The organism is Rhodohalobacter halophilus (assembly GCF_001715195.1).
Classification (GTDB): Bacteria; Bacteroidota; Rhodothermia; order Balneolales; family Balneolaceae; genus Rhodohalobacter; species Rhodohalobacter halophilus.
Window position 1 is genome coordinate 1 of the sequence record NZ_MDWE01000030.1, and the last position, 57,671, is coordinate 57,671.

Genomic DNA, 57,671 nt, shown 5'->3' on the forward strand with positions numbered 1-57,671 from the left:
CCAGGATATCGGAAACTGGGATGTGAGCAGTGCCGAGGATATGACAAGAATGTTTTGGGGTGCATCTTCCTTCAACCAAAATCTAAGAAATTGGTGTGTTGAGAAAATAGCCTCAGAACCTGATAGGTTTTCATCCGGATCAGATCTTCAAGACGATTACCACCCAGTCTGGGGAACTTGCCCATCAAATGCGTTTTATTTAGCCGAGAATGCAGTCACAGTAAAGTGTACAGAAGCTGGGGTCGGTGATTATGGTTGGGTGAACGGTGTGGAGTATACAAAACGAACCAGCGAGATGATCACCCCAGAAAATGCATCGACAACTTGTACAAGCGGTATTGTTGATATGAATGCAATGTTTAGGGGTGAGACTGATTTTAATGAAGATATCCGCCATTGGGATGTGAGCAGTGTCACAAGCATGGCACATATGTTCAGTAGAGCCAACAGTTTTAATCAGGATATTGGATCTTGGGATGTTAGTAACGTTACTGAAATGAGAAGTATGTTTCGAGAAATGTCATTTGATCAGGATATCAGCGATTGGGAAGTGGGCAATGTAACAGATATGAGTTGGATGTTCTACTTGTCAGATTCGTTCAATCAAGACATTGGTGATTGGGACGTAAGTAGTGTTGAAAATATGGAGAGTATGTTTTGGAATGCAAACTCATTTAATCAAGATGTTGGCAGATGGGATGTGAGTGCTGTAACGGATATGACAAGAATGTTTTATGGTGCCAATGTCTTCAATCAGGATTTAACAAATTGGTGCGTAGAAAATATAGACTCTGAACCAAGTGATTTCGCTTCAGGTTCACCACTGCAGGAGTCTTACAAACCAATCTGGGGAACCTGCCCGGGGGAATAAAGAGCAAATTCGTATAATCTTCATAATTTAAACATCAGGAAGGAAACAAAACCGCTGTTCGATTGGGCAGCGGTTTTTTATACTGTTTATCTAATCATTCGGAATCATCATCAGCGGCACGGCGGCAACCTGAGCCAGAACGCGTGCATTGCTTCGTGTGATCAGCCATTCGATGAATCGTTTTCTGTGGCGTGTGGTTACCAGGATAGTGTGCTGATCCCCGCCAATCAATCGCGTAATTCCCTCGAAGAATGATTTGTCTTCATAATATTCAATTTCCAGATCAGGATCCTTGAGCTCCTTACTTAACTTCTTCTGAAATTTTTTCCCCTTCTCTTCGCGGCGCTCTTTTTTCTCCACGATGTGAACAATTCTCAGCTTCACACCCAGCTCAATCGACAGCTTTTTCATCTGTTTTATCGGCTTGATGTCTTTCTCGCGCAGTGCGGTTGCAAACACAAGCTGTTTCGGCTGACGATAATCGATCCGTTTGGAGATGGCAAACACCGGAATCGGACTCTCCAGCAGAATGTTGTTGGTGATGCTGCCGTAGAGTGCTTTCTTCAGATCGTGCTCTCCGCCAAGTCCAACGATAATCATATCAAATTTACCGGTTTCGGCTGCATTCACAAACATGGTGGATGGATTTCCCACTTCCACGGTTCCTTTCATCCGGATGTGTCTGAACTCATCGGTAGAGTGAAGCCCGTCAATCAACTCTGCTAATTTATCGGCACTCTCTTTCTTCTTATTTTCAAGCACCTCCTCCACACGGGAGGGAAAATCGTACGGCTGTTCTATTACATGCATGAACAGAATCTGAGCATCGGTGTAGGATGCTATTTCACAAGCATAGCGTACGGCAATTTCCGACTTACTCGAAAAGTCGGTTGGAACCAGTAAAGATTTTATTTTTGACATGGAATCGTACCTCCTTGGAATGATCGGGATCTATATTCTGTGTTGATCATCGTAAATCATATCTTCAGGTAAAAATAGCAAATAAGTAAGCGTAAAAAATGGCGAAAAAGAAGTTATATCTACTCGATGGAATGGCCCTTGCCTACCGGGCTCATTTTGCATTCATCAACAGCAGGCTCAAAAATTCGGAAGGAATTGCCACAGGACCCATTCTGGGTTTTGCCAATACGCTGGTGAAATTGCTGGAAGAGGAGGAACCGACTCATATCGCGGTTGCCTGGGACACCCATGCACCAACGTTTCGGCACGAGATGGATGAGGAGTATAAGGCAAACCGACCTCCACAGCCGGAGGAGCTGAAGGTGGGAATTCCACTCATCAAAGAGATGATTGACAAGTTTGGAATCGACAATATTGAACAGGACGGATACGAAGCTGACGACATTATCGGAACCATCGCTTACAACGCACAGGCCGAACATGTGGATGTCTACCTGGTTACGCCCGACAAAGATTTTATGCAGCTCGTGGACGATCACATTACCATGATCAAACCGGATAACAAGAATGGCGGATTTATCGTGATCGATCGAGACGGTGTTCAGGACTATTTTGGTGTCGGCCCGGAAAAGGTGATCGATGTACTGGCCATTATTGGGGATACGTCAGACAATATCCCCGGAGTGAAAGGGATCGGTAAGAAGGGAGCACCCAAGCTGATCAATAAGTACGGTTCGCTGGAGAAAGCGATTGAAGAAGCACCAAACATGAAATCAAAGAGGCATCGTACAGGGTTAACCGAATATGCCGAACAGGCGATGCACGCCAAGGAGATGGTGAGCATTAAAATTGATGTGCCGGATGTACAGCCTTGGGAAGATCTCGCCTGGGAAGGGCCGGATAAGAAGGAGCTGGGTCTCTTTTTTAAACGGATGGAGTTTCGAACACTGACAAGAAAGTATCTTGGCGAAGAGCCCGGCGGACAGGGAACTCTTTTTGCTTCAAACGATGAGGAGAATGAAAACGGATCACTGAATGAGGATGCTGTTGCATACAACCTGGCAGTTACCGAAGAGGAGATTTTGGCAGTTGTAAAGCAGCTCGAGAATGCCGAAGCCCTCTGTTTTGATACCGAAACAGACAGCCCGGATCCGATTTCCGCAAAGTTGGTGGGTATTTCGCTCTGCGCCAAGCCCGAGGTGGCATGGTATATCCCGGTAAATGTTGAAGATGCCCTCCTTCAGGGTGAGGTGCTGGAACTCTTGAAGCCGCTCTTTGAAAACGCCGATAATCGGAAAATTGCACACAACTACAAGTTTGACTACCTGGTTCTGAAGAGAGCCGGGTTTACGATTCGGGGTGAGATTTTCGATACCATGGTTGCCGGATACCTGCTGGATGCCAACCAGCGGCTGAAGATGGACTCTCTGTCGAAAAAATATCTGAATTATGAACCGGTCTCAATCGAGAGTTTGATAGGTAAAGGGAAGAAGCAGAAGTCGATGGCTGATATCCCCTATAAAGAGATTTCAAACTATGCGTGTGAAGATGCCGACATCACCTATCGACTCTATGAAAAATTTATCGAAGAGCTGGAAGAAGATGAGCTGCTGAGTATTGCTAATGAACTGGAGTTCCCCTTGATAGAAGTGCTGGGCGACATGGAGGAGAAAGGCATAAAAATTGATGTTGATATGCTTGAGGCATTCTCCAAGGATCTGAGTAACGATATCGAAAAAATTGAGAAGGAGATCTTTGAGAAAACAGGAGAGGAGTTTAATCTCAACTCTCCAAAGCAGCTTGGGGAAGTACTGTTTGAAAAGATGGAGATTCCGGCCGGTAAAAAGACAAAAACAGGGCAGTATTCCACGTCAGAGTCGGTGCTATCGGGTCTGGCCAATGAGTATGAAGTTCCGGCATTGGTACTGGACTATCGCAGTCTTTCAAAATTGAAATCGACCTATGTGGACGCCCTGCCTAAACTGGTTAACCCGGAGACCGGGCGTATTCATACCGATTTTAACCAAACCGTGGCGGCAACAGGGCGCTTGTCATCATCCAATCCCAACTTGCAGAATATTCCGATCCGTACTGCAAGAGGTCGTGAAATCCGAAAAGCGTTTGTTCCCGCTGATGGTTTTCAGTTGCTGGCTGCCGACTACTCTCAGGTTGAACTGCGGGTGATTGCCTCCATTTCCGGTGATGAAAATATGATTGAGGCGTTCAAGAATGGAGAGGATATTCACGCAAGAACGGCCAAAGAGATTTTCAACCTGGAATCGTTGGAGGAAGTTACTCCAAATCAGCGCCGTAAAGCGAAAGAGGTGAATTTTGGCATTCCATACGGTGTGAGCGCTTATGGATTAGCCTCGAGGCTGGGAGTCAGCAATTCGGAAGGGAAGGAGATGATCGATCAATATTTTGAGAGATTTCCGGGAATTAAAACCTACATCGACGAAACGGTAGAGTTTGCCAAAGAGCACGGATATGTCTCTACACTCATGGGGCGAAGGCGGTACATACCGGATATCAACTCCAGAAACTGGAACGTCAGAGGGTTTGCGGAGAGAACGGCAATCAATATGCCGATACAAGGAACCGCCGCCGATATCATCAAACTGGCGATGATTCAAATCCACGACTATCTGAAAGAGGAAAATGCGCAGTCAAAGATGCTGCTCCAGGTGCATGATGAATTGATCTTTGAGATTCATAACGATGAGAAAGAGCAGCTTCCGGAAAAGATCAAATCGTTGATGGAAAATGCCTATAAGCTGCAGGTTCCGCTGGATGTTGAGATGGGCCTCGCAGACAACTGGCTGGAAGCACATTGATCAAATAAATCCCAACAATGATTAAAAATCTATTTCAATGATTCAATCTGGAAGTCTCCCTAGAGAAGGGAAATATTGACGGGGTGAGGAGGAAGAGTTGGTTTACCGTCTTGTAATTTCCCGGTTAACCCGAACGATATACCGACCTTCTTCCGTCAGATCAATTCTGTTTTCGTCAATACCGCGTTCAAGTACCATTTCGTAGAGGGATTGCCACTGGATATACTCTTCATTTGCCGCCTGATTTTCGTTGAGCCGGCCATCCATGTTTGAATCACGGAGTTCTGTTTCGGAATCGGTCTCAATGTTAATCGTAACAAATATATTGTAGCTGTTATTATCCTCACCGATTACTGAAACCAATATGTAAATGTACTCATCGTCAGCAAATTCAAAGGTTCTGGGGTGTCTTTGTTGCTGATACTTTCCCTGTCTTTCGGCTATCTGTATGCCTGCTTGATAGATTCTGTTGGCCTCTTCAAGTGAGATGTCACCCCGCATGACTCGGTCCATCTCCCCATCCTGATTATTATCGCGCGCCCAAAAGATAATTTCACGACCGTCTCTCAATACAAGATCATTCAAGGACTCTCCGTCGGGTGAAATCAGCCCGACAATCTCATAGGTAGTGCCTTCATATTCAAATTCAAATTTAGAACTTTCAGACCGCGGTTCACTGCTGGCACATCCAACCAAAAGAGTGAGTCCGAATAGGAGGGAGAAGAGTTTTAAATGTGTCATAACGAGTGCAATTAATTTAGGTCATATAGCTATAACGTATTATTGATACATTTTATATAACAAAAAAGCACAATTCAGTTGCCCGAATTGTGCTTTGAGAGGAGACCTCATAAATCATTATCTAAAACTCAATCCCACACCAAGGTTTGCTACCGGATAGTTTGACAGCGTATAGGATCCTGAAATAGTGAAAATGGCTAATCGCAATCGGAAACCTGCCATTGCGTGAACGCTGTTTGAACCGCTGAATGACAGATCGACCGGCTCATCGATACGCTCAATAATTTTTTCACGAGTCTCCTCGCTTGAACTGGTTGGGTTATAGTCCGGGTTGAAACTTGTTACCGGGTATGATCCGGGAGAAATGAGGGTCATCTCTGAGGTTTGAAATCCAACTCCGCCATATACTGAAATAATTGGCAGATTCTTTCCGACAAGCAGATTTCCTGTAAAACCTGTTGCCTCTAATTCTATGGCCTGTCCGTCCCAAAGTGCCGGGTTCCCGGCGTATGGGTTGTAAATATCGCTTCCTTCTTCCGGGAGTACTTCAAAACCGTAATCGGACGTAAGTTTTGTATAGCCAAGCTGAACGGAAAGGTCAACCGGCAGAACAGAGCCACCCGGCAGCCATTGGTTCAATCCATGTTTAATACCGACACCAAACATGTTTACGTTGATGTCTTCAACCGAAACGGTTGGCATGTAACGCAGTGAGATGTCTGTATCTTTCACAATTCCAACGGTAGCCTGAATCATGGGAGCCGGAACATATGGATAACCGGTTCCTTCCGGCATGGTGAAACGAGTAATTTCCTGACGCAGCCCGGTGAGAGGGTTTGTACCAAAAACGCCCATTTCCGGCCCGGGGACATCTTCACCGAAAGCGGTTTGAGCTTCAGCCGGTCCGCCAACACGTTCCAGGTTTTGGAAATCGATCTCATCTACGTTGAAACTTCGGTCTCCGGTCGGGACGATTGCAACCCCTGCACTCACACGAAGGTCAAAGCCGAGTGTTCTGTAGGGTCTTGCCGAATTGACCCAGCCTGAATTGAGGTCGGCACCGAATCCGTTTGCAAATGGTTTGAGATACTCCTGGAGTAACAAATTTGCATCGGCAGCACCGGCTCTTAAAATTTCGCCGGAGTCATCAAACTGCGCAGAAGCGTTTTGTACACCTGCTAATGAGATCAGCAGTAGAGAACTAACAATAAGGGTGATTTTTTTTAACTGTAGCACGTTTTTCATAAATGATATTTATTGGTTTGCACGTTCAGAGAAGTTTGTAAATAAATGCGAAAGATCAAACTTATGATCGTAATTGTAAGCAGAAATGCACAATTGTTTCATTTTGGTCAATTTTCCTGTTCAGTATCGCTTAAAATGAGTATCAAACCACGGATTTGTTACAAACTATTAACCGTATTCCACGAAGTGAGTTAACTACCGTTCCAGCGATTCCAGGATGTTGAGGTAGGAGTTATATCGGCTGGCTGCAATTTCCCCCTTTTCAAAGGCTTCTACAACTCCACATTTTGGCTCGTGATAGTGCGTACAGTTGTAAAATTTGCAGTGTTGGCGGGGTTCAATCATCTCCGGAAAGTATAGGGAGAGTTCCATTTTATCGATATCTACCAGCCCAAATTCCCGGATTCCCGGCGTGTCAACCACATAACCGCCACCACTCAACGGAATGAGCTGAGCAAAAGTAGTGGTATGTTTTCCTTTTTGAGAGTAGGAGGAGATCTCACCCACCCGAAGTTGTAAGTCCGGCTCAATCTGATTGAGGAGAGAGGTTTTTCCAACACCTGACGGCCCGATGAACACAGATGTTTTTCCGGTAATTTTTGATTTCAGATCGTCAATATCGCCGTTTTCCGCAGAGGTTATGGCTGTTTCATATCCTAAGGATTGGTAGAGCTCCGACAACTCTTGTACATGTGCTCTCCCGCCCGATTTGGCCAGATCCATTTTGTTGAAAATCACTCCGCCCGGAACTTCATACGCCTCGCAGGTAACCAAAAACCGGTCGATAAATCCCGTATTCAATTTTGGCTGTTTCACTGATTGTACAACCCAGGCCCGGTCTACGTTTGAAACCAAAATTTGCTCTCCCCGTCGTCCATGCGTGGCCTGACGTGGGATATAGTTTTCTCGTTCGTGGATCTTTTGAATCGAGCCGGTTCCGTCATTGCCGATCTCAATATCAACATAATCGCCAACAGCAACGGGATTCGTCACCTCTTTTTTGTCAAGACGGAATTTACCCGGGAGACGGCTGTCGATGATTTCTCCATCACAACTGACTTTGTACCATTTACCGGTTGATTGTATGATTCGCCCTTTTTTCATGATTGCAGAAAATACACGCTTTCCCTCTATAAATCGAAAAAACTTAAAATTATCTTCGGTTGATTAATGTAGAATTATCGAAGTAGTTTCTCATTATTTGATGAATCCGAAACATATTCAGCGAAACGTTGCGAGGGAAAGAACTCTACATAGGGATGAAATTTTTCAATAAAAAAAGCCGAACAGATACAATCTGTCCGGCTTTGAATCAATTTGATGATTTTGAATCGGAGAAACGTTAATCGATAACGGTTACTTCCTTGGTTGAATCGTTTTTGGAGTTACTGCCCGCTACTTGATTTTTGTGCGATTCAGGAACTTTGAAGAACTCATTGGGATCTGTAACGGCTTCTTTCTCAAGGATCAAGTCCAAGATCGGTTCCATCCGTTCAAGATATTCCACCTTAAGATTCCCGATTACATCTTCCTCAATTTCGGCAACATCCTTCTCATTCTTTTTCGGCAAGAATACTTTTTCAATACCGGCGCGTTTGGCTGCCAGTACTTTCTCTTTGATTCCGCCAACCGGCAATACCAATCCGCGGAGAGTAATTTCTCCGGTCATCGCCAGTGTTCCTTTCACTTTGCGCTGTGTGAAGATGGATGCTACGGCGCTAAGCAGTGCAACCCCGGCAGAGGGCCCGTCTTTTGGAACGGCACCCTGTGGTACGTGAATGTGGAGGTCCCAATATTTGAAGGCCTCTTCAGGAATATTGAGCTCTTCGTACCGGGCACGCAGATAGCTGATGGCCAGCATGGCCGACTCTTTCATTACATCTCCCAACTGGCCGGTGATATGAAGCTTTCCGGATCCTCTGGATACACTCGCCTCAATGAAGAGGATGTCACCTCCGTAGGGGGTCCAGGCCAAACCGGTTGCCACACCGGGCACGGTTGTCCGTTCAGCTACATCGGAGAAGAACTTGCGCTTGCCGAGTATATCCTGAATGTCGTTCACACCAACACTCATTTTCTCGATGTCTCCGCTGGCAATTTGTGCGGCAACATTACGGCAAACGGCTCCGATCTGTCGCTCCAATCCACGCACACCCGATTCGCGGGTGTACTCGTCGATGATTTTTTCAATCGCCTTGTTGGATATTTTAAACTGTTTTTTACTGAGTCCGTTCTCCTCAATCTGTTTTGGAATCAGATATTTTTTGGCGATCTCAATCTTCTCCTCCTGCGTGTACCCGCTAATGTTGATGATCTCCATTCTGTCTCGCAGTGGTGCAGGAATCGTATCCAGCGAGTTGGCCGTCGCGATAAACATCACTTTCGACAGGTCATACTCCAACTCCAGGTAGTTGTCCATAAACGAATCATTCTGTTCCGGATCGAGCACTTCGAGCAGGGCAGAGGTTGGGTCACCGCGGAAATCGGAGCCCACCTTGTCTATCTCATCCAGCATCATCACAGGGTTTCCTTTTCCGGCTTTTTTCATCGATCGAAGAATACGTCCGGGAAGTGCACCGATGTAGGTACGTCGGTGTCCGCGAATTTCTGCCTCGTCGTGAATACCGCCCAAACTGAACCGCTCAAACTCACGGTTCAATGCTCGAGCAATGGATTTACCGAGCGAGGTTTTACCCACTCCGGGAGGTCCGTAAAAGCAGAGGATTGGTGCCTTCATATCTTTTTTGAGCTTCAGCACGGCCAGGTATTCAACGATACGCTTCTTCACTTTTTCCAGGCCGTAGTGATCTTCATCCAGAATTTTACGCGCTCGCTTCAGATCTAATTTATCGTCTGAGAACTCTCCCCACGGCAGATCCAGAATCCACTCTATGTAGCTGTGAATAATGCCATAGTTTGGCGAGGAGTTGGGGGTCATTTCCAGCCGCTGAAGCTCTTTTTCAACGGTCTCTTTGGCGTCGTCACTTAACCCTTTTTTATTTGCCAAGCGTTTTTTCAGCTTTTCGATATCCTGCTGTTCACTATCTTCGCCTAACGCCTCCTGGATCGCTTTCATCTGCTGGCGGAGATAAAAATCGCGCTGCTGATCGTCGATATCTGTCTTAACTTTTGAGCGAATCTCCTCACTCAGATTCAAAACCTGAAGCTCTTTGTTCAGATACTCCATCACTTTTTCAAGCCGCTCAGAGAATTTTTTAATCTCCAGAATTCCTTGTTTATCCGCTATGGAAACCTGAAGGTTTGAAGAGATAAAGTTCAGCAGAAATGCCGGACTCGAAATGTTATTAATGGCAATGGATGCCTCAGATGGAATATTCGGGGAGAGGTTTACAATTTTGCTGGCCGTCTCCTTGATCGACCGCATGGATGCGTCCAGTTCCACACCGCTGATATCCATTTCCTGATGGACCGATTTTACATCTGCCCGGAAAAACGGATCTTTTTGCGTGAATTCCTCAATTTCGATTACGCTTCTGCCCTGAATGACAACACTTTTGCTGCCGTCCGGCATTTTAATCAGCTTCAAAATCTGTGCTACCGTCCCATACTTGTACATGTCGGACGGTTCGGGGTCTTCAACCGATTCATCCTTTTGAGTGACCACACCGATGGTTTTGTCACTCTCGTAAGCCTCTTTCACCAAGGCCAATGACCGGTCGCGCCCCACGGTAATCGGTACAACCACGCCCGGAAATAGAACTGTGTTTTTTAATGGCAGGATGGGAAGATTGTCAGGTACTTCAGATTCCGTCAGTTTCTTCTCCTCCTCCTCGCTCATCAGTGGGATGGCCTGTTCAAAATCATCAAAGTTCTCACCCTGATCATCAAATGCCGTCTGTATTTTAAACCGTTGATCAAACATTGTAGTAAGTTGGGTTAAATAAAATTTTTGCTGTTTTTCTTTGAGTCGGGCAAAATCAAAGCCAAATATTGTGATGCTACCATAACGTCAGTTCTTCCAATTCTGTTCTGCCAATTTGAGTGGAGTATCTCAATTACTGACAGTTGGTCAGTTTATAAAAGTAAACAGAAGGTTCAGTTGATTCGATTTGAATTTACGGCAAGTTGATTTTAATGCCGGCAAGCGAAGCTCCTACCACTTCATTGGTTGGTCCAATGGTGCTGCTTTTTACGGTTAAAGCTGTGTGGATTTCAAAGAATCGATGCTCAAATCCAATCCCCAGGCTATAAAATCCGGGAAGGTGCGGAGCAATCCTTGTACCTAATCGAATGGGTAAAAATGGCAATGGCTTTAATTCTGTGCCAAGGTTAACAACCGGAGCTTTTGAGGCAAACTCATGATTTACAATTGGAAATTTTACGTCACCCATCAGTTTAATTCGGTTGATTTGAAACAGAGCACCCGCCTGAATAGATGTGGGCAGCATTGTGTAGAATGAGTCGCTTGAATAATCCGATGCCATAGTGAACGGAGAATCTTCCTGATCGTCCAGAAAAAACAAATGTTCGAAGGGAGCCCCTGAAAAACTGCGATCAGTAAGAGGAGGTAGGTTATCCGGCAGTTCCTGCTGTTCTTCGGTCGTAATCTCTTCAGGCTGATCGAACTGATAGATGGCGCCGAGATCTGTGATGGAGAGGCTTAAACGCAACGATTGCTCTGTTGGTGCAGTGTCTCTCTGAACGGTGGATAGGTCTCCGCCAAACGTTATCAAATAGGTAATTCCGGCATCCAGGCCAAAGCCAAGACCGGCCGGTTTCATTAAATCCGAAAATGACGCATCAACAAAGTGCACCGGTTCACTCTGGAATAAGCTGGGTGTATTTCCGGTAAAAGTTCCCGTCGACTGCCGGCTGTACTGATAATTGCGTTCCCACTGACCGATTTCATCATTTAAATCATAGGTGTTCTCGTATTTCGAGTCTAAGGAGGAGCCCGCAATCACAATTTTTGGGGCAATTCCGATGATGAACTCCGAAAGTTGAGGGGAGAGGCCGTTCAGGAAATCGAATGATTCGGCATAACCGAATGAAATTTCGTGCAGCGACTGAAACTGATGCCGAAACGATCGATCCACAATTTGGCGGTCACCGGGGTCAACCGGTTCCTCCGAAAAATAGCCGCGCCCAAGCTCATACTTGCTGAGTACTCTGGAACGGAGCGCTGCAGCATACGATCTGTTTTCTCCTTTCCATTTTAAACCAAACCAGTAGGCATCCGTCATCGACTGAAATGCAGCGACTCTCCGGTTACCGGGAAAATTTCTTCTGAGAATGGTATTTCGGTCAGCTTCATTTAAAAAGTGAGAGTCATCGACGGATTTGTAGGGCAAAAAGGTGGAGTAAATCTGATCTGCTCTGACTGAAAAATCCGTTTCGGGTAGCAAATACTCACTGTAAACGCTGCCCTGAAATGCAGAAATTTGAAGGTAGTAGGTCTCTTCCTGAATGTGAAGGTTGGCAGGATTTACAAACAGGGTTTCAAAGCCTGTTAAATAAGCAGTACCTCCACCGCCCAACGCCATATTTTCGGCGTTGATTGCAAACTGTGCCATCGAAACAGCAGCGGTAAAGAGTGAAAAAACCACCGCAAAGGCAGTGGAACGTATTACCGATAACAATTGAGAACCTATGATTAACTGAGAATTTTTAACTTCGCGGCCCGAAGCATGAGTGTTTTTTGTCCGCGTGACTTGAAAAATACAACAACTCTGGAATCTTTACCCGATCCGGATCTCTGGACAATTTTCCCGGGCCCAAATTTAGGGTGAATCACCTGCGCTCCAACCCGAAACGGATCATCATCGTACTCATATTCATACGTTGATGAGGTTGAAGATGGTTTTTTGGATTGAATGGGCGATTTCCAATCGTGTTCATACTCAACAGTTGTGGAGTTTCCGGAGGAAGATCCCGACGAATCATCAAAATGGTTACTCTTTTGCTGGATGGTTGCTCCGGTTTCGGATCGAACCACTCCGGAATCCACTTCGTCCAGAAAGCGTGATCTGGCTTGTCGTTGCTCTTCACCAAATTTGTAGCGCAGCTTGCTGAAACTGAAAAACAGATGTTTTTCAGCCCGGGTAATGGCCACATAAAACAGTCGTCGTTCCTCTTCAATATTGGCTTCTTCACCTTCTCGAGGCCCCATGGGGAAGAGGTTTTCTTCCAGGCCTACAATAAAAATCACCGGAAACTCAAGTCCTTTTGAGGCGTGAACGGTCATCAGTGTAACGGCCGGCTTATCCTCATCATATTTATCTGAGTCGGTAATCAGGTTGATCTCCTGCAGAAAGTTGGAGAGTTTCGGATTCTTATTGTTTTGCTGATAGTAGGCTATGGCATTCTGAAGTTCCAGCACGTTATCGCGACGAGTGAGTGCCTGTGCACTGCCGTCTTCCACAAGGGCTTTCAGATATCCGCTCTTTTCGAGCATTTTCTTGGTTACATCCAGTATGGGAGTGCCGGTTTCGAGTAACTCCTTCAGGTTTTCAATCATCTGTACAAAATCGGCAATACGCGCTTTTGCCGGTTTGTAAAGATCGGCCGAATCTGCATGGTGAAGAATTTTCCAGACGCTCTGCCCGCTGTTTCGTGCCTTTTTCAGCAGTTCATTCAGAGTTTTGTTACCAATTCCGCGGCTGGGCTCATTGATAATTCTGAGCAGCGCCTGTTCATCTTCGGGATTGACAAGCAAGGTTAAATAAGCCAGTACATCCTTGATCTCCTTCCGTTGATAAAACGAGAGTCCGCCCACAAGCTGGTAGGCGATATTTCGGCGGCGCAATGCCTCCTCAAAAATTCTACTTTGGTAGTTGGTTCGGTAGAGAATCGCAAAATTGTTGTTCTGGTAACCGTGGCGAAGTTTTAAATCGTGGATGTAATTAACCACACGGTTGGCTTCATCGCGTTCGTCAAAATTTTCGAGCAGGGTGACGGTATCCCCATCTTCGTTATCGGTCCAAAGGGTTTTGTCGAGCTGCTTTTCGTTTCGCTTGATGATGGAATCGGCGCACTGAAGGATGAACTTGGTGGACCTGTAGTTCTGCTCAAGCGGTACCTCAATTGCGTCATCGTAGTCATTTTTAAAGTTGAGGATGTTGCTGATATCGGCTCCCCGGAAAGAGTAGATACTCTGTGCATCATCACCCACTACGCAGATATTTTGATACTTATCCGCCAGCATTCGGGTTACTTTATACTGTGCGTGGTTCGTATCCTGATACTCATCAATCATGATGTATTTGAAGCGGTCCTGATATTTCTCCAGCACATCGGGATGCTCCTCAAACAGCTCAATCGGCTTGATCAGAAGATCATCAAAATCCATTGCATTTGCTTGCCTGAGTCGCTCATCATAAATCGTAAAAACCCGCGCGGTGATGTCGTCCAGTGTGCTCTGTACAAATCGCTGTTGATATTGGTCAGGTGTAATCAGCTGATTCTTGGCTTCACTGATTTTGTACTGAATGGTGCGCGGCCGTATCTCGCGAGGGTCAAAGTTCAGCTCTTTTAAAATCAGCTTGATGGCGTTTTCGGAATCGGTTGTGTCATAAATGGAGTAGGAACTGTTGTAGCCGATTCTATCCGCTTCGAATCGCAATATTTTCGAGAAGATCGAGTGAAACGTTCCCATCCAGAGACCGGTTGCCTTCTCACCGATCAACCCCTGAATCCGCTCCTGCATCTCCCGGGCAGCCTTGTTGGTAAACGTCAGCGCCAGAATATTTTGAGGCAACGCGTGCTGTTTTTGAAGAAGATGTGCAATTCGATAGGTGAGTACCCGGGTTTTTCCACTTCCGGCTCCGGCAATGATCAACAGAGGACCGTTCACATGCGCCGCCGCCTTTCGCTGCTGTTCATTGAGTTGATTTAAAAAGTTGGTTGATTTGGGAGTGTTGGAGTCGGGCTGAAGGGTAAACTGCTTCATTAAAAATATCTGTCGGGTTTCAATCTCTTCGAATCTGTAAAACTACAAATAATTGAGGAAGAGATTGGGAAAAAATTGGCTAAAATTATTCGGTCAAAGTATAAAGAGTAACTGCAGATCCATCACATTGTTGCCCGTCGGTCCTGTCTTGATGTGTCCCCCAACTTTTTCAAAAAAATGATAGCTATCATTGTTCATTAGATAGCTATTCAGGTCTGCATTCATAGACTTCGCTACCCGTTTCGTGTTCTGATTCACCACCGCACCGGCTGCGTCTGTAGGTCCGTCCACGCCGTCGGTTCCCCCGCTCAGAAAGATTAAATCTCTGTCACAGTCACTCAGTTTATCTGCCATTCGTAGTGCCAACTCCTGATTTCTTCCTCCTTTACCCGTGCCACTGACTTGCACCGTGCACTCACCGTAAAAAATGAGTGCAACAGGAGCCGTGTCCGGTAATAAACTCTCGGCTTTGGTGATGATATGCTGCACAAACCGATCAATCGGACCCGCCCAGGGAGTGTCGTCAACAATCACCTCAAAACCTCGTTTCTGAATGATGGCTGCGGCAACCTCAGCGGCTTCCTTAGCAGATATAAGTGTATAGGTTCGGTGATGATCGATCTCTTTACTCTTAAAAATTTCATCCGAATGTCTTTGCAGATGACTTATGACACTATCGGGAAGATCTTTTTTGAGGTTGTATCTGTCCAGAATGTTGAAAACCTCACGGTAGGAAAATGATTGTGCTGTTGTGGGGCCGCTGCCGATATTTTCAGGATTGTTGTCAGGCACATCAGAGATGATCAGATCGATTAAGATTGTGTGATGCAAGTGCTCCAAAAACCTTCCCGCTTTAACGGCAGAAACAGATTTTCGAACCAGATTGATTTCGTTAATCGAGGCACCTGACTTTAGTAGCTGTTCAACCATGATGGCATAATCATCAACAGAAATCCCATCGGCCGGTTTGCAAAAAAGGGAGGAGGTTCCGCCGGAAATCAGGTTAAAAAGCGTTGCACCCTTTGGAATTGAGCGGACAAACCGGATTAATTGTTCGGCAGCATCGACGGAGGATTGATCAGGGATTGGATGAGAGGAGTGTAAAATGTGGATCTTATCATCCGCAATTCCGGATTTTTCAGGGGAAATAATCATACCTGAGGTCAATTTTTCATCTAAAATGGATGAGAGTGCTTCTGCCATTGGCACGGATGCCTTCCCCATGCCGATCAGATAGATGCCGTTTGAACGGTTCAAATCTACTGTATCGTCATTGATAATCAAGGAGTTGGAAGCCCGGTTGAATTTAATTTTCGAGGGAATACACTCACACGGGTGGATTTTTCTTAAGCAATCTTTGAACAGTTCTACTGCATCGGATTGAGAAAAATACATACGTGACCTTAGCACTTTTTAGTTAAATGTAAATTATTGAAAAATAAACTCTCTCTGTAACTCATGGAGTAGCAGACATTTAAAGACTGCACACACAGTACTGACAAAATCTAATGTAACATTAATTTTAGATATTAAAATTTTCTAATATTATTACTATGTAGTTCAATCCACCCGCAGGATTGAGCTCCTCAATCCAAAAGTAATGATTCGTTGTTTAAAATCAGGGTAGACATGAATGTTAAAGCAAAACGAAGAGTAGATTATTCAGCACTTGTTGATTTCATTCAGCAGGAGAATGTCAGAAAAACCAATGAGTTGGTAAAAGAGATGATCCCTAAGCTGGTGGAATACCTTCGGGTAACGGTAGCCGCAACCGAAGATGTGGCCAGGGAGTGTGTTCAGCAGGCGTTTCTTAACGTCTATGAGAGAATTGTAGAGGATAAACTGAATGATCCAAAATCCCTGCTCTCCTACATGATGATGACGGCAAGGAATGAATTTTTTAATCAGTACCGGAAAAACGGAAGACTGGTTAATAATGAATATGTAACTTCGTCTGTTTCAGAACCGGCGGAGCAGGTAGATCGATTAATTGATCGTGAGAGAATGGAGTTACTGTTTGAATGCATAGAAGAGCTGGATGATGATTCGCAGATGTTTATTCTCTACTTCATCAATCACCCCGATGCAACGACCAAAGAGGCCAGCGGTTATTTTGAATTGTCGGAATCGAATGTGCGGACAAAAAAGTATCGAATTACTCACCAGCTCCATGCATTATTTAAAATGAAAATGGCTGAACAGGGAAGGTAGATCTGCAAAATAGGTTGAAAACGTTAAATTTTGAGTTGTGCATTTTGTATATTTTGCACCTTAATAAAACGGACCTAATCAGACCCATTGGATTTTCTACAATCGTACGCTGCATTTTTTGAAGAGAAACTGCAGAACCTGAACTTTCCTGAAAAACCGGAAACACTCTACGAGCCACAGAGATATATTCTCCGAAACGGGGGGAAAAGAATTCGACCTGCTCTTACGCTGATCAGCTGCGGCTTATGCGGTTCCGATACGGAACGAGCAATGCCGGCCGCCCTGGCCGTTGAACTGCTCCATAATTTTACCCTGATACATGACGATATAATGGACCAGGCCGACAGCCGACGCGGTGAGCCTTCTATTCACAAAAAATGGGATATTGCAACGGCAATTTTAGCCGGAGACAGTATGTTTACCTACTCTATGCTGCAGCTGCAAAACCTACCCGGTGAAATTGATCATAAAAGAGTGAGTTATATTTTTCTCAACTCTGTGAATACTGTTTGTGAGGGACAGGCGCTGGATATGGAATTTGAAAACCGCTCGGATGTTACGGTTGGGGAGTATCATCAGATGATTGGTGGAAAAACCGGTGCCCTCATAAGTGCTGCGATGCAGATGGGGGGCTTATGCGGCGGTGCCTCAGAGGAACAGCTTCACAAACTCTCTGTTATCGGAGAATCTCTTGGTCTTGCATTTCAGATTCAGGATGACTGGCTCGATGTGGTTGCCGATCCGGAAGCTTTTGGAAAAAGGAAAGCCGGTGATATTTACGAAGGGAAGAAAACATTTTTGATGCTGACCGCGTTAGAACGGTGCACCAGAGATGAACGGGAAATGGTTTTGGGATGGATGAAAGCCAAGCCGCTTAGCAGTAATCAGGTGGATGAGGTGATCAGTCTGTTTGAAACCTACGGTGTGATAACCGACACCCGCAATCACTTTTTGAACGCCTACAGCCGTGCAGAAAAAGAGCTTGAACAATTTGGGGAATCCAACTTTAAACAAGATCTTCAACAGTTGATTAAATTTTTGAAAAATCGTGAAAGTTAACTTCATGCGTACACTCCTTTTACTTACTACAGCCGCACTATTATTTGCATCTTGCCGAAGCAATGAACTTATTCGCCCGGGCGACTCTCTTGAAGTTGCCTACGAAAAGGCGTTGAACCAGTTTGAGCAGGAAAACTACAGCGAGGCAGCCCGAGCTTTTGAAACGGTAATTTCCATTGGCCGGGGAACCGATATCGGGCAGAACGCACAATATTACCTGGCAGAGAGCTATTTTAATAACAGACGCTATCTTCTTGCAGCTTCCGAGTATGAACGATATGCACAATTTCATCCAAATTCCGAACGAAGAGAGGAGGCTGATTTCAAACGGGCTCTCAGCTTCTATCACCTGAGTCCGCGTTATCGTCTCGATCAAACCTACACTCATCGGGCTATTGAAAATTTCCGTCTCTTCCTGGCTCGGTTTCCAAACTCCGAGTACTCTGATGAAGCCGGAGAGTACATCTCAGAACTGAGAGGTAAGCTTGCAAGGAAAGCCTATAATGCCGGAGAGTTTTATAAGCGAACGAATCAATTCCGTGCTGCAGCCGTCTATTTTGATGTGGTGATTGACAACTACCCGGAAACACAATGGGCTGAACGGTCGCTTGTTGACCAGATGGAATCTTATATACTCTATGCAGAAAACAGTGTGCCGGATCGACAGGCAGAGCGTTTTGAAATGGCGTTGGAATCATATGAAACCTATTTGCAGCTCTTTCCCCGTGGCGAAAACCGAAGCCGTATCGAAAACCTCTACGACAGAGCCCAAAGTGGCTTGCGTGAAGCTACCGGAAGTGACCCTGTTGCTCAAAACTAATTAGAACCTGTTGTGAAGCGGATTGGACTTTTCGGGGGATCTTTTGATCCGGTTCACAACGGACATGTAGAGGCTGTCAAATCTTTTTTAAACAGCGGTTTTATCGATGAAGTATGGATTCTTTTAACACCGGACCCACCTCATAAATCCGGTCAGGTACTCAACCGGTTCGAGCATCGACTGGAGATGCTCAAACTCGCATTTCGTTCACTCAATCGAGTAAAGATCAGTCAGATTGAGACGGAACTGCCTAAGCCCTCCTACACGCTTCGGACGATTGAACACTTGAAAAACAGATACCCTGATCATCTGTTTTATCTCTGCCTTGGAGAGGATAGCCTTCAAACTTTTCATCAATGGTATAAGTATCGCGAAATAATCGGTGAATGTTCATTGATAGTTGTGGACCGGCCGGGTGCAGATCATTCCGAAGTGGCTCCCGAAATTCTGGAAGAAACAATCTTTGTGGAACATCAACCCCAAGATATATCATCTACGGAAATTAGAAGTAAACCCGGCAGCAGAGTAAAAAGAAAACTACCTGCTGACGTTCAAGCATACATCCAAAAGAATAACCTCTATATCGAATTAAAATGAAACGGAAAGATTTTCTGAGAACGGCCGGATTGGGTATGGCCGGAATTTCCATGTTTACTGCTTCAGGCAAGGAGAAATATGACTCGTTGGTTAAACCCCGCAAATTGAAGGAAGGTGATCGTGTAGCGCTGACTGCACCGGCGGGTATTGTTTACGAAGATTCTGAATTTGACCGCATGAAACAGGAGTTGGAAACGTTTGGGTTTGAGGTTGTATTTGGAGAGTATGTAAAAGAGCGGTTTGGCTATCTTTCCGGAACCGATCGTCAGCGGGCAAATGACCTGAACCGATTTTTTGCAGATCCTGAAATTGATGGAATTATTGCTGTACGAGGAGGGTGGGGCTGTGCCCGGATTCTGCCATATCTCGACTTTGAAATGATTAAAAAGAATCCAAAAGTCTATTGTGGGTTCAGCGATAATACCACGCTCCACATGGCCTTACTGCATCGCTCAAATTTGATCTCTTTTCACGGGCCGAACGGCACTTCGGACTGGACGGATCTGACCAAAAACAGTTTCAGAAGCGTATTGATGGATGGGGAAAGGAGTGAATTTCACTCAGAAAGTGATGTTGAACTGATCTTTCCGGGAATTGTGGAAGGTAGGTTGCTCGGCGGGAATCTTTCCATTCTTACAACCACACTGGGTACCGATTTTCAGCCGAATACGGACGGTGCGGTACTGTTTGTTGAAGACATCGGTGAGCCAGTTTATAAAATTGATCGCATGATCGTTCATCTAAAACAGGCCGGTATACTGGATAATATTTCAGGGTTTATATTCGGTGGCTGTACAAACTGTCCGGATCCCTCAAATTCGCACTTTACCTTGAAGGAAGTCCTGCAGCAGCATATTCGCTCACTTGGTGTTCCCGCTGTGATGGGAATGGATATCAGTCATGATCCTGATAACTTTACAATTCCGCAGGGAGTTATGGCCCGCTTCGATGCCGATCAGAAATACTTGAAACTCCTTGAGTCAGCTGTTGTTGACTAGTTTGCCCGTCAAAACTCGACTGACGACTTTACAGTTGATCAGGCTATGAGTCCAAAACTATCAGTCGTCCGACGAATGCTCACTTTAGATTCTGCTTCTACAAGCCGAGGTATGTGTTGCGCACGCTCGATTCTACCTGAGATACTCGACAGTCGAGTGAGTAGTTTAAAAGTTCAGAAGCTTCTCAAGTTGTTCACGCAATCTGTGGTTAGCCAAATACCCCTTTTCAAGCTCTTTGCTGAAGGGGATAGGCATGTGCAGGGAGGAGCATCTCATGACCGGTGCATCGAGCAGTTCAAATCCGCGCTCTGTGATGCCGGCTGAAAGTTCACTCATCGGGCCCAGAATTTCCGGATTTTCCTGCAAAAGAAGCACGCGCCCCGTCTTCTCAATGGAGCCAATAACTGTTTCCCAATCTATGGGAGCCAGCGAGCGAAGGTCCACAATTTCAATCTTCACACCATTATTTTCATACTCATCGGCAATCTCTTGAGCCCAATGTACGCCCATCCCGAAAGTTACAATCGTGGCATCCTTTCCTTCCCGCACAATGGAAGCCTTCTCCAGATCGGTGAAGGTGCAGTGATCGGGTGTGACCTCTTTAATACTACGATAGAGTTTTTTGTGCTCAAAGAATAGAACCGGATTGTTATCATAAAGAGCCGTGTATAGCATATTTTGTGCATCCTGCACATTGGACGGAACAAGAACCCGAACGCCGGGAAGCTGCATGAACCAGTTTTCGGGGCATTGAGAGTGGAAGGGTCCGGCACCAACTCCTCCACCGTGGGGCGCCCGGATCGTCACGTTCAGATCGGGCATCCAGCGGTAGCGGCCTTTGGAGAGATTATTCACAATCTGGTTATACCCGCAGGAGATAAAATCGGCGAACTGCATCTCCACAACCGGTTTAAACCCCTCAACGGCCAGCCCGATCGCTGCACCGATTGCACCCGACTCTATGATGGGTGTATTTCGGATACGATCTTTTCCAAACAGCTTCACAAATCCTTCCGAAGCCTTGAATACCCCGCCATATTCGGCGATGTCCTGTCCCATCATCACAAAGGAGTCATCTTCAGTAAAAGCCTGCTTTTGAGCCAGGTGAATGGAATCAATAATTCGTTTTTCTGACGATTCATGTTTTTGGCCATTGCTTGAAGCTTGAGGCTGAGATTTTAATCCGGCACGATTCAGCTCCTCTTGCTCATCAAATTGTGGATCATCGGCATTAAGTGCACGATCGAGATCTTCCGTAAAAGAACCCTGAATCTCTTCGCGAATGGACTTCATCTTCTTTTCTGTAAGAATCTCTTCACTTAACAGCCACTCTTCATACCTTTTGATGGGATCTTTTTCAGCCCACTGTTCAAACAGCTCATCGGGCACATAGAACGTACCGGAGGCCTCTTCGTGACCACGCATGCGGAAAGTTTTCGCTTCAATCAGCACCGGTTTGCCGGACAGAGCAAGTTTTCGAGCTTTTGTAACCGCTTCCTGAACATTAAAAAAGTCATTCCCGTCAATAATCATGCTCTCCATACCGTACCCAACGGCCCGATCCGCGATATGTTCGCAGGCAAACTGCTCAGAGGAAGGAGTGGAGAGGCCGTATCCGTTGTTTTCAATCATAAAGATTGCCGGGAGTTTCCATACGGCAGCGAGGTTCAGTGCCTCATGAAAATCCCCTTCACTAGTTGCTCCATCACCGCAAAAACTGAAAGCAACCTGATCCTTCCCGCGAAGTTTTGCAGCCAGAGCAATACCGTCTGCAACCGGCATGGTAGCCGCCAGGTGAGAGATCATTCCGAAGATTCGATGTTCGGTGGTACCGAAGTGAAACGAGCGGTCTCGTCCCCCGGTGAAACCATCTCGCTTTCCAAATAGTTGTGTAAAGAGGGTATAGAGCGGAACACCCCGAGTCGTGAAAACTCCGAGGTTGCGGTGCATAGGTAGAATGTAATCTTCTTTTTTGAGACTAAGGGTTGAGCCAACGGAAATTGCTTCCTGTCCCATTCCGGAGAACCATTTGCTGATTTTGTTCTGACGAAGAAGCGTGAGCATGCGCTCTTCAATCATACGGGGAAGCAGCAGATCCTTATAGTTTTGAACCGCTTTTTTTTGATTAATTTTTTTTGCGGGGGCTATCATTAATAAGAATTTTATGTGTAATTTATTTGTTTGCTGATGGTTAAATATTGAACCTGAAAGAATAAAAAACCACTGACCCTTATGGACAGGAAAAAACGACACTTTGTCAAACACTATTTATCTGAAACATAGCTTTTAACAATTTAAAATACACGGTGAAATGGAAGCACTTGGAAGACAAATTCTGGTTGAGTTTTACGATTGCGACGAATCAAAAATAAACGACGTCTCTTACATAGAAAACTCCCTTATACAGGCTACAAAAGCATCAAAAGCGACAATCATCTCCCATAATTTTCACAAGTTCAGTCCATACGGCGTTAGCGGTGTAGTTGTTATAGCTGAATCGCACGTGGCAATTCATACCTGGCCTGAATATAACTATGCGGCCGTCGATATCTTTACCTGCGGTGATACCATTGATCCATGGGTGATTCAAGAGCATCTGAAAGAGTATTTCGAGTCGAAAAATGTATCCAGTATGGAGATGAAGAGAGGGATGTTCAGAATGCCTGAAGGGCAGAAACTGCTATTCAAGCCGGATCAAAATCTGCAGCCGAATTAAGCAGATGATTCACTTACAGTGGGGTGAAAGACAGAGTTCAATACTCTGAGAGTGTCGTTTTGCCCGGTAACCAATTCTGTCTTGAACGATTCGGATGCTGCGATCGAGTCTGATGTGTTGCTTCTATTTTAAATGTTTTTAAGTATAACAATATCAAAATTTTAACTATTTACTTTTAATATTATGATGGTAAAAACTCCAAATATTTACACCCTTGTAAAAGGTGCCAGTGAAGGCCGGACCCGTTTGAATGCGTTTGATAATGCGTTGTTGAACGCGGGTGTGGGTGATACCAACCTGATGCGAATGAGCAGTATTTTACCACCGGCCGCCGAGCAGGTGAACGTCAATGAAATTACCCTGCCCAAAGGCGGTTTAATACCGCTTGCTTACGCTACGATCGACAGCACAACACCGGGACAGTTGATCTCAGCGGCTATTGCTGTGGGTATTCCGGAAGATGACCGTGAGCCGGGTGTGATTATGGAGTTTGAAGATCACGCTCCACTGACAAACGTTGAAGAGATTGTACGCCAGATGGTTGTGGATGGTTTTGAATACCGGAATCGTAAACTCAAAGAGATTAAATCACTTGGAATTGAACACAAAGTTGAGCGATGCGGGTCGGTTTTTGCCGCTGCAGTTCTTTGGTATAAGTAGAAATTAGTCTTGAGATGTGAGTCTTGAGAATTAAGTAGTAGGTAGTAAGAATTTAAACTGTGATACCTGTTTCCCCGCTTTAAATATATTTCCTGCTTAAGCCTGCAATTTGAAACCTGCAACCTGAAACTTGATAAAATGCCTTTACAATACAACGAGTACTACAATGAGCAGACGGGGCTGACAATCGGCCTTAAGAAGCTCTTATTTGCAAAACAATCAGATTATCAGCTGGTGGAGGTCTATGAGACCGATACCTGGGGCAATCTGATGACCATCGACGGAATGGTGATGCTGAGTGAGCGGGACGAGTTCGTCTATCACGAGATGATTTCCCATGTAGCGATGTTTACCCATCCAAATCCCAAAAGAGTGCTGATCATCGGCGGCGGGGATGGCGGTACAGCGCGCGAGGTGTTGAAGCACAGATCCGTAGAGCATGTAGACATGGTAGAGATCGACCAAACGGTAGTTGAGGCCTCAAAACTCCATTTTCCCGGTGTAGGCGATTTTGAGAATCCGAAACTGAATGTTCTCTATGAAGACGGCATCGCATTCGTGAAAAATGTAAAGGATCCATACGACGTAATTATTATTGATGGGTCGGATCCGGTGGGTCCGGCAGAAGGGCTGTTTGAAAAAGATTTCTATCAATTCTGTCTGGATGCTCTGACAGATGACGGAGTGCTGACCGCTCAGACCGAGAGCCCCTGGGTGGAGTCGTACTACCCAAGTATGAGAAAAGTGTTCACCGCACTGGATGAACTTTTCGACGTTTCCAAGATGTACCTCAGTTTCATTCCGCTCTACCCGGCGGGCATGTGGTCGATGGCTTGCGCCACCAAAGGGGAGGACCCGCTGAGCTCTGAAGTGACGAAAAGAATCCGATCCAATCCGGAGCTATTAAAGTCGCTCAGCTACTACAACGAAGAGGTTCACGTTGGTGCGTTTGCACTGCCCAATTTTGTGAAGAAAATTGTAGAGTAAACAGTGAAGTCAGTTACTGTTTTTACGGTATAGTTACTCATAAAATTTTCCCAAAATCAAAGGGGAGTCGGCATCGGCCGGTTCCCCTTTTTTCTTGTAGAAAATGGTCAGCAAATAATGGGGGTTTGGCTTTAAATATTCATCATAAAGAGCGGGAATATTACAAAAATCCTGAAAGCCTAAATTATTTAGGTAACGAACCCGGATGAATGCAACCAAGCCCGGTTTAATAGAAATCCCATTCGCAGATCAGGTTGTGTAAAAATTATAGATGAATAGTTCTAATATTATGCAGTTCAACCTAATAATAGAATTATTGTAGAAAAAATATAATAGCGCATCCTACTGATACAATACCCGGTCTGTCAGAACGACAGTGACTCCAAATAGGGTTAAAAAAGTTAGGCTAAGCACCGGTTCCCATATCACAAAGCCCCCAATGAGCCCTAAAACAGCTCCTAAATACTGAATAATTTTGAGCTGTTCATTGGTTGCATTTTTGATCATCTGTTCAAGCCGCTGTTCATCATAATTCCTCAAATTTTCTTGCACAAATTTCTGAATATCGAGCCGGTTGACCAGCTTGTAGATCAGATCGGTAATGATCCGATCGAGCTCTTCAGAAACTTCATCCAAACGCTCCGGAAGTTCATCGAAAAATTCATCCACAAATCCGAAGTTTCTCTCTACCGTTATGGGCAGATCCACAACCGATTCTTCAATTAAACGTTGAAGTGTTTGGCCTTTCAAAAGAGTGTAGGTTTTGAGGGCTGTTCGCTCAATCGGCTTCTCTTTCAGGCCGGCTTCAATCTCTTTGGAGAGGTAGAAACTGACCCGCTCCCTGAACGAATCATCATGAACCACAGAGTGAACATAATCCACTATCCACTCTTTAAAATCCTCTCGGAATGTCTCTTTACCAACGGAGCTTACCAGGCTGTTCTGGATCTGCTCTCTATAGGTTTGAATGATCTTCGACTCCTCAATTTTTAATTTGATGAGCTTTGGGTTGATCAAGTCTTCAGCAACCGCTGTAGAAAGCCTCCAGGCGATACGATCCTTCTGTGCAGGAATCAAGCCTTGGCCAAGCAGCGGTCTTCGATTTAGCGGTCGAAAGAGCATGGTGATAGCAATCCAATTGGTCAGAAACCCGATCATACCGCTCACGCTAATAATTCGCAGCAGGCCATTTAGCGGAAAAACATATCCAAACAGGCTGAATTGTAGATTTGGGAAGTCCCAGAAGAAAGAGAAGATAAAAAGGAGGATGAGCAGGTAAGGAATAGGCTTGAGGAACAGCAGAAGCTTCAGGGATGAGCTCTTCTTAGGCGGTTCTGATCCCGGATGTTGAACAGAATCCGGCAGCTCAATGGTCAAATGGCGTGAGAGGATTGATTTTAGATCTTTTCCTTTTCTATCCTCATCAGGCTGAATATTCTTACTGATTTCGTTCATGGATGATTAATTATTCGTGGGAGACGTCTGCATAGTCCTTTCACGAGAGAGCCTCACGGATAGTTTCAGCAGTTGCGCTGCCATTAGCAGACAAGCTGTTCAATCTACCGATATCCTTCGCAAATGAGGAGCCGTCGTTCAGATAAGGGGTCAGATACTTGCCGGGCTTCACCGTAGTATTTTCTATTTCGATGTAGTTCTCAGCTTGCCAGCGATCCATCTTTTTGCCGAATGAGGAGGGTGACTGGACCTGCAGTTGATGGAGAAGAGCCCCTGTTTCAGAGATGGTTCTGACCGGCATCAACTCCGTTGAGGGGGCTACGGAGTCCTCAACAGGAAGGTAAAAATTGGTATCGGGATGAAAAGGAGTTCGGTAGGCGTTGTACTTCTCTTTAGGTACCGAGATGGCTTTGATCGTGTGGCGGTAGATCAGCGCATACAGATCCCTCAGTGTGCTCAGAAGCTCTCCGGATACGGATTCCGGTGTGTGGGGCAGGTTGAGCGGGTAGATGCTCTCATGGGCGACCTCACTTCCGGCAATATTCCGGATGAACATCGGTTTGAATTCATGATCTTTCTGAACTCTGTAAAACTGCTTTTGAAGTTCACCCCAGGTTTCGCTGAAGTAGGAGTTGGCAGCGGTGCGCGGGTAGCTGATAAGGGATTCATCACTCAGTTCGAGGGTGTGTGTAAACAACTGCTGGAGTGATTCTTGTGCATTAGCCAGCGAACTAAAAAGTTGCTGCTCAATGGCTTTTTCTAACAGATCAAACGTAGAAAGGGGAGAGACGGAGTGATATTCCGATTCATCAACCAAGTCCTTTAGCGGTATCCATTCATCGGGATTACAGCGAATGGGCTGGCTTGAGATCCAGCGCCGTTCGGATTGGTCCTTGAAATTTCGAAATGGGAAATGGCTGGAAAAAACGGAAGCCAGTGCGGCGATCTGCATCGATGGCCGCCGGCCGCCCAATTTCCATTGATGGCGAATAAGAGATCGATTTTTTAACCTCAGTTCCAGATGATCCGGCTGTATGACTTCCGCCTTACTGATGAGCCTCTCAATTCCTCTTCGTCCCAAATGTTGAATGTAGGATCGTTTAACAGAGGGATCTTTCAGAAACTTGAAAACTGACCATGCGATGAAATCACCCGATGGATCAGAGTCTGTAGCGATGATGACATTTCCGGCCCAGCTTGCCTGTTGTTTCAACTCTTTGCGGAATCCGAGTTGGTCGGGATCTGCAATCGCTTTTAACTGATGTTTGCCGGGGTCATAAACCGGTTTCCAGGCGTAACCGCTGGTAGACATTACATAGACTGAGGAGGGGGCATACCGCTGAATGATTCGGGCAATAACCGGGGATTCAACAATCAGGAGGGTATAGGTTGCCGAGGCATTCACGATGAGTTTTTCAAAGCTTCCAGGTATTGATCCTCAAGATCCGTCATAAGCTGTTTCTCTTTTGGTGTTTGATCATCGTGGCCCGCCAGGTGTATCAATCCGTGCACAAAGACTCGCAAAAATTCGGTTTTCATGTTATCATCAAACTCTGCACTCTGTTCTGCAATACGGGGAGCACAGCAGTAAAGGGTTCCTTCAATGGCTTGAGAATCGTTCTCATCATGGCGGAATGTGATGATATCGGTAATATAATCGCGGTCGAGGAATTCGTGGTTAATTTTAACGATCTCCTCTTCGTCAACGTAAACCAATTCGATCTCTTTATAGCGAACATCCTCGCTCTTTTCAACAATCGTAATCAGTTTTAGTAGCTCGCTCTCCTCAACCGGTACACTCTCTCCGGACTCATTATTGATAATCAATTGATCATTCGGCTCGGTCGGGATGTCAGGAAAGTTCGTCATCGTCAAAAGAGAAATTATCCAGATCGGCAGTATCCGTCAGAGACATGGCTACACCACACATCATCAGATCTTCAGGCAGTTTGGTGAAATCACCCTTCAAGACGGCCTCATTCACATTGGCATACATACTGCAGCCTGCACTCTCTTCCACAATCAGTCCGGTAGTGTTGATACCGTTTTTTCCGAAAAATGTAACCTGCTTCAGAATATCGCTGGCAATGAAAGCGGTACAGTTATGAAGTTGTAGAAATGTGCTCCCCGAGTAAACAGAAACCATATTCATGCGCTCGTCATCCACTTCAAGGCCTAAGTGAATTTCCAGAGCCAGTCTGTTTCCTGCTTCTGAGTTTACAACCTCAAACCTGAAAACATCATCACCCAGAGGTTTGGGTTCAGCATTCAGGATTTCTCCGATGGTTGTGATGTTCTCTTTGGTAAATTCGTGAATCATAGCTTTTTATCTGACGTTAAACTTCTTCAATATACAATTCCGAAGTTTAAGATTAAATAACCGGTTTGATCCGGGCTAAACTCCAAGCCCGAACCTCTCAATTTGCTCCCTGCTCTCCTCAATCGATTCAGGCAGTGGCAGCCGGCCTTCCGTCATTCCATTCACTTCAATGGTTAACGTTTCGGCTTTTTCAATCTCGCCGGTTTCGTAGAAAATATTTTGAATGATGGTTAAACGACTGACTGTAAAGCTTACGTCGTCGATCACATTGTCTCGCTGGCGGGAGAGTCGTTGACGTTCGCGATTCAGGCTTTGAGCTTTTCCAGTATTGGCCTGAGCCCGTGCCCGACGGATCTCTTCATCCAGATTTTGCATCCTGATTTCTGCCCGATCCAGTGCCCGCATATCGTAGCGAAGCTCGTGCATCAACTGTTCGCGAATGAAATCGGACAGATTGTTTGCACGCTCATTCTCTTCCACCCGCATGTAACGGAAGGCATAGAGAGCGGCAATGGTCCAATCGTTCTCAATTTCTCTGAACGGGATCATATCTTCGCCATATTTGAGCCAGTACGCAGCCTGTTCTCTCTCACCGCGCTCCATGTAAGCATCGGCAAGCTGAGTGAAACCGTAGCGGTAGTTACCAAGCATACGTCGCACGTTCTGGTCGAAATAGACCGTCGGAGAGTTCCAGTTGTTGAACTGAAATGACTCAAGCCTTGAGGCGTGCACGTCGGGATCCACATGACCAAACGGGCCAACATTTCGGCGGATGGGCACCACACGGAAGGCCTTTCCTTCAAACTGGAAATAGGGCTCCATATTTAAAAGACCCGATCGGGAAACTGTATTGGCAAAATAGACCGGTCTTAGCCATTGATTCTGCTGTAGAATTTCGAGTATCATCCGATCCTGAGTTTGCAGGTAGTACCTCATGTTCCCCTGGTTATCCCTTCCTGCAGGTCGTCCCTCGAGGTAGAATCGAACTTCATCATCCAGAACTGCAACCGGTTCCGAAAATGGGGTGGCCATTCTTACCTGGTTGAATAGGAGTTCAGTCGCGGCAATGTTTGTAGATGCGGTTTGAACAACTGCCTCCGGATTCTGCTCAATCATATTTTCGTCCGCATCAAAAACAGAGGAGAGGAGTTCCTTATCAACCGGTATAACGATATCCCCGGGATTGTGCAGTTCAAGCTGACCGGTCATTTGCTGAATTTCCTCGTCACTCAAACTGATCGGCAGCGGGAGTGACTCGTGAGTGGTGCGATCGCGCAGCTGCTTTATGTACCAATCGGTATTCAGCAAACTCAGGTTCACAACCCGAACATCTGTCCGGATACCCTCAACCTCCTGAAGGTACCAGAGCGGGAACGTGTCATTATCGCCATTAGTAAAGAGTATGGCATTCCGTTCCACAGAATTTAGCAGGTTATAGGCGTAATCGCGCGGTACGTACATATCGCTTCGGTCATGACTCTCCCAGTTTTGGTAGAGCATCCAGAGCGGAACAGCCGCAAAGGTAACGGCTAAAACTCCATATGAGACCGCTTTATTGTTTCCGACAAACTGCTTGATGAGCTCCATAATTCCGGTCAGCCCGATGCCAACCCAAATTGCATACGCAAAGAAGGAGCCCACATAGGCGTAGTCCCGTTCGCGCGGTTCGGCCGGCGTCTGGTTCAGATAGAAGATGATGGCAAGGCCTGTTAGTAAAAATAGAGCAGTAACTGAGAGCGCACGCCTCCAGTCGTTCTTGAAGTGATAAAGCAAACCAAAAAGCCCGAACAGAAACGGCAGATAGAAATAGGGTGTGTTGGCGGGATTGTTTTTATGTCGGGTATCTGAAAACCCGGAATACCAGCCTGTGTCTTGAATATCGGCTTCCCGCCCGATGAAATTCCAGTTCAGGTAGCGCAGATACATATGATTTACCTGATACTGCCAGAAATAGGACCAGTCTGAATCAAAGTTTGCATAATACTCCATGTGGTGCGGCTGAGAGGAGTGCCGTCGCGGAAACAGTTTCTCAGCAGTACGGTCGATATTTCCGGTACGGTTATCGTACGTATTGCCCTTCAAAAGTGGAGATGTTCCATACTGATCACGGCTCAGGTAGTTCACAAAGGCGGCAACCTCTGAGGGATCATTCTGATCGATTGGCGGTTCGGCATCAGACCGGATCATAATCAGCGCGTAACTTGAATAGCCGATCAAAATCATCGCGTAACCCAGCAGAATCATGTTTGCAACACGCATTCCCTTTTTCTGTGTGTAGTAGATGCCAAAAGTAACGATAGCTACAATCAGTATAATAAAGGTTAGCGGACCGATGAGCCCGTAGGTCATACTTCCAATTCTGCCGGCAATGTTCGGAATATGAATAATGGTGACCGGGTAAATGGCCAGAAAACCTGCAACGGAAACTCCCATCATGGCTAAAAAGGAGAGCGGTGAGAATTGATACTTTTTAAAATAGAATATGAGGGCTACAAAGAAAAGCGCCAGCAGGTTGAGAAGGTGAACCCCAATTCCGATGCCAAAAATATAGGCGATGAGCAGCAGCCAGCGCTCAGAGTAGGGTTGATCATGCTGTGCTGACCATCGAAGTGCCATCCACACAACCAATGCAGTTAGAAACATGGATGAGGCGTACATCTCGGCCTCTACGGCATTAAACCACTGAGTGTGAGTAACGGTAAATGTAAATGCGGCAAAGAGTGCACCGCCGTAAGTTCCAAACTGATCCATCAAGTCCATCTGATCGGCTGAACCCCGCCACTCTTCGATAAGGCGGACGACGATCAGGTAGAGCAGCATAATGGTAAATGCCGAGGCCGTGACGCTGATCATGTTGATGCTGAGCGCCACATACTCTGCCGGCATAAACATCGAAACAAATCTCCCCACGATTGCGAAGAAAGGAGAGCCCGGCGGGTGAGCAATCTGAAGCGTGTGAGAGATGGCGATATATTCAGCCGGATCCCAGAATGATATGGTTGGTGCAACTGATAGCGAATAGATGATAAAGGCGTATAAAAAACTGATGAAGGCAAAAAACCGGTTTCTGGTTCGATGCTCAGCAAAAATTGATGATAAATCCATGTGTAAGTTTACAATTACGGGTTATTGCTGTCAGTTGTTTAACATAAATAAACTGAGGTTTTACAGAACGGAGTACTGAACTTCTTGTTGCGTCACAAATCAGATCCGCGAAAGTCAAAAATATACCGAATCACAGTCTGAATGCACAATCAAAAAGGGTTTCAGATAAACTTGTTCGGGTTCATTCTAAAATGGCTCTTGCCATAGAGTTCAAAAATGGTTATCAACAGTCGTGTAAAATAGATTGATAAATAAAATCTCGCAGAATGGCTGACAAAGGTGCCGGTAAAGAACGGTTTACCACCAAATGGGGGCTCATTTTAAGTGTATTGGGAATTGCAGTTGGAACAGGAAATATCTGGAGGTTTCCCAGAATTGCGGCAGAAAATGGAGGAGAGGCCGGTGCCGGTGCATTTTTGATTGCATGGGTTACGTTTCTGCTCATTTGGTCTGTTCCGCTGATTATTGCCGAATATGGCATAGGTCGAAACGGACGTAAAGGTGTCATTGGCTCCTACATAAAGATGGCCGGGGAGAAATTTGCATGGATGGGCGCCTTTGTCGGTTTTGTGGCTACCGCCATTATGTTTTACTACAGTGTGGTTGCCGGGTGGTCGCTCTACTACTTTGTTGAGTCTATCATAGCCCCGCTTCCGCAAAATGTTGAGCAGGCGAGCATGGTTTGGGAAGGATTTCAATCGTCAGCGATGCCATCCATTTTTCATGCAATCATGATCATACTGGGAGGCCTCGTGATTCTGAAAGGCGTGAAGAGCATTGAACGGATGAATAAAATTCTGATTCCCTCACTTCTGCTCGTGCTTGTGGTCTCCCTTTTTCGTGCACTTACTCTGGAGGGGAGCGGAGCCGGAGTTTCCTACCTGTTCACCCCGGATTGGGCAACACTGAAAGAGCCACGACTTTGGCTGGAGGCCCTCACCCAGAATGCCTGGGATACAGGGGCCGCCTGGGGATTAATCCTCACTTATGGCGCCTATATGCGCACTCGGGACGATATAACAATCAGTGCATTTCAGACCGGTATTGGAAATAACCTTGTCTCATTGATGGCTGCGGTAATCATCTTTTCAACGGTGTTTGGAACACTGGGTGCCGATATGAGTGACGGGGAAGTGCTTTCCATAATGCGCGATTCAGGCCCGGCTTCCACGGGACTTACCTTCATGTGGATGCCACAACTGTTTGATGTGATGGCAGGCGGTAAGATTTTCGCCATTCTGTTCTTTCTGGGGCTTACATTTGCGGCTTTCAGCTCGCTGATCTCTATGATTGAGCTGGCTACGAAGGTGTTTATTGATATGGGCGTTACACGTACCAAGGCAACTGTTGCGGTATGTACTGCCGGATTTTTATTCGGGCTGCCGTCTGCAATCTCATTGGATTTCTTCGCCAATCAGGACTTTGTATGGGGTGTAGGTCTGCTGGCTTCCGGCGGGTTGATCTCCTTTGCGGTGGTTAAGTTTGGCGCTGACCGATTCCGAACCACGCTGGTAAATAACGAACACAGTCGTTTTCAGCTTGGTAAGTGGTGGACCTTTATCATCAAATATGTGATTCCGGTGGAGGTGATTAGTCTGCTTACATGGTGGATCTATCTGAGTGCCACAAGCTTTGCACCGGATACCTGGTATAATCCGCTCGACCCGTTTTCTGTGGCAACCGTATTTGTACAGTTTGCCATTGCTATTGGGCTGTTCAAGTTCTATAACCGGAAAATTGCAGAGAAAACGATATTGAATTGATCGAGTCCCGATATGGATATCTACCCGGTCCATTAGAGAGATCGGGTGAAGATGCATTTCGTAAAGTGAAATATCTACTTTTTTCTATCCAGTTTTTGATCGATGCTCTTCAGGGTTTTGTGAATTTCCTGAAGAATAGGGGCGAGGTTCTCGCTTGCGTTATCGGGGCTTGTGGATGCCTTACTGTATGAGCTTCGGTCCGTGATCTCATCACGCTGCTCCAGTACCCGCTCTCTGAATTGACGTGCGTTCACAATCCCTGTCAACGACATATCAGACATACCCTGAGCGCTTTGACCGGCTGTTTCAATCATCAGTTTACTCAACCCCATCCACCTCAAAACCGGTCCCTCGTGAAATGTGAGGTCCTGTATTTTATCTAAAGGAATAGTGCGTTCGGTTTGAAACCAGATCCCTTTTTTAAAATGGAGAGCCCGGGTCGTCAACTCACAAAACAAGTTATCAAAGTACCGGTTGATGTAGAGTTTACCCAGTAGAAGCCAAAAGGGGAGAACAACAATCCCGACAATAGAGAAGAACAGAGCCACAGCCGTTCCATAGTAAACGTATTTCTTTAGAATTGGGTCAAATTCTGCTTTTTGAAGCGTGGTCGCTTTTCTTGAAGTCCCCGTAGTTGACATAATTGATTGGCTTGTAAATTAGTATGAGCTTAGGAATGAATAAGGAATAGCTCAAAAATTTATTTTCACTGCCAATATACGGGAAAGAAATTTATTGGTTACATTCAGCCAGAAGGTTCAACTCTCATCATTATCCTTGGGCAGGAAATGTAGTGCGGCCGAGTTCATACAATATCGCAATCCGGTCGGTTCCGGACCGTCGTCAAAAACGTGACCGAGGTGTGATTCACACCGGCTGCAGATAATTTCAGTTCGTGTCATAAACATGCTGTTGTCTTCTCTCTCCTCAACGGCAGCCTCGTCAATGGGTGCCCAGTAGCTTGGCCAGCCGCTGCGGCTGTTGTACTTCGTCTCCGAGCTGTAGAGAGGCTGTCCACATCCTTTACAAACATACACCCCTTCATCATATAAGCTGTTATACTCATTCACCCATGGCATTTCGGTACCTTTATTTCGAAGTACACGATATTCGGATGAACTCAGCAGCTCTTTCCACTCCTCTTCGCTGCGGGTAATCCTTTCATTATTTGATGTGTCGGACATAGCAATCGTATATGTGAGATGTTCAATATGGCTGTGGAGTCCGGCAGTCACCTGTATTGGGGGCGTCTCGGATTGTCCCTCTGATGTACAGGAAACAGAAACCGAAATTAAAATCAGAATCAAGAATATTTTTTGCAATTTCATGATTTCGTAACGCATGAAAACCCGGAATCGTTCTTAATGATAGGCACGAATTCGAATCTTCCGTTAACTGACAGACTCTGCAAAACTTTCTACCTCAGACAGACGTCTCTTGAAATCTATGGACGCTTTGGTGTAGCCGCCCCCGGTTCCATCAATAAAGTGGATGTGTTTCCCCTGGTACTCCTTTACGTAGCACGTAGTAACCGTTGAGGTTGTTTCATAGAGGCCATATACCAGTTTCCCAGCTCTGAAGTACTCCTCGAGAAACTCTTTGAGCTCTTCTTTCATTTTGCGATTTCCAGTAATAATCATTTTCAAACTCTGGCTGAATTTTCTATAGTCAGAATTTTTAACAAAATCGGGTTTATAATCTCCCCAATCTGTTTTATTGGTTGCTACTCCGCGGTTCATAAAAACTTTACCGGTAAGCTGCAGAATCAGAAGGTTGGTGAAATAGAAAAAACGACTCAGTCATTTTGTGTCACTTCGTAGGTTTGTTTCTGAAAGCAGGTGACTCAATCTAAAACTCAGTTTCATATCTCTTTGCTGAACCGGTTTGGCAGGTTCGCCATCAAATATTTGATAAATGCGGTTAAGTACATCATCATAGATCTGTAACCGCCCGTTTAATGAAGGTTCAACTACATCGATTATAAGAGAGATAGCAATTTCATCAGCGGGAAATGGATTCCATCGGCACTCAAGTCCGGAAAGGTCCACACGGTGGTTGTATTTTCCGTTTACCGGACTCTGTTCTGATCGCTCTTTTACCCACTCTTCGGCAACCAAAACCCCATCTCCCATAAATGCGGCCTGATTAACCAGGTCGGACGTTTGAAATTTTGCAACCAAAATTTGATAACCATTTTCGTATAGTTCAGAAACGGGTACAATTCCAGCCACAAGGTTCAGATTAAATCTGTCTGCAGCCAGATTTCTACACCCCTGAACAATTTTCTCGGCCTCCTCCATGAACTTCATTGGAAATGCAATGACAGAGCCATCTCCGCCAAATGAGAATGGTAGTTCAGTTTCGTTGAATCGATTGGCAATGGCAGCAATAATCGTCGCCCCCACAAGGTTCACATCCCGGAAACGTCCCTCTTTGATTTGATTGGTTGAATCCCGTACATCTGATACGGCCAGGCACCAATCTTCAGGGAGTGCTGTGTAGAGCTCCTTTTTAGCAAGGTGCCGGAAATTTTGAGTGCCTTTAAGGGTTTTATAAAAATGAATACTCATGCAATTGGGGAGTCAGCGCTCAGGCGTTTTCAAAAGAGTGCGGAACTTACAAAAGAAAGTTCACAAAAAGCATAATGGAGTCAATTCCGGGATTTTCAGGAGCAATAAATGCGTTTGACATGTGAGAAAGTTTCCATCCAACCTGGAAAGAGTTATTACTGTCGGTTGTAAATTGATATCCCGCTCCCAATCCAAGCATAAAATTTAGACGAGCACCGTTAATGTTCGGAAATTGACTGTTCGTAACGATGAAGCCTGCAGAGCTGGTTACAAAAGGGTGGTTCAGGTTTTGGTTGAGAGGCATATTTGCTATCAGGGGTAGAAAACCAAAACCATAAAGCGTGTTTCTTTCACCGCCGTTTCCATCGAGCGGATAATTTACAATACCGCTTACAATCAGTTCTGAACCGAGTTGAGTTCGAAATGAGAGCAGGTCGAGTTCAGTATAGCTGTAACCGACCTTTAGAAACAGCTGCTGACTGTTTTTAACCTTTCCCCAGGCTCTGAATGAGTACGGTGCGAAAGATCCTGAAATGGTAAATGACGGGTTAAAGGAGGAGGTTTCGGTGAGGTCGGGTTGTTGAGCTGCCCCTTTGGAAAATGGCAACAGCAGTATTAGTGCAACGACCGGTAACGTCCGGAATTTGAATAGAAGCTCCATAGGCCGGACAATTATGATTGCTGTTTATGAACGTAGGCCGCAACTCCCCAGATATAGACCCATCCGGCAGCGGTAATGTAAAACGCTCCAACTCCAAGAAATAGAACATTCAACAGATAGAGAAGATGGTAAATCCATACCGGTACTTCAGATACCTGTTTTTTAGTGATAGCCCTGAAATTTCCACTGAAAAGGGTGAACGTACGCGCCAGAACCATCAAACCTGTGTAGATAAAAATTACGTAGGTTAAGGCGGGTGTTGATTCAAAAAAAACAACAAGTGCAATGACGAGTGTTGTAATTAGGTCAACGATGATGTTTTTGATCCACTGCATTGCATTACTTCAGATAGGAGAGATGAAAAGAAAAGGCACCTGAGTTGGTGCCTTTCAACATATTTAAGCGATTTCAATTACCTCTTTTGCCTGGAGCCCTTTATCTCCTTCGGCAATGGTAAATTCAACTTTTTGACCTTCGGTTAATTTCTTAAATCCGTCTGACTGTATCTCTGAATAGTGTACAAATACGTCCTCACCACCTTCTCTTGTGATAAACCCGTACCCTTTGCCATTATGAAACCATTTAACAGTTCCAACTTCACGATTTTCCATAATAGAATCCCAACTTTGTTCCCATTGTAAATTAATTCAGCTCTTAATCTTGGGAGAGTAAGAACCGGTTCGTGTGCTAAAATAGTTTGTTAGAACCTATTTAGCAATAATGATTGTAAAAGTGTTAATCAAGCAGTTCCAGGGATTCTACAAGTACGTATTGTGAATTGTCGAGCTTGGCAGAGTTGCCTTGTCTTGATGAAGTCCATAGTACAGAGGATTGATCGTGTACATCAACAATATAGCCGTTAATTGAAACGATGTGCCCCTCTTTAACCCTCTTCAGTTTATCAGCGATCTCATCATTTGCCGGTATTGCATGCATGTAGAGAAGCTTACTTCGGATTTCGCTAAAGGTCAGGGGAGGGCGGATAACATCGACTTTAAAGTCACGCCGACTGATAGGGGTTTTTACCTGACTGAGTATTCGTTCATCGGATAGATCCCCCCAGCCCAGAACGACATCGACCGGTGCCAAGTCAGATTTTTCATCAAACCAGTAGCGCTTGTTGGCAATGACGCGGGACGTGGTTTTTATCCGGAATTTGGGCTCCAGCGTGTAGTGCTTCACGTAGTGTTCCGTTAAACGAAATCCTCGTTCCACCTGCGGTGCATCCGGAGCCGTAATTCCAACTCCGTGTTTAATCGGTTTCTGATCCCATAGGTAGTAAGAGACGGCAAGTACAATAATAAGAAATAGATGTTTCAGCATTGTTTTAAAATTGTATTTCATCTTCTTGTGATCAAGAGATTCCAAAGGCTGTTTTGTTACAAGAAAAGTAGTATGGGATCTTAAATCTTACAATGAACATTATAATTTACTATATGAATAGACCGATTTTATGACAGATCTAATTCTATGGGTATAAACTGGTTAATGCGGATGCATTTAAGCTTATTTTACCGTTTGGCAGATAATCAGCTTTGATAAAATATTATTGACTTAAAATCGGTCGATCAAACGAACACTGGAATTGGGGTTCTTCCGTTTCAGCTTGATAAGAAGTGATTCAATGCAGCAATGAGTGTTAAATAGGGTGGAAGAGTGGCTCTCTGTTTTAATTGAAATTGAGCTGCAGACCGGCGTGGAAATTCCTATCCGGCCCCGGTTCAAAGTATCTGCCTCCAAACGCATTAATTCCTACAGAGCTGTTATGGCGGGTGTTGAGCAAATTACGAATGGCTATAAATGGTTGAATTGTGACTCCGTTAAACAATTGATCCAGATTTGCTGACCACCGAAAGTTTAAGAGGCCGTACGCATCGTTTTTTGTACTGTTTTCATTGTCCGTGTAGTAGCTTCCAATCCGTTCGGCATCGATGCTGAAGCTCTGTTTTCCCGGGGTGAATGTCAGAATTGAGCCAATTCTGACAGGAGCTACACCCGGAAGTTCATTACCGTCAAACTCTTCATTGTTGAAGGTTGCATTCAGAATGGTCAGCATTCCATCAATTTGCAAACTGGGAGTAATTTGGAAACCTGCGGTTGTTTCAAGTCCATAATGGCGTGTGTTGCCCTCATTTCTGAAGAATGTAGGGCCATCGCTTTCAAGCTGAAACGGAAGGAGGAGATCTCTCACTTGCATGGCAAAAACTGTAAAATCGTAGCTGAAACGGCTGTTTTGACCTTGAATACCGGTTTCCAGGCTAATGGATCGTTCCGGATCAACGTTTTGGTTAAACCCGTTTCCGCCTTCCGGACGGTTGACAAGCTCTGTGGTGGTCGGAGATTCGAAACTGGTTGAGAAATTCATAAACCAACGGGCTTGATCAAAACGGTAGGAGAGGCCTGCACTCGGGTTTAATGAGAAAAACGTTCTCGATCCCTCCTGATCAGCACCAATTTCATCGTCTGTAGTAAAGTGGAGCCAGTCAGTTCTCAATCCTGCACTTGCAGTTAGTTTTTCATTCAATGGAACGGCAATTCTGGCAAAAAGAGCTCCGTTTGTAACAACTTCTTGCTGGCGTACATCAACCTCGGTGCCGGGATTACCGTTTACATTATTGGTCTCCAGACGATCGTCCTGCTGAAATTTAAACTCACCTCCCACATTTAAATCATAGGGAAGGGTTGTGAATTCGTAGGTTGATCTTACCCCACCAGCCAAACGTTCGAGGCTGATAAAACCAAATGGAAGCGGGTTCTCCAGGTCGCGATAGGTAAAGTGGGAGGTGATATCCCAGACTCCCCTCATCTGCTCCTGAACGAATGATGCGGAGATCATTCCCTGATCGAAATTCTTTCCGGCTGAATTTGCCACAAAGTTTGGAGTAGCCGCGGTGGGATCCGATTCTGCATCTTCTGCGGTGAGTGCCCCGGGATGTTGTGCTTTGGGCATGGAGGTGAAGGCAGAGCGCACAATCAGGCGACTCCTTATTCCAAGCGGTTTTTCGACATTTAGTCCCACCCGATAGAGCCGTGCCGCACTATGGTCGCGAAAACCATCCGTTTCAAAGTAGGAGCCATAACCATAAACGGCGGCATCACCAACTTTGGTGTTTAACCTCAGTTCCTGTTTTATCGTACTGTATGATCCGCCATAACCGCGATATTGAACGGTAGGAGAGTCTGTACGGGGTCTGGTTGAAACGTGAAGAACACCACCGCTTGAATTCCCCCAGAACGTAGCGGAAGGACCCCGCAAAAGTTCTACACGATGAACCATCGCCGGATCAATCATATTCATGATGGTTTGTCCGTCGGCAACCGTCAGCGGCATATCATCTAAAATTACCTGCACACCGCGAACTCCAAACTGGGATCGCCAGCCGAGACCGCGGATCGTCATCCTTTCTCCCAATGCATAATTTTCGCGGTTGCTGATGAAAACACCGGGCAGTGCGAATGTAAGTTCATCCATGGTAGCGGCCGGACGGGAAGCGATGTCGTGTGGATTTCGTAACCTGTAGCTCACAGAAAGGGGCGCGCGGTCTATCGTGATGGATGAGTAGGTGGACTCCACAACAATTTCATCCAGATCAACCTGCAGGGAATCGGGAACATCCTGGCGGGCCTGAACCGAACTGATATTTACTGTGAAGAAAAAGATCAGTAACAAAATGGAAGAGATACCGTATCGATAATTGGTTTTCATAAAATCTTTTAAATATGTAAGCTTCCTTCGTTTGCAGAAGATTCAGTCAGATAAGCATGAAAATACGAAGATCGTTCAAAAATCTTTTTAATAAACACTTTGAGTGGGTGGCACTGTCTGCGGGTTTACTGCTTATGGCCATGCTGGATCCCACTTCTGGGTCTCAAACAATTTGTCCGGTGGAACGGTTCGGTTTTGAATATTGCCCCGGGGAAGGACTCGGACGTTCCATTTCATTGGCTTTCAGAGGTGAGTTTTTAGCCTCGCTTGCTATGCATCCGGCCGGAATTGCCGCTATTTTAATATTATTGGGTCGAATCGTAACCATTTTAAAAAATCATATCATCACAAAACAAAACGGGAAACTGTCATGAAAGTATTTGAATATTTACCTGAGCTCGAAGGCGATGAATTGCACTACATAAACCGGCTGCTGGAGGATATTCCGGAAGATAAAATTGATACCTTTGTCAGGATTTATGATGCTCGCAGAAAAGATCCGATGCTGATGTTGATCCTCGCGCTGATCGGTTTCTTCGGGGTTGCGGGAATCCACCGGTTTTTTATCGGCCATATTGGAATGGGAATTCTCTACTTTCTGACGGCAGGTCTCTGTTTTATCGGTACAATTGTTGATATGATTAACTACAAAAACTTTGCGTTTGAGTACAATCGAGGAGTTGCCCAGGAAATCAGGTCGGAGCTGAACTTATGATGCCGTCAAGGGAAGAGTCGAGGAAGTTACTGAAGGAGTATATTGAATCAGAAAGTTTGCGCCACCATTCGGAAATGGTAGCAATGGCGATGGAGGTTTACGCAAAATCACTGAGTAAAACGGAGGATGAACAGCTTAATTGGTGGAGTGCGGGATTGCTGCATGATCTGGATTGGGAGAAATTTCCTGAAGAGCATCCCCAAAAAGCCGTAGAGGATATTTTACCCAATAACGGATATTCAAAAGAGATAATAGAGGCGGTAGAAGCGCATGCTCCGGATCGCACCGGGAGAGAGCCGCAATCTGAAATGGAGCGGTATCTTTTTGCTTGTGATGAACTCTCCGGTTTTATGAATGCCGTTTCGTTGATGAGGCCCAATGGATTTTCTGATATGAAAGTGAAATCGGTTCGTAAAAAGCTCAAGGATAAACGATTTGCTGAAAATGTTCCCAGAGAAGATATCAGAAAAGGAGCCGAACTTATTCACAAAGAGCTGTCTGATCACATACAGTTTTTGATCGGCGTGTTTAAAAATTTGCCGTAGCCGAAACTGTTTGCAAAACTGTCCGTAAAGTTGGGCAGGTGTACACAGTTAATCCAATATCTATGATCAGACTGCTTACAAATCAAACCGTCCGGTGGTTCATCCCGGTTCTTATCATTTTTGGAGTGTTTTCAAACACTGCTGCTCAAACTTCACTTAGCGTTCTGGCTACAGACATTATTTCGTCCGCTGACCAGCCGGATCCTTATCGATCTGAGTTTTACAGGGTTGACCGGCACCCTAATGTTACGATTAACACAATTTCCGGTGATATTGAAGTGGTTGAAAATTCAGGGCTGGGTGGGGTGCAGGTCGATTTATACGTCAAAAGAGAGTTCTCGCTTTGGTCGGGCACGCGGAACCTGGATAACTATCGGATCATCATGCAGAAACAGGGTAATTCTATTATTGCATCCGTTGAGGATCGAAGGTCGGGACGGGAGCTGCGATCCTCAGCCGGTGTTCAATTTACTTTTTTGGTTCAGGTTCCGTCTGAGGCCTCTCTGAATTTGCGAAGTATACATGGTGATATTTCGGCTCGCGGTGTGGAGGGGAAGCATTTTATACAAAATCATGCGGGGGATCTGAAGATTGAAAATATGACCGGCGAAATACGAGCTGTATCCACCGCCGGAGATATCTATCTGAACCAACTGAACGGTAATATCTTTGCAAAAACCGTGAGTGGAGACGTGGAAGCCAACCGGAACAGCGGGGAGGTTCGTCTCAGAACAACTACCGGTAATATTACAACAAGTGCACTTTCGGGTACACTGGTTGCGGGGACAACAAGCGGCGATATTGTGTCTGACTTTAAAGAGGTCTCAGTTGGTGTATACCTCGAAACAACCACAGGTGATATTGATCTGAGTCTGCCCGGGATGGCCGGTTACTCCATTACCGCAAGTGGAATGAGCCTGAATTTTGATGAACTGACCGGCGATAATATTTCCAAAAATATCAGTTTTATGAACGCTTCGGTTGAGGTGAGAGAGGGGGAGATTCCTGTGAATCTCAAATCTGTTTCCGGTTCGGTTCGTGTTCGGGAAAATTAATTGTTTACCAGGGTGATTGAACAGCTTCAAATAAAAATGACATTATTACTCCTCTTGCTGGTCTGTCCGTTCATGACGAAGGCACAGGAGAGCTTTTTTCAATTTGAAGAGGAGTCTGTAGAGCTGATATCGGCCGAAAATATGTCGGACCGAGAACGAATTCTATATATCAGCGATCGCTGGAAATTTTCTCCGGGAGATGACACACGCTGGGCCGAACCCGATTTTGATGACACTGCCTGGGAATCAATCAGTACAAACCTGACAACCTCTGATCTCTCTTTTGTGGAATGGGAGGGAATTGGCTGGTTCAGAAAACAGCTTCAGGTCAGCAGTGAACTGGTCGGAAAACCTCTTGCGCTGGTGGTAGATCGGCATTTGGGAGCATCTGAGGTCTATCTGAATGGGAAGAAAGTGTATGAACTCGGCCGCTTTTCAACCAACCCCGAAAGGGTGGAGGCATATAGTGGAAATGAGCTGCCGGTGGTGGTTTTTCCAAATGAGGAGATTCAGACCTTGGCCGTCCGTTTTATCAACCCAAATAATATTGAATCGGAGCGGATGTTCGGCTACAACGGGTTTCGTTTTCTGCTGGCCGACTGGAAAGCACACCAGACAAATGTACTCTCATTCATTTCGGAATGGACCGGCACAAGTATGTTTTTTGCCGGAGTGTTGCTCACCTTTGCTCTTATTCACTTTCTTCTGTTTCTATTCTATCCGGCTGAAAAAAGGAATTTATACTTTTCACTTTTCGCAGGGGGACTTCTTTTCATTACCTATTTTCTCTACCGGCTTGAGCTGGTTCATTATACGTTTGAATCGATCTTTTTTCTGAAATTTGCGCTCTTCTTTGAGATCATTGTTTTGGTTTTTGCCGTTAAACTGATGCATGCGATCGACCAAAATCAGAAATCACTCTATTCCAATTCAATTCTGGTAGTGGGTATCGCCTCGGCAGCGTATGTCTATTTTCAACCTGCTTCATCCGTTTGGTTTCGAGAAATAATGATACTGCTTCTGGTCATTGAGTTGATTCGAACACTTCTGGTCATGTTCAGAAAACGGCGTGAGGGGGCATGGATTATCGGTGCGGGGATGATGTTTTTTGTGCTCGGACTGATTGTCAGTATTCTCATCAACTTTCAACTGATGAGCGGTAATGTAAAAATGGTGAACCTGGCCGGGTCAGGTCTGCTTATTCTATCGATGTCCATATTTCTCTCTAGGGAGTTCGCTGCAACTCAAAACAGTTTAAAACAGAAACTGTCAGAAGTGCAGGAGCTGTCGAAACGTGCCCTGGAGCAAGAGCGGATCAGCAAAGAGCGTGAGATTGAAAAACGGCTTCTAAAAGCAGAAAATGAGCGGAAATCTGCGGAACTTGAGGAGGCCCGTGCGCTGCAGCTCTCCATGCTCCCCCAAAAAATGCCGTTGCTACTCGGCTACGATCTGGCTGTTTATATGGATACGGCAACAGAAGTTGGAGGTGATTACTACGACTACAGTGTAGAGCAGGATGGGGCACTTGTGCTGGCCGTGGGAGATGCTACCGGACACGGTTTAAAGGCGGGAATTATGGTTGCTGCTGCCAAGAGCTACTTCCACACGCTGGTACATGAAGTGGATTTGATCACCATGCTCTCAAGGATTTCCTCCGGTTTGAAGAACCTCAATATGCGGCTGATGTATATGGGTTTTATTTTAATGAAGTGTAAAAACCGAAAGATTGAGCTTACTATTGCCGGCATGCCACCGGTTCTTCACTATTCCAAAAAGAAAAACCGTGTGGAACGGATTGTGCTGAAGGGGCTTCCTCTGGGCGGATCTGCCAACTATCCATATAAGAAAAAGTCGCTGGAGCTTGAAGAAGGCGATATTTTACTATTAATGAGCGATGGTTTGATTGAACTGTTCAATCCCGACAGAGAGATTTTAGGAATGAAACGGGTTGAAGAGATTTTGCAAAACTCCGCCGATTATAGCTCTTCCGACATTATCCAGCAGCTTAATCAACTGGCTGAGACCTGGTCGGCAGGTCTCGACGCGCATGATGACATCACGCTGATGGTTCTTAAAATTCCGGAAAACTGAAACTTTCACGAAAGTTAATCGTAGTTGCTGATATGAAAAACATAATGCTTCTCATATTGTCCCTTTTCATTCTCTTTCCCGCAATAGGATTTGCACAACAATCGGACGACGATCCATTCAAGCGTGATCCGATTTTTAATAAATCACTTGAAGAGCTGTTTGGTACTCAACGTACAGTTGAACTGGAGGGAGAGGAGAGAGATTCATTACGTGATGCAGATCGTGCCGTGAGGCGATTGTCTTACTCAGGATTTGATTTGGGGGGCGATTTTGAAGCAGGACCATACTACAGCAACGAACTGTACAGCCAATATCCTAACCTGCCGATGATTCACTTTAACAGGGTGAATGGGCTTTTTCTGGGAATCCGGAAGGAGAGAATGCAATGGCACAGATACGGAAGTTTCTTGAACATTGAACAGATCAATCCACATGGATTTATCGGGTATGGCACAGCTTCAAAAGAGTGGGAATATGCCTTAGGTGTTGAGAAACTGATTGGTGAGAATAAACGGCTGATGATTGGCGGAGAGTTTCACAAAGCCACTTCAACGGAAGATTATACCCGCAGCGGATTGATAGAAAACTCGTTAACATCGTTCTTCGCCTCCTACGATTTCCACGACTACTTCCAGATGGAGGGGTTGGGGCTATACGCGGCCTACCGCACAGATCGCTGGTTTGAAGCTGCATTCTCATACAATCGGGATACATTTCGCTCTGTTGAGCGCAACACTACCTGGTCTCTTTTTGGAAAGTCGAGCCCCTATAGACTCAACCCGCCGATCGACGCCTTTGCCGATGAAATTGATCTGGACCGATATAGCTTCTCGTTTGCATTTAACCCGAGAAACGTACTATTGGCAAACAAATTCACATTTGCGGCTAAAATTGGTGCGGAACTGGGCTATGATACATCTGAACCTAATGTGTATGATTACAACAAGTATTGGTCGGAGCTGAAAATGTTCTACAATTTTGAACCGGGATCAATTTTACGCTGGAGATTGAAAACGGGTGGGATAACCGGAAATACGCCCGATTTTAAACAGTTTTACCTGGGTGGAATCGGAACATTGAGAGGGTCACCCTATAAGTTTTTTGCAGGAAATCAGATGCTTCTCAGTAATCTTGAGGTACAGTTTGGCAGAGCACCGTCTCGATCAGATGTGTGGATGAGAGACTACAACATCCACATATTGCTGTTCCTGGATTCAGGCTGGGCAAGATCCATCCCCGGTATGCTTGACACATCAGAGGGACTCATGTCCGGTTTTACTGAGTTTAAGTTTTCAGACCTTCAACACGATGTAGGCTTCGGTTTGGGAACCGGGGCATTCAGAGCAGAAATCGCCTGGCCGCTCAAAGAGTTTGATGGTCAGCCTGCGTTCTGGATCCGTTTCAACCCAACCTTTTAAAGGTTTTATAAGTGTATTCGCTGTGACGGTGAGCAAGCCCAATTCCCAAAGGTTCATTCAATAACTCCATTCTTTACCGAATAAACTGTATATTTGTCTCGTTTTAAAAAAGCGAATACTCACAACTGTTGTTGAATGAACCCCTTTTCGAAAAAAGAACTTTTTACGCTCACACTTCTTTTTCTGATCGTAATGATACTTACGGCCGGCTCGAGAAACTACAGGCTCTACAGTACAACCGCGATCCAATCAGGTCAGCCTGTTCAAATTTTTCTGCACGACAGAACCGGTCTGGATGAAATTGTTGAAATAATGGATGGCCTGGATGTAGATGTTGATCTTGATGAATTACGCTGGGCAGGCAGGGTTTTAGGGTGGAGAAACTTTAGAACCGGTCTTTATGAACTAAATGGTCAATATTCTTATGAAGAGTTTCTTTCAAAAATGGCGAGAGGAATACAGGATCCCGCAAAGGTGACGGTACTTTCTGGTAGTGATACGGGGCGTTTTGCACTCCGGATGAGTGCCCAGCTTAAAGCCGACAGCGATGCTTTTCTTGAGGTATTGACCGACAGCTCCGATTTGGCTCTGGAACTTGGTTTGAGCGGTGAAGAGCTCCTATCCAGGATGCTGCCGAATACGTATGAAATTTACTGGACCTCGACTCCCGAGCGTGCTGTTCGAAGAATTTACAATGAGTTCACCCGGATTGTTGAAGGTAGATATCAAAGAGACATTGAGCAGAACAGCTACTCCTTGGATGAAATTATAACTCTGGCTTCGATTGTAGAAATGGAGGCTAAAGTGGCAGATGAGAAACCGAGAATTGCCGGTCTCTATTTAAATCGATTAAACCGAAATATGCTCCTTCAGGCAGACCCAACGGTTATCTATGCGATTGGGGAGAGAAGAAGACTTCTGTTTGAGGACTATCGCGTGGATCATCCCTACAATACCTATATACATGCAGGCCTCCCGCCCGGACCTATTACCAATCCGGATGAGGCATCTATTCGTGCCGTACTGAATCCGGAAGAGCACGATTATCTGTTTATGGTTGCGGCACCTGACGGTTCCCATAGGTTTACACGTACATTTGAAGAGCATCGACAGGCCAGTGAAGAGTGGCGAAGATGGATCCGGGAGCAGTATCGCCTACGGGATGAAAGAGAGCGAATGGAAGCAGAAAGCAGCCAAAACTGATCGGGCTGCCTGATTGAGATACAGAGATCCTTTCCTTTTGAATTTTATCTAATCTTAGCGGTCAAAGTCACACAAGAATTACCAATTTGTTGAAACCCTATCTTGATTGGCTAAGTCTCTCTTCTGCCGCCGGAGTAAGCGGATGGATTCCAAGCAGCTGATTGATTCGTTTTCCGTCAAACAAGATTCTCATACCCAGACCGTCAAATGTATCCTTATTACGCATCACCCGTGTAAGGTAGCTTGGGTTACCGGCTGTTTCTAGGCTTTCAAACAGGAATGTTGCCGTATCGTATCCCACTCTTGCAAAGTGATCGGGTTCTGTATTAAACCGGGTTTCAAAATCCTCTTCAAAATAGGCAAATTTGGATGAGTCAGCGGATACATCAGACGACTGTGTTCGATAAATTTCGTAGGTTCGCTGCTGATATGCAGAGAGGTTATCTGAACTCCACTCCTCTGATCCGAGTATAATCGGACGAGCTCTCATCGCTTCCAGGTCGTTCATGAAAAGATTGGTTAGCGTAGAAGCTGCCTGACCGGTAAAGGGAGCATAAATTGCCTGAGAAGGTGTATATCCAAGAGAGTCGGCCAAGGCCTTGTCTGGAGTGAAAACCTTGGTATAATCGCTTAAATCGTACCCCTGTGAAGCAAAGTCGTCTTCAAAGTAGTAGGAGATGTGTGCTCCGAGTCTCTCGGCCTCCTTTCTGAAGGCAAGCGCGGAATCTCTTCCAAATGCGTCTTTTTCAGTAATAACGGCAAGAGTGTCCAGTCCAAGTTCCTGTACGGCAAAACGCGCCATGTTAATTCCGTGAACGGCAAACGTTGGATTGAGCTGGAAGGTGTAGTTGTAATCCAGGTTCAGTTCATCGGAGTTCGCCAAAGGTGCCAGCATCGGGATCTGGTACTCTTCTGATAGCTGAGCCATTCGCCGGGCGGGTTCTGAAAAGAGCGGACCGATTACGGCATCGGCTTTTTCGGCCCAAGCCAGTTCTGTAATGGCAGCTGCGGTAGAGTCCGTATTTTCGTGAGAGTCTTTGAAAATCAGTCTGACTTTTTTGTCGGAGTGGCTGCTGTTAAACTCATCTGCAGCGAGCATCATCCCGAAGTAAAGATTTCGTGGAATGGTGAAGTCAGGATCGTTCTCCTCAAATGTAGGCAGTACAACACCCACATGGTACACGGTGCCTTCCGGTGCACTTGGATAGCTGAATGAACTCGATAGTTGATTCTGATTGTTTTGCAGAGCTTCACGCAGGTCATCGTGGTAGGTGGTATCTGCTTCCAGCCGGAACAGCTCTTTTTCAAGCGATTGATACAGAACCGGATCGAGCTGGCGTCGTGAATTCAGAACAATATCAAGGCGAATGGCCGGTGATTCTGCTTTCTGAAGCGCTTCAAAACGCTCGCTGATATCGAGATACCGGATGATTTGGCTGTAGAGTCGTCGGGCATCCACCTGAATACCGGTTCGGTTCTGGCTCTCAATCAGTCGGTAGAGCGTGTTCAGGCTCCCGCTGTAATCTTTGGTTCGGAATTTCACAACTGCCCGGGAATACTGTGCTTCCTGAGCGATGGACCGGTTGGTACTCTGCTCGGCCCGTTCGAAAAAATGGGATGCTTTCGGGTAGCTTCCCAGTGCCAAGTAGCTCTTTCCCGTAAAAAGGATAGCTTCATCGCTATCTAACTCCTGAAAAATTACCAGTGCTTCCTCATACTGCTCACTTTCATACAGTTCAACTCCTTCCTGAAAGGTCTGGGCAAACAGTACATTGCATTGAAATAAAAGTATGGGGAGAAGCAGAAGAATCTTTTTCATGACGAATTTGATGACAGATGAACGTTAACCTATTCAATAAAGCGGAAATGGGCGTAAATGTTCCTTTTTATTCCCACTCAATCGTTGCCGGAGGCTTGGAGCTTATATCATACACAACCCGGTTTACACCCCTGACTTCATTAATGATTCGGTTGCTGACTTCAGCTAAAAATTCGTAGGGAAGATGAGCCCAGTCGGCTGTCATACCATCCACGCTGGTAACGGCGCGCAAGGCTACGGTGTATTCGTACGTTCGCTCATCACCCATTACGCCTACAGACTGAACCGGAAGCAGAACGGCAAGAGCTTGCCACACGTCATCGTAGAGGTCATGATCGCGTAAGGATTGAATAAAAATATCATCCGCTTCCCTGAGCAGACTCAGCTTCTCGCGGTTAATCTCGCCTAGAACCCGTATTCCCATACCGGGGCCGGGAAAAGGGTGCCGTCCGATAAAGTTTTCAGGAATACCAAGCTCCCTGCCAACATTTCGAACTTCATCTTTGAAAAGCTCTCGAACCGGTTCAATCAGGTCCAGATTCATCTTTTCAGGGAGTCCGCCCACGTTGTGGTGCGATTTGATGGTTGCAGAAGGCCCTTTAAATGAAACGCTTTCAATCACATCGGGATAGAGGGTACCCTGGGCTAGAAACTTATACTCTGTTTCGTTCTCAATTGCTTTATCAAAGACTTCAATAAAGGTGTTTCCGATGATTTTCCGTTTCTCTTCCGGGTCAGAAATCCCTTCAAGTTTATCGAGAAACAGATCGGAGGCGTCTATACCTTTAACCGGTAAATGCAGGTGCTCTTTATAGGTTTGAAGAACTTTTTGATACTCATCTTTTCTGAGAAGCCCGTTATCCACAAAAATGCAGAGCAGCTGATCGCCGATCGCCTTGTGTATCAAGGTGGCTACAACGGTTGAATCCACTCCACCTGAGAGCCCACAAATCACTTTGTTGTCACCTACCTGTTTGCGAATGGCCTCAATTTCCGTTTCTATAAATGAGGCTGCAGTCCAGTCACCGCTGCATGCACAAATCTCCTTGACGAAATTTTCCAGAATTTTGGCACCGTCTTCGGTGTGAACCACCTCCGGGTGGAACTGTACTCCGTAAATCGGTTTCTCTGCATGTTTAACCGCAGCAACGGGTGCATTTTGGGTGTGTGCAATGATCTCGTAAGGTGAGGGGAGGTTTCTGATGTGATCTCCATGACTCATCCAGACGGTAGACCCGTCATCAATGCCTTTAAATAGATCGGAGTGATCATTGATTAAGAGTTCGGCACGGCCAAATTCCCGCTTATCGGCTTTTTCCACACTGTCCGGAGAAATGGAATGAGCCAAAGATTGCAATCCGTAGCAGATTCCAAGTACCGGTACATTAAAGTCGAAGTAGTTGAGGTTCAGAACAGGAGCATCCTCATCATAAACACTTTTGGGTCCTCCCGAGAGGATGATTCCTTTGGGAGGATGGTTCTCAAAATCTTTTTTGGGGGCGTTATAAGGATGAATTTCACAGTAAACGTTCTGTTCGCGCAGTCGTCGCGCAATCAGTTGGGTGTACTGAGATCCAAAATCGAGGATGAGAATCCACTCATCATGATGAGTATGCATTATCAAATAAGGTGTAGAAATTTATTAGTCAATCAGTTCTTTGTAATCTTCGGCAGAGAGAAGGTCATCCAGCTCAGATGGATCACTTAATTTTATCTTAACCATCCAGCCGTCTCCATAAGGATCATTATTCACCATTTCCGGATCATCTTCAAGGTCTTCATTCACCTCTGTAATTTCTCCTGAAACAGGGGAGAAGAGTTCAGAGACGGTTTTTACAGCTTCCACAGTACCGAGAACGTCATCCTGATCGAACTCAGATCCTTCTGGTTCCAGTTCAACAAAGACAATATCTCCAAGTTCGCCTTGTGCAAAATCGGTAATTCCGATTGTTACAGTACCGTCTCCGTTATCTTTTACCCACTCATGTTCTTTTGTGTATTTAAGATCGTCTGGGATGTTCATTAGTGTCCTGAATTATTTTGTTCCGGTTTGAATTTGAAGTGCTTCTCCAGGTATTGTGTATTAAAATTACCTGACTGGAAATTAGGATCGTCCATTAGCTGAAGATGATACGGAATGGTTGTTTTAACACCTTCCACAACAAACTCCTGAAGTGCACGCTTCATACGCTTAATAGCTTCCATCCGGGTGGGTGCGCTCACAATCAGTTTGGCAATCATCGAGTCGTAATGAGGTGGAATTTTATATCCCGCATAAGCATGAGTATCCACGCGTACGCTGTGACCGCCCGGAATGTTGAAAGAGGTGATTTCTCCCGCTGTCGGCCGGAAATTGTGCTCCGGATCTTCCGCGTTTATTCGGCATTCGATAGCATGACCGCGCATCTTCAGCGGTTTCATCTCAATTTTTTGTCCGGCTGCAACCTTAATTTGCTCCTCTACCAGGTCGCACCAGGTAATCTCTTCGGTAACGGGATGTTCCACCTGAATTCGGGTGTTCATCTCCATAAAGTAAAAGTTGAGATCTTTGTCAACAATAAACTCAACCGTTCCAGCACCTTCGTAGTTGATCGCCTTTCCGGCATTAACCGCAGCTTCGCCCATTTTTTCACGAACTTCCGGAGTCATCACAGGAGAGGGGGCCTCTTCCAGAATCTTCTGGTGGCGACGCTGAAGTGAACATTCACGTTCGCCGAGATGTCTCACATTGCCATGCTGATCGCCCAAAATTTGAATTTCAATATGGCGAGGGTTTTCAACAAACTTTTCGATATAGACGGCCGGGTTGCTGAAAGCGGATTCCGCTTCATTCCGGCAGGTTTTGAAAGCATTCTCAAAATTTTCCGCATCGTGCACAACACGCATTCCGCGTCCGCCACCGCCGGCGCTCGCTTTTATGATAACCGGAAAGCCGATGTCTGTGGCAATCTTTTTCCCTTCATCAACAGAAGTTACCACACCCTCTGAACCGGGAACCACCGGTACATTATTGGCCATCATGGTTGCTTTAGCCGTGGCTTTATCTCCCATTTTGGCGATCATCTCGGGAGAAGGACCGATAAATTTCAGATCGTGTTCTTCACAAATCCTGCTGAATTCTGCATTTTCCGCAAGAAAACCGTAGCCGGGATGAATCGCTTCGGCATTGGTAATTTCTGCGGCTGCAAGAATACTTGGAATTTTCAGGTAGCTGTCGCGGCCGGCCGGCGGACCGATACATACGGCCTCATCGGCAAACTTTACGTGTAGGCTATTCTCATCCGCAGTGGAATAAATTGCAACGGTCTTGATATCCATCTCCTTACAGGTACGGATAATACGAAGTGCAATTTCGCCGCGGTTGGCAATTAAAACTTTATTAAACATAAACTGTTTTCTTAAGCTTTTTTGATAATGAAGAGTGGCTGGTCGTATTCAACCGGTTGCGCGTTGTCGACAAGAATTTTTTGTACAGTACCCGAAAATTCTGCTTCAATCTCGTTCATTATTTTCATGGCTTCCACGATGCAGAGAGTATCGCCTTTCTGAACGGTATCACCCACTTTTACAAACGCATCGGAGTCGGGTGAGGGAGCCTCGTAAAAAGTACCAACGATAGGAGACTTAACGGTTTCGCCCTCAGGCTGAGACTCTTCTTTTGGGGCGGAAGCTAACTCGGCAGGTGCCTGAGCTGCTTGCGGTGCAGGTTGAGCAGGAGCCTGCTGTGCCGGCATTTGAAACTGCATCGGTGCCGCCTGTGGTGCAGGAGTATCAGACTGTTTCTTTACCTTTAGTTTAAAATCTCCTTCTTCAATAGAAACTTCGTTGAGTTCGGTTTCTGAGATCAGGTCAAGCAGGTTTTTAACGAGTTTTAAGTCCATAATAAAGTTTATTTAGATTTTGCTCTTTCAAGGTATTCTCCGGTTCGGGTATCAACGCGGATCACTTCTCCTTCGTTGATAAATAAGGGAACTTGTACAACCGCGCCTCCCGAGATTGTGGCCGGCTTGCTGCCGCCCTGTGCGGTATCGCCCCTTACGCCAGGATCGGTCTGTACAACTTCAGCTTCTATCTGATCCGGCGGCTCAGCAAATAGAATCTGGTCGTTATCTACATCGATGGAGAGTGTACAGATTAACCCATCTGAAAAAAATTCGGGATTTTCTACCCGTTTGCGCTCCAATGGAACCTGTTCATAAGTCTCCTGATGCATGAAGAAAAACATATTTCCGTCAGTATATAGAAACTGATAGGGGTGCTTTTCAACCCGGATAGACTCTACAGACTCTCCGGAACGGAATGTTTTTTCGATATTCTTTTCGTTCTCAACACCCTTCAGTTTTGTACGGACAAAAGCCCCGCCTTTTCCGGGTTTTACGTGTTGATAATCGACAATTGTATAGATCTCTCCATCCAGTAAAATGTTCATTCCCGGACGGAAGTCAGATGTACTTACTTTTCCCATACTTAAAATTAGTTCATATTAAGGCTTCAAAAATACAGCAGCTTCCACTCGATAACAACCTCGAGCCGCAAAGAAATTCAAAAATGGTTTTACAATTAACCCATCAGGGTTTGAGCCAGGATTATGATGATGATTATTGGGCAGATAAATTTTATAAAGATGGACCAGATGGTTGTAAACCAAGAGTCTCGCACATCCTTAAAGCCCTGTTTAATTTCATCGATGGCGCTTCGGGTTTTCCAGAAATAGCCAATGAAAATACAGATTAACAATCCGCCCAGCGGAAGTCCGATCACACTAAAAATGAAATCGATCGAATCGATAAGTGCCGTGTTGAAGGAGATAATTAGAGAAATTATCAAAACAAAAAGGCCTACATAGAGGGCGGCTTTCTTTCTTCGAACACCATACTCGTCAATAATATACGAGGTTGGAACCTCAAGCAGAGAAATTGTGGAAGTTAGGGCTGCCAAACTGAGAAGGAAGAAGAAGGAGACTCCGAGTGCCAGACCAACCAGCCCTCCCATCTGAACAAACAGTTCCGGTAATATCTGGAAAATTAGTGCCGGCCCTGCAAGAAACTCACCGGCTTCATTGTAAATTTCTACTCCCTGAGCTTGAGCCAGAAAGATAGTAGGCATAATCAGAAGGCCGGCAAGAAAGGCAATTCCCACATCGGCTAATGTTACGTAGCTGGCCGCTTCTACAAGGTTTTCTTTTTTGCTCAAATAAGAACCGTACGTAATCAGAGCTCCCATACCGAGAGAGAGTGAGAAGAACGCCTGTCCCATGGCAGCCAATACCAATTCTCCTGTGATCAATGAGAAATCAGGCTTCAGGTACACTTCAAGGCCTTCGGAGGCACCGGGCTGGAACATCACATAAACAGCCATCACCACAAGAATAACGATCAACAGCGGCATCATCAGTTTTGTGGCGCGTTCAATCCCTTCACTTACACCACCGCGGATGATAGCGATAGTCAGCCCCATAAAGAGCAGTGCAAATGCTGCATTCACAAATCCGTTATCAAAATCAGCTAATACATTTGCAGCTCCCTCTAAACCTGTGAATGTGAAAATTTCGACAAATACGTGGCTGAATGTCCATCCCGCAATGACAGTATAGAAACTCAAAATCATCACACCACAAAGTACACCCCAAAAACCTACCAAAGGAAAGAATTTATTGGAACTGAGTGCTTTAAACGCACCCACGGGATTTTTCTGCGTACTTCGTCCGATGGAGAGTTCGGCGATCATAACCGGCAAGCCGATCAATACAACACAAATGATGTAGATAAACAGAAAAGCGGCTCCTCCGTTGGATGCTGCTTCTGTGGGAAAACGCCAGATATTTCCAAGCCCTACTGCAGAGCCGGCAGCGGCCAGGATAAATCCAAATTTCGAATTCCAGGTTCCTCGGTTATTGGTAGGTGTAGTAGCCAAAGTTAGGTTGATTTAGGTTATTGGAGACGCACTAAAATATCCGCTCGCGGCTAATGTCGCAACTTTCTCAGCAACATTCCGCAACAAGGGGCAATATTAACTGAATGCTGTACAATATCGAAGGATTGAGCAGAGGCAATATTTTCGTCTGCAATCACTTCCCAGGTGCCTGAAGGCAACTTACAGTGTGCAGTTTCATCCGCCATTCCGTTCAATAGCACATAATAGTCATTAAAATCTCCGCTGTCATTTCCGCTGATGTAAAAAGTGATTACCAGAGGATTTCCGTAGTGCTCGAAGCTGATTTCGTGCGGGCTGCACATTCTGAGAGCGGGAGACTGTTTCCGGATTTCGATCAGTCCGCGATAGTATTCGAACAGTGATCGATTCAATTCAATGTCATTAAAATTGATCCAGTTGGTTTCGTTGTCTTTTTGATAGCTGTTGTGGTCGAGTCTGCCCACCTCATCATCGGGGCAGGGAGTTTTTGCAATTATTTTGGCACGTGCAAATTCCTGGCCGGTATGGATCATCGTCATTCCCTGGGCGGTAAACAGAGACAGAGCAGCGAGCTTTGCCAGTTTCAGCTCCTCCTCGTCCAGCCTCACAACCTCTTCTCGGTTTTGGATAACTTGATCTTTCAATTCGGGGTTCAATCCGATACGGATAAAATCTGCAAGCGTATAGCCATCATGACTTTCCAGGTAATTTACGCTATGGGCTGACGTGTTGTAGAGCCCGCCTTCTCCGTGATTCAGCGTGCCTTTAAAAACATTTTCAAGGCGTTCGCGCCGGGTTTCGTGCTGCCAGTCAGAAAAAATAAAGCCTTTGTCGTGAATCGGATCCGACCCCTTGATGCTGTTGCGGATACGGTCGTTCCATGATGCCCAGTCGTGATCTGAAAAGTGATGAGGAGAGTAATAACCTCCCCACGGTTCAGCAATCAAAACGGCATTCGGATACTTTTCATGTACGGCAGTACGGATGGCATCCCACGACTTCCGGTCCAGAAGTGCGGCCAGATCAAACCGGAAACCATCAATATGGTACTCTTCCATCCAATAGAGAATGGAATCGACAATAAGCTGTCGTGCAACGGGGTTTTCCGAACGAAACTCATTCCCGGTCCCACTCCGGTTCAGTAAATGTCCCTTCTCGTCAGATCGTAAATATTGATCGGGGCAGAGGTGGGTGAGCGGGTTGAGATCAAAAAGGGAGGTGTGGTTAAAAACAACATCCATCAAAACGGTGATATTCTCTTTATGAAGCGCCTTTACCATCTCCTTAAATTCCGTAATTGCGGCGGTTGTTTTGCCGGAGTAGCGGTTTGAGTAGTCCGATGCGAACGAAGATTCCGGGGCAAAAAAGTAGGAAGTCATGTATCCCCAGTAATTGGCGGAATAGGGATTCCATGTGTTTGTAAACCCTTCAGGGGTGGTCTGTTCGAATGGCGGTTCACACTGCGGGAATTTGTGCAGAGGCAGAAATTCCACACAGTTTACTCCAAGGCGCTTCAGGTGGTTGATACCGCCTGTTTGATTGCGGTCGATAAATTTTTGATAAAATCCTTGCCCGGAAGACTTTGAAGAGGGATGCGCGGTTAAATCTTTCAGGTGTGCTTCGTAAATGATCAGATCGCGGGGATCATCCGGGAAACAGTGCGCATCATTCTCCCAGTCAAACTCATCCCGGAAAATGTAGGATCGGGCATCCTGCCTGTAAGAGTTATGTGCGGTAACGTGCTTACTATAAGGATCGGCAAAAAGTTCATCCGTATATGGCCCGGCCGGTTTTAACTCTTCGTCATTAAATTTGGCTTTGTAACCGTACCATCGTCCGGCTTGATCACCCTGAATCGCTACGTGCCAGTATCCCTGTGCATCAATTTGCATCGAATGTTCAACTCCATTTTCCGATTCAAAATCATCGAAAAGAATACAGTTCATCTCTGAAGCGTTGGGGCAGTAGATGCAAAAATGGGTGGCGCTTTCAGTAAAGGTAACGCCCGGTTTGATCTCTAAGTTGTTAATTTTCATATAATTACATGACCGGACTACCGGGTTCTGCATCGGTTTCTACGAAGTGGAGTTGACCTTCAGTGTCTTCACCCATCAGGATCATACCGTTACTCTCAACGCCCATCATTTTTTTGGGTGCGAGATTGGCAACGACTACAACTGAACGGCCAATGATTTCTTCTGCCTTAAAAAATTCAGCGACTCCTGAGAGAATGGTTCGCTTCTCAAATCCGAGATCCACGGTGATGTTAAGCAGTTTTTTCGATTTTTTGATCTTTTTGGCATCCAAAATTTTACCGGCTCTGAAATCAAGTTTCACAAAGTCATTAAAGGTGGCCGTATCTTTAAGTGGCTCATAATCCTTACCACTTGTTCCGGCAGATTCTGCCGCCCGTTTTTCCAGAATTTCAATCTGTTCCTGAACGGCTTCATCTTCAATTTTTTCGAAGAGAATCTCCCCCTGCTCAATAATCTGTCCTTCGGGAATGAGATTTGATGTAACATCATCCCATTGAAGTGTATTTGGAACGCCAAGCTGATCTCGAAGCTGGGCCATTTTTGCCGGCAGTACAGGATGAAACAGAATGGACAGCGCAGCGGAGATTTGCACGCAAACGTTCAGTGTGTTGCCGCACGCTTCAGGATTCTCTTTCCGGGTTTTCCACGGTTCAGTTTCCGTAAAGTAGCGATTTCCGATCCGGGCCAGATTCATCGTTTCTGCAATCGCTTCCCGGAACTTAAACGA

48 protein-coding genes and 1 pseudogene (1 of these 49 running past the window's edge) are annotated in these 57,671 nt (G+C 45.6%); 18 read left to right on the forward strand and 31 right to left on the reverse strand.

Annotated elements, in window-relative coordinates:
• Positions 1-871: BspA family leucine-rich repeat surface protein (locus BG260_RS08735; RefSeq protein ID WP_141691559.1), on the forward strand; the 871-nt coding region annotated here is incomplete at its 5' end.
• Positions 872-961: 90 nt separating this feature from the next.
• Here the strand turns inward: BG260_RS08735 and BG260_RS08740 are convergent.
• Entirely contained in the window at positions 962-1,792 is an 831-nt protein-coding gene (locus BG260_RS08740; RefSeq protein WP_069131759.1) for a universal stress protein, read from the reverse strand.
• A gap of 98 nt (positions 1,793-1,890) precedes the next feature.
• On the opposite strand from BG260_RS08740, the gene polA reads away from it, so the two are divergent.
• A complete protein-coding gene (gene polA / locus BG260_RS08745; RefSeq protein WP_069131761.1) occupies positions 1,891-4,626 on the forward strand; it encodes a DNA polymerase I in 2,736 nt (911 codons plus the stop codon).
• A 102-nt stretch (positions 4,627-4,728) separates the two neighbouring features.
• On the opposite strand, the gene BG260_RS08750 is transcribed toward polA, so the two are convergent.
• The 7 genes from BG260_RS08750 to BG260_RS08785 form a co-directional block, all read right to left on the reverse strand.
• Positions 4,729-5,367, reverse strand: coding sequence for a hypothetical protein (locus tag BG260_RS08750; protein WP_141691560.1), 639 nt, complete (start codon positions 5,365-5,367; stop codon positions 4,729-4,731).
• A gap of 117 nt (positions 5,368-5,484) precedes the next feature.
• Positions 5,485-6,612 (reverse strand): DUF6588 family protein, encoded by a 1,128-nt coding sequence (locus BG260_RS08755; RefSeq protein WP_069131766.1) that lies wholly within the window; start codon positions 6,610-6,612, stop codon positions 5,485-5,487.
• Positions 6,613-6,807: 195 nt separating this feature from the next.
• Complete coding sequence (gene rsgA, locus BG260_RS08760; RefSeq protein ID WP_069131767.1) at positions 6,808-7,716, reverse strand: ribosome small subunit-dependent GTPase A; 909 nt, start codon at positions 7,714-7,716, stop codon at positions 6,808-6,810.
• Positions 7,717-7,954: 238 nt separating this feature from the next.
• Complete coding sequence (lon, locus tag BG260_RS08765; protein ID WP_069131770.1) at positions 7,955-10,495, reverse strand: endopeptidase La; 2,541 nt, start codon at positions 10,493-10,495, stop codon at positions 7,955-7,957.
• Between the two features lie 193 nt (positions 10,496-10,688).
• Positions 10,689-12,212, reverse strand: coding sequence for a DUF5723 family protein (locus tag BG260_RS08775; RefSeq protein ID WP_069131774.1), 1,524 nt, complete (start codon positions 12,210-12,212; stop codon positions 10,689-10,691).
• A 14-nt stretch (positions 12,213-12,226) separates the two neighbouring features.
• Positions 12,227-14,521 (reverse strand): ATP-dependent helicase, encoded by a 2,295-nt coding sequence (locus tag BG260_RS08780; RefSeq protein WP_069131775.1) that lies wholly within the window; start codon positions 14,519-14,521, stop codon positions 12,227-12,229.
• Positions 14,522-14,614: 93 nt separating this feature from the next.
• Positions 14,615-15,916, reverse strand: coding sequence for a glycerate kinase type-2 family protein (locus tag BG260_RS08785; protein ID WP_069131778.1), 1,302 nt, complete (start codon positions 15,914-15,916; stop codon positions 14,615-14,617).
• Between the two features lie 234 nt (positions 15,917-16,150).
• Here BG260_RS08785 and BG260_RS08790 point away from each other — a divergent pair, with 234 nt between their 5' ends.
• The 5 genes from BG260_RS08790 (at position 16,151) to BG260_RS08810 (ending at position 20,206) form a co-directional block, all read left to right on the forward strand.
• Positions 16,151-16,732: an RNA polymerase sigma factor gene (locus BG260_RS08790; RefSeq protein ID WP_069131780.1), complete on the forward strand. Its 582-nt coding sequence runs from the start codon at positions 16,151-16,153 to the stop codon at positions 16,730-16,732.
• Between the two features lie 87 nt (positions 16,733-16,819).
• Positions 16,820-17,791: a polyprenyl synthetase family protein gene (locus tag BG260_RS08795; RefSeq protein WP_069131782.1), complete on the forward strand. Its 972-nt coding sequence runs from the start codon at positions 16,820-16,822 to the stop codon at positions 17,789-17,791.
• 4 nt (positions 17,792-17,795) lie between these two features.
• Complete coding sequence (locus BG260_RS08800; protein WP_083750210.1) at positions 17,796-18,611, forward strand: outer membrane protein assembly factor BamD; 816 nt, start codon at positions 17,796-17,798, stop codon at positions 18,609-18,611.
• Positions 18,612-18,623: 12 nt separating this feature from the next.
• Entirely contained in the window at positions 18,624-19,208 is a 585-nt protein-coding gene (gene nadD, locus BG260_RS08805; protein ID WP_069131786.1) for a nicotinate (nicotinamide) nucleotide adenylyltransferase, read from the forward strand.
• Positions 19,205-20,206, forward strand: coding sequence for a S66 peptidase family protein (locus tag BG260_RS08810; protein ID WP_069131788.1), 1,002 nt, complete (start codon positions 19,205-19,207; stop codon positions 20,204-20,206). The genes nadD and BG260_RS08810 overlap by 4 nt, the downstream gene beginning before the upstream one ends.
• Before the next feature lie 165 nt (positions 20,207-20,371).
• Here BG260_RS08810 and BG260_RS08815 read toward each other — a convergent pair whose 3' ends face one another.
• Complete coding sequence (locus BG260_RS08815) at positions 20,372-22,357, reverse strand: alpha-ketoacid dehydrogenase subunit alpha/beta (RefSeq protein ID WP_069131790.1); 1,986 nt, start codon at positions 22,355-22,357, stop codon at positions 20,372-20,374.
• 160 nt (positions 22,358-22,517) lie between these two features.
• Between BG260_RS08815 and speD the strand changes: the two genes are divergently transcribed.
• The 3 genes from speD (at position 22,518) to speE (ending at position 24,569) form a co-directional block, all read left to right on the forward strand.
• Entirely contained in the window at positions 22,518-22,922 is a 405-nt protein-coding gene (gene speD, locus BG260_RS08820; RefSeq protein ID WP_069131792.1) for an adenosylmethionine decarboxylase, read from the forward strand.
• Between the two features lie 186 nt (positions 22,923-23,108).
• Positions 23,109-23,582, forward strand: a complete 474-nt coding sequence (locus BG260_RS08825) for a pyruvoyl-dependent arginine decarboxylase (RefSeq protein ID WP_069131851.1) — start codon at positions 23,109-23,111, stop codon at positions 23,580-23,582.
• Positions 23,583-23,720: 138 nt separating this feature from the next.
• Complete coding sequence (speE, locus tag BG260_RS08830; RefSeq protein ID WP_069131794.1) at positions 23,721-24,569, forward strand: polyamine aminopropyltransferase; 849 nt, start codon at positions 23,721-23,723, stop codon at positions 24,567-24,569.
• 342 nt (positions 24,570-24,911) lie between these two features.
• On the opposite strand, the gene BG260_RS08840 is transcribed toward speE, so the two are convergent.
• From BG260_RS08840 to BG260_RS08860, 5 genes are all read right to left on the reverse strand, one after another.
• Entirely contained in the window at positions 24,912-26,024 is a 1,113-nt protein-coding gene (locus tag BG260_RS08840) for a DUF445 domain-containing protein (protein WP_069131797.1), read from the reverse strand.
• A 40-nt stretch (positions 26,025-26,064) separates the two neighbouring features.
• Positions 26,065-27,429, reverse strand: a complete 1,365-nt coding sequence (locus BG260_RS08845) for a DNA topoisomerase (RefSeq protein ID WP_069131800.1) — start codon at positions 27,427-27,429, stop codon at positions 26,065-26,067.
• On the reverse strand, positions 27,426-27,893 hold the full coding sequence (gene ybeY / locus BG260_RS08850; RefSeq protein ID WP_083750212.1) for an rRNA maturation RNase YbeY: 468 nt from the start codon (positions 27,891-27,893) through the stop codon (positions 27,426-27,428). Before ybeY ends, BG260_RS08845 begins: the two co-directional genes overlap by 4 nt.
• Positions 27,877-28,344 carry a hypothetical protein gene (locus tag BG260_RS08855; RefSeq protein ID WP_069131802.1) on the reverse strand — a complete coding sequence of 156 codons (468 nt, stop codon included), beginning with the start codon at positions 28,342-28,344 and terminating at the stop codon, positions 27,877-27,879. The genes ybeY and BG260_RS08855 overlap by 17 nt, the downstream gene beginning before the upstream one ends.
• 75 nt (positions 28,345-28,419) lie before the next feature.
• Complete coding sequence (locus tag BG260_RS08860; protein WP_245683932.1) at positions 28,420-31,449, reverse strand: glycosyltransferase family 117 protein; 3,030 nt, start codon at positions 31,447-31,449, stop codon at positions 28,420-28,422.
• Between the two features lie 266 nt (positions 31,450-31,715).
• On the opposite strand from BG260_RS08860, the gene BG260_RS08865 reads away from it, so the two are divergent.
• On the forward strand, positions 31,716-33,212 hold the full coding sequence (locus BG260_RS08865; RefSeq protein ID WP_069131803.1) for a sodium-dependent transporter: 1,497 nt from the start codon (positions 31,716-31,718) through the stop codon (positions 33,210-33,212).
• 74 nt (positions 33,213-33,286) lie between these two features.
• Here the strand turns inward: BG260_RS08865 and BG260_RS08870 are convergent, their stop codons facing one another.
• The 8 genes and pseudogenes from BG260_RS08870 to BG260_RS08910 all read right to left on the reverse strand — a co-directional run bounded on the left by BG260_RS08870 (position 33,287) and on the right by BG260_RS08910 (position 40,149).
• Positions 33,287-33,853 carry a PH domain-containing protein gene (locus BG260_RS08870; protein WP_069131805.1) on the reverse strand — a complete coding sequence of 189 codons (567 nt, stop codon included), beginning with the start codon at positions 33,851-33,853 and terminating at the stop codon, positions 33,287-33,289.
• 117 nt (positions 33,854-33,970) lie between these two features.
• Entirely contained in the window at positions 33,971-34,519 is a 549-nt protein-coding gene (gene msrB, locus BG260_RS08875; RefSeq protein WP_245683933.1) for a peptide-methionine (R)-S-oxide reductase MsrB, read from the reverse strand.
• Between the two features lie 84 nt (positions 34,520-34,603).
• Positions 34,604-35,782, reverse strand: a pseudogene (locus BG260_RS08885) (DUF3095 family protein).
• A gap of 46 nt (positions 35,783-35,828) precedes the next feature.
• The gene (locus BG260_RS08890) at positions 35,829-36,443 is read right to left on the reverse strand and encodes an acyloxyacyl hydrolase (protein WP_069131812.1); all 615 of its coding nucleotides are present in this window, start codon (positions 36,441-36,443) and stop codon (positions 35,829-35,831) included.
• Between the two features lie 11 nt (positions 36,444-36,454).
• Positions 36,455-36,778: a hypothetical protein gene (locus tag BG260_RS08895; protein ID WP_069131813.1), complete on the reverse strand. Its 324-nt coding sequence runs from the start codon at positions 36,776-36,778 to the stop codon at positions 36,455-36,457.
• Between the two features lie 63 nt (positions 36,779-36,841).
• On the reverse strand, positions 36,842-37,054 hold the full coding sequence (locus BG260_RS08900; RefSeq protein WP_069131816.1) for a cold-shock protein: 213 nt from the start codon (positions 37,052-37,054) through the stop codon (positions 36,842-36,844).
• A gap of 124 nt (positions 37,055-37,178) precedes the next feature.
• Positions 37,179-37,787 (reverse strand): hypothetical protein, encoded by a 609-nt coding sequence (locus BG260_RS08905; RefSeq protein ID WP_069131818.1) that lies wholly within the window; start codon positions 37,785-37,787, stop codon positions 37,179-37,181.
• Between the two features lie 325 nt (positions 37,788-38,112).
• Entirely contained in the window at positions 38,113-40,149 is a 2,037-nt protein-coding gene (locus tag BG260_RS08910; protein ID WP_069131820.1) for a TonB-dependent receptor family protein, read from the reverse strand.
• Between the two features lie 56 nt (positions 40,150-40,205).
• Between BG260_RS08910 and BG260_RS08915 the strand changes: the two genes are divergently transcribed.
• The 7 genes from BG260_RS08915 (at position 40,206) to mltG (ending at position 47,176) form a co-directional block, all read left to right on the forward strand.
• Entirely contained in the window at positions 40,206-40,523 is a 318-nt protein-coding gene (locus BG260_RS08915) for a DUF2752 domain-containing protein (RefSeq protein WP_069131821.1), read from the forward strand.
• The gene (locus BG260_RS08920) at positions 40,520-40,864 is read left to right on the forward strand and encodes a TM2 domain-containing protein (protein WP_069131823.1); all 345 of its coding nucleotides are present in this window, start codon (positions 40,520-40,522) and stop codon (positions 40,862-40,864) included. The genes BG260_RS08915 and BG260_RS08920 overlap by 4 nt, the downstream gene beginning before the upstream one ends.
• Positions 40,861-41,409 carry an HD domain-containing protein gene (locus BG260_RS08925; protein ID WP_245683934.1) on the forward strand — a complete coding sequence of 183 codons (549 nt, stop codon included), beginning with the start codon at positions 40,861-40,863 and terminating at the stop codon, positions 41,407-41,409. The genes BG260_RS08920 and BG260_RS08925 overlap by 4 nt, the downstream gene beginning before the upstream one ends.
• A 62-nt stretch (positions 41,410-41,471) precedes the next feature.
• Entirely contained in the window at positions 41,472-42,464 is a 993-nt protein-coding gene (locus BG260_RS08930; protein ID WP_069131826.1) for a DUF4097 family beta strand repeat-containing protein, read from the forward strand.
• A 36-nt stretch (positions 42,465-42,500) separates the two neighbouring features.
• Entirely contained in the window at positions 42,501-44,555 is a 2,055-nt protein-coding gene (locus tag BG260_RS08935; protein WP_141691562.1) for a SpoIIE family protein phosphatase, read from the forward strand.
• Between the two features lie 32 nt (positions 44,556-44,587).
• Positions 44,588-45,973 carry a hypothetical protein gene (locus BG260_RS08940; protein WP_069131830.1) on the forward strand — a complete coding sequence of 462 codons (1,386 nt, stop codon included), beginning with the start codon at positions 44,588-44,590 and terminating at the stop codon, positions 45,971-45,973.
• Between the two features lie 135 nt (positions 45,974-46,108).
• Complete coding sequence (gene mltG / locus BG260_RS08945; RefSeq protein ID WP_069131832.1) at positions 46,109-47,176, forward strand: endolytic transglycosylase MltG; 1,068 nt, start codon at positions 46,109-46,111, stop codon at positions 47,174-47,176.
• A 97-nt stretch (positions 47,177-47,273) separates the two neighbouring features.
• Here the strand turns inward: mltG and BG260_RS08950 are convergent, their stop codons facing one another.
• From BG260_RS08950 to metG, 9 genes are all read right to left on the reverse strand, one after another.
• Positions 47,274-48,995, reverse strand: a complete 1,722-nt coding sequence (locus BG260_RS08950; RefSeq protein ID WP_069131834.1) for an ABC transporter substrate-binding protein — start codon at positions 48,993-48,995, stop codon at positions 47,274-47,276.
• A 67-nt stretch (positions 48,996-49,062) separates the two neighbouring features.
• Complete coding sequence (gene guaA / locus BG260_RS08955; protein WP_069131837.1) at positions 49,063-50,613, reverse strand: glutamine-hydrolyzing GMP synthase; 1,551 nt, start codon at positions 50,611-50,613, stop codon at positions 49,063-49,065.
• A gap of 24 nt (positions 50,614-50,637) precedes the next feature.
• Positions 50,638-51,018 carry a glycine cleavage system protein GcvH gene (gene gcvH, locus BG260_RS08960; RefSeq protein WP_069131839.1) on the reverse strand — a complete coding sequence of 127 codons (381 nt, stop codon included), beginning with the start codon at positions 51,016-51,018 and terminating at the stop codon, positions 50,638-50,640.
• Positions 51,018-52,382 (reverse strand): acetyl-CoA carboxylase biotin carboxylase subunit, encoded by a 1,365-nt coding sequence (gene accC / locus BG260_RS08965; protein ID WP_069131841.1) that lies wholly within the window; start codon positions 52,380-52,382, stop codon positions 51,018-51,020. The genes gcvH and accC overlap by 1 nt, the downstream gene beginning before the upstream one ends.
• Before the next feature lie 11 nt (positions 52,383-52,393).
• Positions 52,394-52,876: an acetyl-CoA carboxylase biotin carboxyl carrier protein gene (accB, locus tag BG260_RS08970; RefSeq protein WP_069131842.1), complete on the reverse strand. Its 483-nt coding sequence runs from the start codon at positions 52,874-52,876 to the stop codon at positions 52,394-52,396.
• An 8-nt stretch (positions 52,877-52,884) separates the two neighbouring features.
• Positions 52,885-53,460 carry an elongation factor P gene (gene efp, locus BG260_RS08975; protein WP_069131844.1) on the reverse strand — a complete coding sequence of 192 codons (576 nt, stop codon included), beginning with the start codon at positions 53,458-53,460 and terminating at the stop codon, positions 52,885-52,887.
• Positions 53,461-53,555: 95 nt separating this feature from the next.
• Positions 53,556-54,908 (reverse strand): sodium-dependent transporter, encoded by a 1,353-nt coding sequence (locus BG260_RS08980; RefSeq protein WP_069131846.1) that lies wholly within the window; start codon positions 54,906-54,908, stop codon positions 53,556-53,558.
• A gap of 50 nt (positions 54,909-54,958) precedes the next feature.
• Complete coding sequence (locus BG260_RS08985) at positions 54,959-56,944, reverse strand: alpha-amylase family glycosyl hydrolase (RefSeq protein ID WP_069131847.1); 1,986 nt, start codon at positions 56,942-56,944, stop codon at positions 54,959-54,961.
• A gap of 4 nt (positions 56,945-56,948) precedes the next feature.
• Positions 56,949-57,671 carry part of the coding region annotated (gene metG / locus BG260_RS08990) for a methionine--tRNA ligase (protein ID WP_083750216.1) on the reverse strand (this coding region is incomplete at its 5' end). The annotated region continues 1,207 nt past the right edge of the window, so 723 of the 1,930 annotated nt are shown.

What these genes read in the sequence shown, in the direction of transcription:
- BG260_RS08740 (WP_069131759.1), bottom strand. Translation starts at nt 1,792, where the DNA reads ATGTCAAAAATAAAATCTTTACTGGTTCCAACCGACTTTTCGAGTAAG.
- polA (WP_069131761.1), top strand. Translation starts at nt 1,891, where the DNA reads ATGGCGAAAAAGAAGTTATATCTACTCGATGGAATGGCCCTTGCCTAC.
- BG260_RS08750 (WP_141691560.1), bottom strand. Translation starts at nt 5,367, where the DNA reads ATGACACATTTAAAACTCTTCTCCCTCCTATTCGGACTCACTCTTTTG.
- BG260_RS08755 (WP_069131766.1), bottom strand. Translation starts at nt 6,612, where the DNA reads ATGAAAAACGTGCTACAGTTAAAAAAAATCACCCTTATTGTTAGTTCT.
- rsgA (WP_069131767.1), bottom strand. Translation starts at nt 7,716, where the DNA reads ATGAAAAAAGGGCGAATCATACAATCAACCGGTAAATGGTACAAAGTC.
- lon (WP_069131770.1), bottom strand. Translation starts at nt 10,495, where the DNA reads ATGTTTGATCAACGGTTTAAAATACAGACGGCATTTGATGATCAGGGT.
- BG260_RS08780 (WP_069131775.1), bottom strand. Translation starts at nt 14,521, where the DNA reads ATGAAGCAGTTTACCCTTCAGCCCGACTCCAACACTCCCAAATCAACC.
- BG260_RS08785 (WP_069131778.1), bottom strand. Translation starts at nt 15,916, where the DNA reads ATGTATTTTTCTCAATCCGATGCAGTAGAACTGTTCAAAGATTGCTTA.
- BG260_RS08790 (WP_069131780.1), top strand. Translation starts at nt 16,151, where the DNA reads ATGAATGTTAAAGCAAAACGAAGAGTAGATTATTCAGCACTTGTTGAT.
- BG260_RS08800 (WP_083750210.1), top strand. Translation starts at nt 17,796, where the DNA reads ATGCGTACACTCCTTTTACTTACTACAGCCGCACTATTATTTGCATCT.
- BG260_RS08810 (WP_069131788.1), top strand. Translation starts at nt 19,205, where the DNA reads ATGAAACGGAAAGATTTTCTGAGAACGGCCGGATTGGGTATGGCCGGA.
- BG260_RS08815 (WP_069131790.1), bottom strand. Translation starts at nt 22,357, where the DNA reads ATGATAGCCCCCGCAAAAAAAATTAATCAAAAAAAAGCGGTTCAAAAC.
- speD (WP_069131792.1), top strand. Translation starts at nt 22,518, where the DNA reads ATGGAAGCACTTGGAAGACAAATTCTGGTTGAGTTTTACGATTGCGAC.
- BG260_RS08825 (WP_069131851.1), top strand. Translation starts at nt 23,109, where the DNA reads ATGGTAAAAACTCCAAATATTTACACCCTTGTAAAAGGTGCCAGTGAA.
- speE (WP_069131794.1), top strand. Translation starts at nt 23,721, where the DNA reads ATGCCTTTACAATACAACGAGTACTACAATGAGCAGACGGGGCTGACA.
- BG260_RS08840 (WP_069131797.1), bottom strand. Translation starts at nt 26,024, where the DNA reads ATGAACGAAATCAGTAAGAATATTCAGCCTGATGAGGATAGAAAAGGA.
- ybeY (WP_083750212.1), bottom strand. Translation starts at nt 27,893, where the DNA reads ATGACGAACTTTCCTGACATCCCGACCGAGCCGAATGATCAATTGATT.
- BG260_RS08855 (WP_069131802.1), bottom strand. Translation starts at nt 28,344, where the DNA reads ATGATTCACGAATTTACCAAAGAGAACATCACAACCATCGGAGAAATC.
- BG260_RS08860 (WP_245683932.1), bottom strand. Translation starts at nt 31,449, where the DNA reads ATGGATTTATCATCAATTTTTGCTGAGCATCGAACCAGAAACCGGTTT.
- BG260_RS08865 (WP_069131803.1), top strand. Translation starts at nt 31,716, where the DNA reads ATGGCTGACAAAGGTGCCGGTAAAGAACGGTTTACCACCAAATGGGGG.
- BG260_RS08870 (WP_069131805.1), bottom strand. Translation starts at nt 33,853, where the DNA reads ATGTCAACTACGGGGACTTCAAGAAAAGCGACCACGCTTCAAAAAGCA.
- BG260_RS08890 (WP_069131812.1), bottom strand. Translation starts at nt 36,443, where the DNA reads ATGGAGCTTCTATTCAAATTCCGGACGTTACCGGTCGTTGCACTAATA.
- BG260_RS08895 (WP_069131813.1), bottom strand. Translation starts at nt 36,778, where the DNA reads ATGCAGTGGATCAAAAACATCATCGTTGACCTAATTACAACACTCGTC.
- BG260_RS08900 (WP_069131816.1), bottom strand. Translation starts at nt 37,054, where the DNA reads ATGGAAAATCGTGAAGTTGGAACTGTTAAATGGTTTCATAATGGCAAA.
- BG260_RS08905 (WP_069131818.1), bottom strand. Translation starts at nt 37,787, where the DNA reads ATGAAATACAATTTTAAAACAATGCTGAAACATCTATTTCTTATTATT.
- BG260_RS08910 (WP_069131820.1), bottom strand. Translation starts at nt 40,149, where the DNA reads ATGAAAACCAATTATCGATACGGTATCTCTTCCATTTTGTTACTGATC.
- BG260_RS08915 (WP_069131821.1), top strand. Translation starts at nt 40,206, where the DNA reads ATGAAAATACGAAGATCGTTCAAAAATCTTTTTAATAAACACTTTGAG.
- BG260_RS08920 (WP_069131823.1), top strand. Translation starts at nt 40,520, where the DNA reads ATGAAAGTATTTGAATATTTACCTGAGCTCGAAGGCGATGAATTGCAC.
- BG260_RS08925 (WP_245683934.1), top strand. Translation starts at nt 40,861, where the DNA reads ATGATGCCGTCAAGGGAAGAGTCGAGGAAGTTACTGAAGGAGTATATT.
- BG260_RS08930 (WP_069131826.1), top strand. Translation starts at nt 41,472, where the DNA reads ATGATCAGACTGCTTACAAATCAAACCGTCCGGTGGTTCATCCCGGTT.
- BG260_RS08935 (WP_141691562.1), top strand. Translation starts at nt 42,501, where the DNA reads ATGACATTATTACTCCTCTTGCTGGTCTGTCCGTTCATGACGAAGGCA.
- BG260_RS08940 (WP_069131830.1), top strand. Translation starts at nt 44,588, where the DNA reads ATGAAAAACATAATGCTTCTCATATTGTCCCTTTTCATTCTCTTTCCC.
- mltG (WP_069131832.1), top strand. Translation starts at nt 46,109, where the DNA reads ATGAACCCCTTTTCGAAAAAAGAACTTTTTACGCTCACACTTCTTTTT.
- BG260_RS08950 (WP_069131834.1), bottom strand. Translation starts at nt 48,995, where the DNA reads ATGAAAAAGATTCTTCTGCTTCTCCCCATACTTTTATTTCAATGCAAT.
- guaA (WP_069131837.1), bottom strand. Translation starts at nt 50,613, where the DNA reads ATGCATACTCATCATGATGAGTGGATTCTCATCCTCGATTTTGGATCT.
- gcvH (WP_069131839.1), bottom strand. Translation starts at nt 51,018, where the DNA reads ATGAACATCCCAGACGATCTTAAATACACAAAAGAACATGAGTGGGTA.
- accC (WP_069131841.1), bottom strand. Translation starts at nt 52,382, where the DNA reads ATGTTTAATAAAGTTTTAATTGCCAACCGCGGCGAAATTGCACTTCGT.
- accB (WP_069131842.1), bottom strand. Translation starts at nt 52,876, where the DNA reads ATGGACTTAAAACTCGTTAAAAACCTGCTTGACCTGATCTCAGAAACC.
- efp (WP_069131844.1), bottom strand. Translation starts at nt 53,460, where the DNA reads ATGGGAAAAGTAAGTACATCTGACTTCCGTCCGGGAATGAACATTTTA.
- BG260_RS08985 (WP_069131847.1), bottom strand. Translation starts at nt 56,944, where the DNA reads ATGAAAATTAACAACTTAGAGATCAAACCGGGCGTTACCTTTACTGAA.